Here is a 54,280-nt window from a genome sequence, read left to right as displayed (position 1 = left end):
CGCTGGCACGTGGTGCACGAAGGCGAGGCGCCCCGGTTCTGCCTGACCTGGTCCGAACACGGCGGGCCGCCCATCCTGAGCCAGCCCGTTCGGCGCGGCTTCGGCTCGCGGCTGATCGAACGCAGCTTCGCCGCCGAGGTAGGTGGCGAGGTCAAGCTCACCTACGCTCCGACCGGCCTCGTCTGCCGCCTTGAGGCTTCACTGGCCTCCATGCAGGAGGCCAACGACGAGACCGCAGCGTGACCGGTGGCAAGCCTCCCGGCCAAGCTCCGAGTAGAGCATGTTGTGGCCTATTACGTCGTCCGGTCGCGGGATGACCCGGTATTTCAGGTACCCGGACTACGAGGCGGCCATGTCGACCTGGGAGGCCCGGCTCGCGACAGCAGCCATGCTGGCGGCAGCCTGAAACGAGCGCGGTCCCCTTTCGATGACCGTCCGGCCGGGATCGGCCTCGGGGCGAAGCTCTCGGGGATACCCTGACCCCTTCCGGGGACCGTGCCCGCAGGCCCGAAGGCGCCGGCTCTCCCACGCTCGGGGTCCGGCTGACGTAAGCGAGAGGGCCCGGGTTGGCTCGAGCCCCCCGATGCCACCTGTCGAGACTTTATCCAGATTTACGGCTCGCCGCCCGGGAACTTGGCCTCCCCGGATTTCCGCCAGCGGAGTGGCGGCGTCCTGCGGTTAGACGAGCAGCGCCGCTACGACAGTTGAGGGGAGGATCGCCCTCGAATCGGGGGCCGCAAGGCCCGTGCATCTGGTCTGGTGGTATCCTAGTGGTATCTCTGGTTTTCGGGATACCACCAGGACCGACTAAGTGCCTGTTGAAATTGGAGCGGGCGATCGGGATCGAACCGACGACATTCAGCTTGGGAAGCTGACGTTCTACCACTGAACTACGCCCGCGACACGATCGGTGCGGTGTTCTCAGCACCAACGAGGCCGCAGCGTCGTCGGGGCTCCGCGCGCCCGTGTACGGAACCGATCTAGCAGCCCCGCGGCGATGGCGTCAAACGGGGTTTTACGGTTTCGACAGGATCGGCGGGCCGTGGCATCCGCGACGTGACGTGCGGAGCTGGGATTGGGTCAGGCGACGCGGGAAAGTTTTCCGGGCTGGGCCTCGTGCGCTTCGCGCGCGGCGTCGTAGGCGCGGTTGCGCAACGCCGTCTCGCTCGGGAGTTGATCGATCACGGTGCCGGAATTCGGATCGACCACCTGGAACACGATCGAACTGGTGTCCGGATCTTGGATGTAGCGCGCCTTGTCGCCGGCAGGGGCGATGTCGAGCTTTACCGCGGGTTCGAGCGGGGTGGTCGCGTCCTGCTGCGCCGACGTGTTCTGCTGCGTGACGGCCGACGCCGCCGACGCCGCGAGGGCGTCGAGACCCTGCGGCCCCGGCGTCGTCGCACTGAGCGGACGGATATCCATGGCTGATCTCCTACGATCCTGTGATCGGGGGATTCAGCGGATGTGGCGCCTAAGCGTTCGTTAACGCCGGCCCCTGCTGGGCGGGATGGGCTCTGCCTGTCCGGACACGCGATGAAGATCCGGTTACCGGATCAGAACAAATTGACCGGCACGCCCCGCCCTGAACGGACGGGGCGTGCCCAGCCCTCACTCGGCGGCGTCGACGTAGAGCTTGCCGCCCTCGGCCAGGAACTCCTGCGACTTCGCCCGCATGCCGGCTTCGGCCTCGGCCTTGGACATGATCGGCGACGCGCCCACCACCGCGCCGGCCTCTTCCATCGCCAGCACCTCGGCGCGGAGATCCTGCGTGATCTTCATCGAGCAGAATTTCGGGCCGCACATCGAGCAGAAATGCGCGACCTTGTGGGCGTCCTTGGGCAGGGTCTCGTCGTGGTAGCGGCGAGCCGTATCGGGATCGAGGCCCAGATTGAACTGGTCCTCCCACCGGAAGTCGAACCGGGCGCGGCTGAGCGCGTCGTCGCGCAGCTGCGCGGCCGGGTGGCCCTTGGCGAGGTCGGCGGCATGGGCGGCGATCTTGTAGGTGATCACGCCGGTCTTCACGTCGTCCCGATCGGGGAGGCCGAGATGCTCCTTCGGGGTGACGTAGCAGAGCATCGCGGTGCCGAACCAGCCGATCATCGCGGCGCCGATGCCCGAGGTGATGTGGTCGTAGCCTGGGGCGATGTCGGTGGTCAGCGGGCCGAGGGTGTAGAACGGCGCCTCGCCGCATTCCCGCAGCTGCTTCTCCATGTTGACCTTGATCTTGTGCATCGGCACGTGGCCGGGTCCCTCGATCATCACCTGGCAGCCCTTGTCCCAGGCGACCTTGGTCAGCTCGCCCAGCGTCTCCAGCTCGCCGAACTGGGCGGCGTCGTTGGCGTCTGCGATCGAGCCCGGGCGCAGGCCGTCGCCCAGCGAGAACGACACGTCGTAGGCCCGCATGATGTCGCAGATCTCGTCGAAATGCTCGTACAGGAACGATTCCCGGTGCCCGGCGAGGCACCAGCGGGCCATGATCGAGCCGCCGCGCGAGACGATGCCGGTGACGCGCCGTGCCGTCAGCGGCACGTGGGCGAGGCGCACGCCAGCGTGAATCGTGAAGTAGTCGATGCCCTGCTCGGCCTGCTCGATCAGCGTGTCCTTGAACACCTCCCAGTCGAGCTTGAGCGGGTCGCCGCCGACCTTCTCCAGCGCCTGATAGATCGGCACGGTGCCGATCGGGACCGGGCTGTTGCGGATGATCCACGAGCGGATGTTGTGAATGTTGCGGCCGGTCGACAGGTCCATGACCGTGTCGGCGCCCCAGCGGATCGACCAGACCAGCTTTTCGACTTCCTCAGCTGCGGACGACGTCACGGCCGAGTTGCCGATATTGGCGTTGATCTTCACCAGAAAGTTCCGGCCGATCGCCATCGGCTCCAGTTCGGTGTGATTGATGTTGGCCGGGATGATCGCCCGGCCGCGGGCGATCTCGTCGCGCACGAATTCGGGGGTGATGAACGGCGGGACGGAGGCGCCGAAGCTCTGGCCGTCGGCGAGCGTGGCCTCGGCGCCCGCCAGCATGGCGTCGCGGCAGGCATTCTCGCGGTGGGCGACGTAGATCATCTCTTCGGTAATGATCCCGGCGCGGGCGAACTCGTACTGCGTCACCATTTGGCTGGGCGCCGCCTTGCGGATGGTCCGCTCGGCCGGGCAGGGGGCCACGAGCTTGTCGCCGGCGAAGCCGTTATCCTCGGGCTTGACCGCGCGGGGCTCAACGGCGGCGTAGCCACGCGCCGCGATCCAGGGTTCGCGGACGCCGGGCAGGCCGGCGGTGAGGTCGATGCGCGCGTCGGTCTCCGTGTAGGGGCCCGACGGATCGTAGACCCGCACCGGCTCCTCTTTCGGGTCGGACAGCACGATCTCGCGATAGGGGACGCGGATGTCCGACCGGCCCGCCGGGCTCGCATAGACCTTGCGCGATCCGGTGACCGGACCGGTGGTCACGGTCTCCGGGCTGCCTTTCACGTCCTTGGGAAGAACGGGTGCGTTCATCGTGGGCCTCTCCTCGTGTTGGAGTGCTCCGGACCACGCGATGGCTGAGATGAGATCCGGCCGCACGCGTGCAGCCGCAGGTTCCCGTCCCTCCGCCGGTATGAGCCGGATCAGGTTCAAGGGTCAGGGCAGCGTGCCCAATCTCAGCCCTCTGCAGGGCCCCCCTCGGAACGGTTCAAGACTCGGCCCCGGCAAAGGGTTTGTCAATGCTGCGGCAAGCGCAGAGCCTGACAGGACAGTGGGACTCGGTCTGAATGCTCCGGCGGACCGCTGCCAGACCCATCGACAATGCGGTGAGGCCGCGCGCTGTCGGAACGGATCTGCCTCCTGGGCAGGTGAAACGCGGCCCTTACCTTCGTCGCCTGACCCCTCCGAACATCGCCGATGCGCATCCTGCTCCTGCTGCTGGCCGTCGTGGCCCTGATCTATCTGGCCGCGCTCATCGCACTCGCGGTGTTCCAGCGGCGGCTGATCTATCCCGGCGCCGCCTGGAAGGGTGAGCCCGCGATCGGCCGCTTCACCCCGCCCGGGACCGAGCCGATCACCCTGACCACGGAGGATGGCGAGCGGCTTTTCGCCCTGTGGCGGGCGCCGAGGCCGGGATGCGGGGTCATCGTCAGCTTCCACGGCAACGGGTCCCAGCCGGAGCCGCATGCCGCCCGCTTCGCCGCGGATCCCTGGCGGGCCGCCGGGTGGGGCCTGCTGGCCCCCGCCTATCGCGGATATCCCGGCTCGACCGGGACGCCGAGCGAGGATGGGCTGATCCGCGACGGGGCGGCGGCGATCGCGGCCGTACAGGAGCGAGCACCGGGGGCGCCAATCCTGCTGCATGGCCATTCCCTGGGGGCCGCGGTGGCGGTCGCGCTGGCCGGGCGCATCGCGTCGATCGGGCTCTATCTCGAGGCGCCGTTCGACTCGCTCGCCCATGCCGTGCGGCTGCATGTCCCGCTGGCCCCGTCCTGGCTCCTGCGCGACACCTACCGCTCGGACCTGCGCATCCGCGGCGGGACCGAGCCGGTCCTGATCGTTCAGGGCACCGACGACCCGGTGGTGCCGGCCAAGCTCGCGCGGGCGTTGGCCGCGGCCGCGGGGCCGCGGGCGCGGTTCGTGCTGGTCCCGGGCGATCACGTCTCGATCTTCGGCGCCCGGGATCGCGAGGTCGAGGCGGTGTTTCGCGGTCGCATCGGGGCGGCCGGTCTTTCTGCGGACCATGCCGTGCCCTGATTGGGTTAAGAGGAGGGATCGCTTGGTCGGACGCCGCTCCCGGCGCTGGAACGCCGACGATCCGGAGATGCCCGGCGCCGTCCCCCGGGCGGATCCGGTCTGCCCGCTCTGCGGCCGATCGATCCCGCCGCGCGCCCGCTCCAGCCTGCATCACCTCACGCCGAAGCTGAAGGGCGGCACCCACCAGGGCACGGTCCGCCTGCACCAGATCTGCCATTCGGCGATTCATGCCCGCTACAGCGAGGCCGAGATCGCCAAGCGCCTCGCCGACGTGGACGCGCTGCGGGCCGATCCCGAGATCGCGCGCTTCCTGGTCTGGATCCGCGGCAAACCCGACGATTTCTACGCCGCGACGCGCATGACCCGGGACCGCCGTGCCGGCCGGCGCCGGGACTGAGCGGGCCGTTTACCCGGCGCTCAGCACATCCTGAGGTTACGGCCCGGCTCACGCATCCCCGTCAACCTTCACGGCGCAAACTCGCCTCAGTCTCGGAGTGGCGTGATGGGCGGGGCAGGGGACGCGGATGGCCGGCTGGCCTGGGTCGATGTCGCCAAGGGGATCTGCATCCTCCTGGTGGTGATGATGCATTCCGTCATCGGCACCGGCCTGGCGATGGGGGGTGAGGGGTTCCTCCACCCCGTCGTGGCTTTCGCCAAGCCGTTCCGGATCCCGGACTTTTTCCTCCTGTCCGGCCTGTTCCTGGGCCGGGTAATCGACCGGGACTGGCGCCTGTTCGCCGACCGCCGGGTGGTGCATTTCGCGTATTTCTACCTGCTCTGGCTCGTGATCCAGTCGGCGGCCCGATACGGCAGCCTCGTCGGCGAAGCCGGGCCCGGGGCGTTCGCCGCGCATCTCGGCCACGCGCTGATCGAACCGTATTCCAGCTTGTGGTTCGTCTACCTGCTGGCCGTCTTCTCGGTGGTAACCAAGACCCTGCGCCGATGCCCGGGGGCTCTCCTGCTGGCCGGTGCCGCCCTCCTGCAGATTGCCGATATTCGCAGCGACGCGACCCTGATCGAGGAGTTCTGCGGCCGCTATGTCTACTTCGTGGCGGGCTACCTGTTCGCGGGCCGGATCTTCGCTTTGGCGGAGGATGCCCGCCGGCATGTCGGCCTCGCCCTCTGTGGTCTCGCCGCCTGGGCCGGCCTGGAGGGATGGCTCGCCCTCTCGGCGACGGGCAACCCGGTCTACCCGACGCTGGCCAGCCTGCCGCTGGTCAGCCTCGCCCTCGGTGCGGCCGGCGCCCTGGCGATCGTGGTCACGGCTGCGTTGATCGAACGGGCGGGCGGCGTCCTGGCCGAGACCCTGCGGATCTGCGGCCAACGCTCGATCGTGATCTATCTTGCCTTCTCGCTGCCGATGGCCGCGACCCGCGAGGTTCTGGTCCGCACCGGCCTGGTGACGGATATCGGTCTTGCCGGCCTGATCGTGATGGCCGCCGCCCTCCTGCTGCCGCTGGCACTCGAGCGGCTGGTGCGCGATACGCCGCTCAACCTGCTGTTCGTGCGCCCGAAGCTGTTTCGGCTGGCGAGCCGGCCCCGGCCGCGCTCGACCTTGGCGACGACCTGAGCGGCAGAGGTCAGCCCTCGAAGGCGACGCCGATCCGGCGGCTCCGCCGCCAGGCCACCGCGGCCGGCCGCGGGTCTGCGCCCTCGGCGAGGCGGATCGGGAATCGGTCTGGCACCGCCTGATCGCTCTCGACCTCGATCTGCGCGCCCGTCTCGGTCGCGTCCCAAACGAGGCAGCCGACCTCGCCGCAGCCGAGCAGCAATGTGCCGAACGTGAAGGCATTCTTGCGGAATGCCCCGCGGCGATCCTCCGTCATCGCAACCTCCACCCGGCCCGCGAAGCCAAGATTCGCGAGCCGAACGATGCCGGAAGCCGGTTAACAGCCCGGATATGGCAGCGAGACTGATCTCGCCGCCGACCGATCAATACTCGTCCCGGTCATCCCGGTAGCTGCGCCGGGGCGGGCCGTAATCCTCGTCGTAGGACCGGCGCGGCCGCAAGCGGTCGTAGTCGCGGCCGTCGCGATAATCGTCGCGCCGCCGGTAATCGTCGCGCCGGCGGTCGTCGTAGTCGTCGCGGTCGCGAGCGCGTGGGCCGCCACCGAGGGTTTCGCTCAGGCGCGGCGCGTACCAGCAGCTCTTGGGCTGGCCCGGTGCGGGATCGCCGAACGTCTGGCTGTTGCACGGGACCATGCCGCCCTGCGGGAACGGCCGGCCGTTGGTCTTGCCGGGCACGCCGTAATAGACATTGGTCGGGTAGGGCATCCGGCACACCCCGCCGTCCTGGGCGCAGGCGACCAAGTTCACCGTGTCGAGCTGCTCGACCCGCGCCGATGCTGGCTCGACCAGAGCTTGGCCGAGCAAGAGGCCCCCGAGGGCCACGGCAATCCTGCAACGCACGTCGTCGATCCCTTTCTGATCGTTGATCGCGGCTTCGATATCGCGGCGCGGTGGCTTCCGGCTAGAGCCCGGCACCGGTATGGCGAACCCATGACGGTCCACACGCGGTCGCAGGCCGGGACCGATATCGTGACAGGGATCGGGCGCGCGCCGGGTTGTCCGCCGGGACTCGCGCGTCGGGAGGAACCAATGCGGGATGCGTCGGCGCAGGAGCTCATGATCCTCAGCGCGCTGCAGGAATGCCGGCTGCAGCTCGAAGCCGCGCGGCAGGACGAGGCGTCCCGCGCCGCCGTGCGTCTCGAACTCGACGCGGCCCTGCGACGCGAGGCCGTGCTGAAGGCCGAGATCGTCGAGGAGCGCGAGCGCACCGAGGCGGTGCGGACAGTTCTGCTGGCGTTGAATGCCAGCATCGGCCGATTCGGGCTGCGCCGGCGCCTGTTCAAATTGCGCATCGCCCGGCTCGGGCGCGAGACCCCCGATGCCGGCCCGCAATCGGTCCGGCACCCGGTGCTGCTCGCCGAGGCGCGGCGGGTGCTTGGCCAGGATCCGACGGCGGCCGGTTAAAACGCCGATCGCCGTAAGCCGTCATCAGGCGGGACGCGCAGCGAACCCGCTGTCCGAACGCGAGCCCAGTCCAAAGGAGTTCCCCTCGGCATCGCGCGATCGATTGCGGGCGCGCGGCGGTGCATCCGTGGCTTCGAAACGGGTCACCCGCTCGGCGGCGGCGGTCGGTCAACGGATCCGCATGCCTGCGGCCGGATCGAATCGCAGTTTACTGTCCCATTTGGGCAGCGGCGCATCGGCAGGGCCGATCGCGACGCCATGCGGCCAGTCTGGCGGGCAGATGGCGACGTAGCGCGCATAGCCTCCGGTGCCGCCTCCGAACTTCGGATAGCCGATCGCAACAAGGGCGCCGGCCTCGGGCACTTGGTCGAGATGGGCGACGCCTTCTGCCTGGGCGTAACCGTTGTGCATGAGCCAGTGCTCGCCCTCCAGCGTGGGAGTCGAGTCGGTGTCCAGCGGTTCGTGTCCGTGGAACAGAATCTTGCGCTCGAGGTGCAGGAACTTGAGTGCGGCGAGCGAGACGCCGGGAAACTGCTTGAGGGTCGCGAGAGCCGGGTCCGGCCAGCGCTTCGACCAGTCGGAGCGTACGAAGACCACGGCGCCCTCCGGGATATGGCCATGGGCCGCCTCCCAGCGCGCGATGTCGGCGACTTGGAGCGAGTAGTTCGGGTCCGCCCGCACGGAATCTACGATCGAGATCACGACGAGCGGACGCACCGCGTAGGTCGGAGGAAGCTCGTCGATGGCGGGGTATTCCGGCGCCCAATGCGCGGGCGGATCGAGTTGGGTGCCGAGCTGGTCGGTGGCGAGCCGGATTTGGGTCGCCTCGAAGCCGTTCTTCTCGAAGGTGAAGGGCTCGCCCCCCTTCGCGAAATCCGGCAGATCAGCTACGGCCTGCGCCCGCGCGAAGGTGGATGGACCGAAGCCCGCCCAAACCGGGATCGCGGGCGTGATCGTATGGGTGAGATCGACGTATTTCGCGCGCTTCAAGGCGGTTTCGTAGACCGTCCACAGGGCGGTGTCGTCCGCCGCGTCCGCCGGTACGCCCAGGAGCGCGAGCCACACCATGGCCCAGGGGAGCCGGCTGGCGAGCGTTCGATGCCGGGTTCCGCTCGCGGGGGTGTTCGATGGCGATCGAAACATGGATCTCGGTTTCCGAGCTGTGTCCGGAGCGCCGATTAAGGCCCGAAACGCTACCGTCGCAAATCCCCCACCCACTTCGTTGGAACAAAGCCAAGGCGTTTCGCTGAGCGTCCGGCGTCTCGTAGCAGACGTCGTAACACAGTCATTCTGCGGAAGGTCCGGCTCTGCGAGAGGGCCGCTTTCGTCCTGCCCTGCCTTCGTTGACCGCCGGAGAGGCCAGACGTCGTCACCGCTGCCCGCCAACCCGCTTAACCGGTTGGACACCGTGTTGCCCCAAGCTGACCGCAGGGTCGCCATCGGCAGCGGTCATGACCCGGGTGGTCGGTCGAGGTACGGGCGTGATCGAGCGTCCGATCCGTTCTCCTCGCTAATCCGCCGCAATTCGCGTGCGGTAACCGGGTCGCGCCGCAATGCACGCGCGCCGGTGTCGAATCGTTCGAAGACGGAATGCATGGCCAAGGGTCGGGGCAGGATGGAGCCGAATTTCGACGTGCCGGAAGGGCGCGTCCGGGATCGCGGCGAACTCGACCTGCGCCTGTCCCCGGACGACCGGGCCGGGACAGGAGAGCGCGTGGGCAAGCGAGTAGGCGAGACGACGCGGGCCCCGGCCAAGACTCCGGCGCGCCGATCACCGAAGAAGTCCGGCCGCCGGCGGCGCTCGTGGCTCGGCCGCATCGTCTACGGCACCGTTGTGCTCGGCCTGTGGGCGGTGATCGGCATTGCCGGATTGATCGCTTACCACGCCTCGCAGCTGCCGCCGATCGACCAGCTGGCGGTGCCCAAGCGCCCGCCGAACATCGCCATCCTGGCGAGCGACGGCTCGCTGCTCGCCAATCGCGGCGAGACCGGCGGCCGGGTGGTCTCGATCAAGGAGCTGCCGCCCTACCTGCCCCGCGCCTTCGTGGCGATCGAGGACCGGCGCTTCTACCAGCATTTCGGCGTCGACCCGGTCGGCATCCTCCGGGCGATCGGCCAGAACCTGACCCGGCGCGGCGTCGCGCAGGGCGGCTCGACGCTGACCCAGCAGCTCGCGAAGAACCTGTTTCTGACGCCTGAGCGCTCCGCCTCGCGCAAGATCCAGGAGGCGATCCTCGCCCTGTGGCTGGAGCACAAGTACAGCAAGGACGAGATCCTCGAACTGTACCTGAACCGCGTCTATTTCGGTGCCGGCGCCTATGGCGTCGAGGCCGCGGCGCAGCGCTATTTCGGCAAGCCCGCCAAGGAGGTGTCGCTGGCCCAGGCGGCGATGCTCGGCGGCCTCGTCCAGGCGCCCTCGCGGCTCGCCCCGAACCGCAACCTGCCCGCCGCCCAGGCCCGCGCCGCCCAGGTGCTCGCGGCCATGCAGGAGCTCGGCTTCGTGCCGGCGCAGGACGCCAAGGTGGCGCTCGCGCAGCCGGCCCGGCCCGCCAATGCCCGCGGCGGCGGCTCGGCCAACTATGTCGCCGACCTCGTGATGGACGTGCTCGACGATTACGTGGGCAAGTTCGACACCGACATCACCGTCCAGACCACCGTGGATACGAGCCTTCAGGCCCTGGCCGAGAAGGCGCTCACCGATGAGCTGAACGCCAAGGGCACGCGCTTCAATGTCGGCCAGGGCGCGCTGGTCTCGATGCGGCCCGACGGGGCGATCCGCGCGCTGATCGGCGGGCGCGACTACGCGCAGAGCCAGTTCAACCGGGCGACCACGGCCAAGCGCCAGCCCGGCTCCTCGTTCAAGCCGTTCGTCTACCTCGCGGCCGTTGAGCACGGCGCCACCCCCGAGACGGTGAAGGACGACGCGCCGATCCGGATCGGCAACTGGGCGCCGGAGAACTACTCGCACCGCTACGACGGCCCGGTCACCCTGCGCACGGCGCTGGCGCATTCGCTCAACACCGTGGCGGTGCGGCTCGGCCAGGAGGTTGGCCCGAAGACCGTGGTGCAGACGGCGCAGCGGCTGGGCATTACCTCCCCGCTCCAGGCCAACGGCTCGATCGCCCTCGGCACCTCCGAGGTCACGCTTCTGGAAATGGTCGGCGCCTACGGGGTCTTCGCCAATGGCGGGACCGGGGTGATCCCGTACGTGGTCACATCCGTGAAGAGCGCCGCCGGCAAGGTCCTGTACAAGCGCTCCGAGAACGGCCTTGGCCGGGTCATCGACGCCAATGCCGACGGCATGATGAACGCCATGATGCACGAGACCTTCGTCTCTGGCACCGCCAAGAAGGCCGACATTCCGGGCTGGGAGCTTGCCGGTAAGACCGGCACAACCCAGGATTTCCGCGACGCCTGGTTTATCGGCTATTCGGGCACTCTCGTCACCGGGATCTGGCTCGGCAACGACGACGGCGAACTCACCAAGAAGGTCACCGGCGGTAATCTGCCGGCGGAGATCTGGAAGACCTACATGACCCAGGCGCTGAAGGGTCAGAACCCGGTGCCGCTGCCCGGCCTGAACCGCTGGCGCAAGCCGCCGCCCGAGACCACCGCCTCGGTGGCGAGCGCGGCACCGAGCGCCCCGACCGACATCCTCGGACAGATCTTTGGGGATCCGGCCGCCCCGGCGCCCCGTCAGCAGGCTCCGGCGCGCCGGGCGGCGCCGAAAGATGACCGCAACTTCGTCGAGAAGCTGTTCGGGATCGGCGAATAGCCGGGCCCGCTCAGCGGCGGATCAGGACCACGCCACCGATCAGGAGCGCGACGCCGAGCGCGCGCGGCACGTCGATCGGCCGTTGGGCGAGGCCGAGCCAACCGTAATGGTCGAAGATCACCGAGGCGAGCATCTGCCCGGTGACCAGGAGTGCCAGGAAGGTCCCGGCCCCCAGCTGCGGGACGAGGACGATCCCGAGGCCGATGAAGATCGCCCCGAACATCCCGCCGCTCCACGCCCACCAGGGAATTCGCGCCAGCATCCCGGCGGAGGGCATCGGGTCACGGGCGACCAGAGCGAAGACGACCATGCAGGCAACCCCGACGGTGAAGCTCACGACGCCCGACAGGGCGGCCGAGCTGAGCGCCGTGCGGAGATTGGCGTTCAGCGCCTGCTGGATCACGATGCTGATGCCCGCCGCGAGGGCAAGAGACGAAGGCAGGAGCAGTTTCAGCATGATGGGCGGGTGCTTTCGGTCAGAGCGGGGGTGACGGCCGCAGGGCGGCGGCGGTACCGCGATTCCCTCGCCCTGGCCAAACCTGTCACGCCACGCCGGTCGTCTCCGCCTCTCACAGCATCGGCAGCATCCGCGGGCGCGGCCCCCGCGGGAAATGCGCGTCGATCATGGCGAGTTCGGCCGGGCCGAGATGCAGGTCGGCCGCGGCGGCATTCTCGATCGCCCGTGCCGGGCGGCCGGTCTTGGGGATCGTGAAGGTGCCGGGCAGCCGCGTGAGGAAAGCCAGGGCCACCGCGTAGGGGGTCGTCCCGTGGACGCGGGCGATCCCGTCGAGGACGCGGCCTCCGGCGCTGGCCGGGTCCGGAAACTCGCCGCTGCCGAACGGTGAATAGCCGACCATCGCGACCCCGTGCTTCTCGCACCAGGGCAGCACCGCGTGCTCGATCGCGCGCTCGTTGAGGTGGTACAGGACCTGGTTGCAGGCGATCCGGTCCGGCCCCGCGATAGCGAGCACCTGATCGAGATCATCGACGTCGAAGTTGCTTAACCCCCAGGCGAGGATCTTGCCCGCCCGGCGCAGATCCTCGAATCCCGCGATCGTCTCGGCCAGGGGATGCTGCCCGGGCCAGTGCAGCAGGTAGCAGTCGAGCCGATCGGTTTTCAGCCGCCGCAGGGAGGCCTCACAGGCCCGCACGACGCCCCGGCGCGTGGCATTGCCCGGGACGACCTTCGAGACCAGGAAAACCTCCTCGCGGCAATCGGCGGTCGCCTCGGCCACGATCGCCTCGGCATCGCCGTACATCTCGGCAGTATCGATATGGGTCATGCCGGCATCGATGCCGGCCCGTAGGGCGCACACCGCGTCGGCCCGGTCCGACCCGTCGATGTGCCACGTGCCCTGGCCGATGACCGGCACGGAAACGCGTGTCGATCCGAAGCTCCTGGCATACATGGCAGCGCTCCCTTCCCGGCCGCGATGGCAGTTATTGTTTGGCGTCGACATGCAGGTCCGGGCCGAGCCCGCATCCGCCCGAGCGATGGGCGACCCGGCCTACAGGTCCGAACGCCCGCCGCGCCTTACTCGCGCCATCTTGGGGGAATGAGCAATGGGCGGTCGCCGCTCCGGTGCGAAACTTTAGGCCAGTGTCTCACGCCGCGCTCAACGAGGCTGCCAGGGTGTCCGCGATGCTGCGTGCCACGCCTCGGATGCAGCCGCTCAAGCTCAGGCCGGGCCGGAAGGCGTCGCGCGTTCCGGCCGCGCGTTCGGTCCAGTGGGAGACGCGCTGATGCTGCCGGCCCACCGGATGTTCTGGGGTCTGATCCTGCTGGCCGCCGCCGGCGCGGGGCTGCTCTACAACGTCATCTTCGCGGATGCCGCCGCGCCGCTCGCCGGCTTTACCTACGGCCTGTGCATGGGCGCCACCGTGCTGGCCTTCGACCGGGGCCTGATCCTGGCCGGGCTGCAGGCACGGATCCGGCGCCTACCGGCCTGGCTCTACGTGATCGCGGCGGAACTTGCCTACGTGCTGATGATCGTGGCCGGCAATGCGCTGGGCGGCCTGATCGTCTGGAGCCTCGGCCTCACCGGCGACGAGCTTGCCGTGGCGACCCGGATGACCGCCCGGGTCCTCGCCTACGCGCTGGCGGTGGCCGGCCTGCTCGTCTTCGTGATCCGGATGCGCGACCTCGTTGGCGGCGAGATCTTCGTGAACTTCATGATCGGGCGCTATCACAAGCCGGTCGCCGAGGAGCGGATCTTCCTGTTCCTCGACGTGGTCGGCTCGACCGCCTTCGCCGAGACGCATGGCGATCTGCGCGCGCAGGAATATCTCAGCGCGGTGTTCGCCACCCTGGCCGAGCCGGTGCGCCGCAACGGCGGCTCTGTGGACGATTACATCGGCGACCTTGCGATGGTCACCTGGCCCATGAGCCGCGGCCTGAAGGACGCACGCTGCGTCACCTGCGTGTTCGATGTCATCGACCGGATCGAGGCCGACGAGGCGGCCTGGATCGCCCGGTTCGGCACGGTGCCGAAGCTGCGCGCGGCCCTCCATGGCGGGTCGGTGGTGACCGCGGAAGTGGGCGTCGACCGCCACAAGATCGCGTATTTCGGTGATGCCGTGAACGTGACCTCGCGGATCGAGGCCCTGTGCCGTCCACTGGGCGTCGGCATCCTGATCTCGCAGGATCTCCTGGGCCGGCTGCCGCGGCTTCCGCCCGGCGTGCGGTCGCGCTCGCTGGGGGCGCACGCCCTGCGCGGGCGAGGTGCTCCGCTCGCGGTGGCGACCCTGGAGCGTGGCGCCGTCGATGCAGGTATCGCCGAGGAGCCCGCTCCCCGCCGGGTCGCGGCCGCGCGCTGATGGCTTCCTCCAAAACCGGGCCCTATACGGCGCTGACCGTCCTGAAACTGGTGCTGCGCTTCGGGCCGCCGCTGATCGGATTGGTTGTGATCGGCCGCGCGGTCATCCTCTCGATCGGCGGCGATATCGAGCACTGGCAATTCGCCCTCGGGGCGCTCCTGATCCTGGCGGGCTTCGCCTCGAAGCTGGTGCCGCGGCGATGAGCGCAGAGGAGAACCGGCCGCCGATCTACCTCGACGCCGATGCCTGCCCGGTCAAGGACGAGACCTACCGGGTCGCCGCGCGCTACGGCCTCACCGTCTATGTCGTGGCCAACAGCGTGCTGAATCTGCCGCGCGAGCCCTGGATCGTGCGCGTCGTCGTCGGATCGGCGCTGGATGCCGCCGACGACTGGATCGCCGAGCGCGCCGGCCGCGGCAGCATCGTGCTCACCGCCGACGTGCCGCTCGCCGCGCGCTGCGTGAAGGCCGGCGCGACCGTGCTGGCCTTCACCGGCAAGCCGTTCAGCGAGGCCTCGATCGGCATGACGCTGGCGACTCGGGACCTGATGCAATCCTTACGCGAGGCCGGCACCATCACGGGTGGTCCGGGCCCCTTCTCCCGCGCCGACCGGTCGTCGTTCCTGTCAGCCCTCGACCGCGCGGTGAACCGGATCCTGCGGGAGCGGCCCGCTGCCGGGTGAAGGATGGTCGGCTCCGGCCCCGGGTAACGCAAAACTGAGAACGGCCCGAGCTTTCGCCCGGGCCGTTCCCGCTTGTCGGCTGAATGACGACGGTCAGATCTTACCTTCGAGACCCATCGTATAATATTTGTGGACGATCTTGTCCTGGTTCTCGAGCAGCCAGTCGATCGACGGCTCGTTGGTCATGGCCTTCCGGATCGCCTCGGTCATGCCCTTGCGCTGGATCTCGAACAGAGCCTTGTGATCGACGGTCTCCGCCTGGATCACGCCGGGGCTCAGCCAGACCGAGCAGATGATGCCGAGGTCGTTGGCCTTGTCCTTCGGGATGTAGCCGGCCCGCACCGCGTCGAGGACGCCGTTGGCGATGGCGAACTGCACGGTGCCCATCAGGATCGAGGTGTACTTGCTCTCGGTCACGCTGACCTTGGAGACGCAAAGCGTTACCGGACGGACCATGATGTCGGTGTTGAGCAGCGCGAAGACGCGGCTGTGGCCGACGACCTGATCACCCGTCAGCGTCGCGATGGCGGTTCCGACCGGCCCGTCGAGCTCGCCGATGATGACTTCCGGCTCGGATGCGGTGTTGGGCGGGCCGCCCGCCACGAGGGCTTCGCCGGCCCGGAGGATGATGCGTTCACTCATGAAGGTAGGCTCCATCGCAAGCGGCGCCGACGCATCGCCCCAAAGTCGGTGACCGACCATCGGGCAGGGATGCGGGCGCGCGGTCTCGAGTTTCGGATATTGGTTTGGCCCAGGCCCGTGGGCCCACGATCAAATCCCGCCGCGACCGCGCTCGCTGGCGGCGCGCGACCCGGGTTCAATCGTTGGAGGCGGGGACGAGGGCCTTCAGCGCCTCGTTGACGCGATCCTGCCAGCCGGGACCGTCCTTCTGGAAATGGGCGAGCACGGCGCTGTCGAGGCGCAGGGTGACCATTTCCCGGGCCCCCGGCACCGCCGGGCGGGGAGACGCGGGCGGGGGCGGGGCGGCCGGCTTCGCGGTCGTGGCAGCCTTGAAGGCTGCCTCGGCGGCCGAGCGCGGATCGGTGAAGCGGCGGCGGTTGCGATCGTCGGCCATCGGCCCTCAGTCCTTCGCGGCAGCTTTCTTCGGCGCGACCTTCTTGGCGGCGCCCTTGGCACTCTTGCTCGCGATCTTGGCGGCGGCCTTGGCTTCCTTCTCGGCAACCTTGGCCTGAACCTCGGCAGCCTTGGTTTCGGCCTCGGCGGCCTCCTTGGCCAGTCGCAGCGAGCGGAGCTTCAGCGTCCGCTCGTCGATCGCCTTGATCGACGCATGGTGCTCGGCCATCGCCTGCGCGCCCTCGCGAGCCATGCGCTCAGCGCGCTCCGCACGCTCGGCGCGATTGTCGGCGCGGGTCTTGGCTTCGGCTTCCGCGTCGCGGATGTCCTCGGCCTCGTCGAGGTCGGTCTCAGTCTCGTCGCTCATCCTGTGCCTTTCGCCCCGGGCCAGCGGCACAGCATCCTGCGCGCAGGATCAGTGTCTGGAACGGGTCCGGCCTGTTCGAGGGGTGGAGGGGCAAGGCCGGATGATCCGCCCCGCCGCGTCGTCCTGCGACGACTGTTCGAGGCCGTGATCAGAAGCGCAATAGCACGCTCTGGCGGTCCCTGGCGAATCCGGCCGATCGGTGGAGCAGGACAGGGGAGCGTATTCGTCTCAGAACGCGGGGCGCCTGTTCAATCGAACCGCGCGTCTCTGCCTCGGCGAGCGCCGCTTAATTCCGCTCAACGCACGCGATAGTTGAGCGGGATCGTCACCGAAAGGCTCGGTTGCGTCACGCCGGGGGGCGCGGGCGGCATGCCGCCGCGCACCGCCGCCAGCGCGGCGCTGTCGATCTGGCCGACGCCGCTCGACCGGGCGAGGCCGGCGCCCGTCACCGAGCCCGAGCGCGTCACCGTGAACCGAACCATGGCGGTCCCCCCGGCGGTGCCGGCGGCGGCGCCCGGATTCATCCGGCTGTGGATGGCCGCGCTGATCGCCCCGGTCCATTGGCGCAGCGCGCTGGGATCGCTGCCCGCGGCGGCGCGGCCGGCGGCGTTCTGACGGGAGGCCGAGGCGGAGTTGCGCGCCTCCGCGCCCTGCTGAGCCTTGGCCTGCTTCGCCTTGGCTTCCCGCGCCGCCTTCAGCTTCGCTTCGCGAATCTCCTCCAGGCGTTCCTCGCGCTTCTGCTCGCGCAGCTTCTCTTCGCGGATCTTGCGAAGCTTCGCCTCGCGCTCGGCCTTGAGCTTCGCCGGATCGGGCTTGGGCTTCGGCGGATCCTCGGTCTTGGCGACCTCGGTCGGCGGCGGCGCCAGCGGTTCGGCCGCCTCGGAGGCCGAGGTGATCACCTCGCTCTGCGCCTCGACCGGGACGGCCTCCTGCGGCGGCTCGGTAACAGCCTGGGTCTCGTCGGGCTTGACCTCGGTCATCTCCAGCGGGGGCGGTTGCACGGCCTCGTCAGGCGGCAGATCCACCGGCTTGGCTTCCGGGGGCGCGGCCTGGCTCATCTGCTGCTCGGAGGGCGCCTCGGTCGCCGCATCGCTCATCACCGGTGCCAGATCGATGGAGATCTGCTGCTCGCCGGGGGGCGCAGGCGGCGTCAGCCGGTAGAACATCACGCTCACGAGCGCGACCGCGTGCAGCGCGAACGCGACCAGGAAGGCGGCGAGCAGCCCGGAGGGGCGGCGGTCGCCGGGACCTGCCGACAGATCCGTCGAAGTCAGCGTATTCATCGATTCAGCGAGCGGTCCCTGCGGGAGCGGCCGGGGCCGCCGGGGCGGGGCCGCCTGGCGACTGCGCGATCAGCGACACCTTGGTGAAGCCCGCCTGACCGACGAGACCCATCACCTGCATGATCTTGCCGTAGGGCACATCGCGATCGCCGCGCACGAGGATGACCTGGTCCTTGTCGGCGGCTGCCATTTCGCGCAGACGCGGTACGAGGCTGTCCATGGTGAACACCTCCTTGGCGATCGACGGGTTTCCGTCCTTATCGACCGTGACCTCCTGCGGCTTCTTCGATTGCGCGACCTTGGCCGCCGCGGTCTTCGGCAGCTGCACCGGTACACCGGTGGTCATCAGCGGTGCCGCGACCATGAAGATGATCAGCAGCACGAGCATCACGTCCACCATCGGGGTGACGTTGATGTCGGACATCGGCATGTCGTCGAGGTCGTCATCGTCGCTTGCGCGGATCGATGCCATCGCCATTGCGGCGTCTCCGGTTGGTTGCAGGCGGCCCCGGTCGGGCCATGGGTCTGGCCGCTCTGGGCCGGTACGGCGTCGGCGGGCGCCTCAGATCACAGGGTCGGCGCCGAGCCGCGTTGCAGCGCGACGCGCCCCGGCACCGGCCGATGGCTACTCGGCGGCGGCGCGGTGCTGCCCGGCGCCGGTCCGCTCGCGGGCGAGGCGGTCGCCCAGCAGCGAGATGTAGGAGGTGAAAGAGCTCTGGATGCCGCCGATGTCGCCCGACAGCTTGTTGTAGGCCATCACCGCCGGGATCGCGACGACGAGGCCGATCGCGGTGGCGAACAGAGCCTCTGCGATGCCCGGTGCGACCACCGCCAGCGAGGTGTCCTGGCTCCGCGCGATCGACGAGAACGAGTTCATGATGCCCCAGACCGTCCCGAACAGGCCGACGAACGGGGCCGTGGAGCCGGAGGTCGCCAGCAGCGGCAACCCGGTGCGCAGGCGCTTCATCTCGAGGCCGAGGGCGCCGCGCATGGCCCGCTCGATCCGCTCGCGCCGCTCGGCCCGCGTCTCGGTCGGATCCTGGTCGCGCCACGCGTCGATGGCGGCCTTCAGGACATGCCCGGTGAGACCCTTGTGCGCGCCGTCGAGGCTTCCGCCCGAGCGCACCAGCGTCTCGAAGGCCTTGGCCTGACGCCGGGCGGCGGCGAGCCGGATGATCTTCTCGAATACCACGGTCCAGCAGGCGATCGAGGCGATGATCAGCAGGATCATCACGCCTTTCACGATCGGGTCGGCCTGGAGGAACAGGCCGAGGAACGAGAAGTCGTGGGCGGCCTCGGCCGGGGCTTGTGTCGGGTCCATCGCGGGCTCCTGGCGTCGTGGTGTCATGCGGCCCACGGCCGCCGTCTCATCGGGATGCGGCGAAAGCCGCTGACCGCCCGGCGGCTCTCGCTGCCGGGCGGCATCGTCGCAAAGTCCGTCGGACCGGCCGCTTCAGCGGTCGAAGGCGGGTCCTGCCTTCGTCTCGGTCTCGGTCCGCTCCAGGCAGGCCTCCCGGGCGGCGTCGCCACCGTCGCAGGTCAGGACGTCGTTCAGCAGCACCCGGCCGACCTTGGCGCAGGCGATGCCCGGGAAATCGAAGATCTTCACGGTCGTCTTGCGGCCCGGAAGCGGGCCGAGTTCCACCGCCACGCGCTTCTGAGCGACCCCCTCCGGGTCGAAGGCGAACAGATCGACCTTGTAGGATTTGAGGCCGGCGCCCTTCGAATTGTCGACCACGAGGGTCACCCGGCAGGCCTCGCCCGCGGTCTCAATCTTGTTCAGCTGCAGCTTCAGCGGTGCCTTCTCGGGCGCAGCCTCCTGGGCCAGGGCCGAGACGACGAGGAGCGCCGAGAGCGCCAGGCAGGCCGCCGTGTCGAGGGCGATTCGCCCGATCCGCCGACGGTACAGAGGGACGCTCAGGGCAAGCACCAACCGATTTCCTCTTCTCTTGAGCCCGACCGTAGCCGGGGAAGGCCGCTGACGCAGCCGATTCAGTGGAGCACGACCCTGCTCGGGCACGCCGTCGGCGCCAGGCGCTCGGCTGCCTCGTCGAGGGTGGCGACGGCGGCGCGAACCGCCGCGACGAGTCGGGGCGCCGCCTCACGCCCGGTAATCGCGGCCGCGGCTTCTTCGAGATCGGCCCAGAGCCGACGCCGGGCCCGGCCGATCAGCGCCACCAGTGCGCATTCGTGGCCCGTGACCCGACAGCAGCTGGCCGGCATGAACGACCAATCGTCCTCACGCTCCGCCCGGAGCGCCCGGACGATCGCGACCACGCTGGCCACGAACCGACACCCTTCCGCAGGACCGAGGAGCTGCTCCGCACCGTCGAAGGCCGCATTCCAGCATGCAACATCACTGGTCATGTAGCCGGCCGCCACGAATCGGGCGACCGACAACGCGAGGATGTCGGCCTCGTCGCCGCACACGTCGACGACACGCTGCATTGCCGTATGACTTGCCGGACTCGAAGGCGCGCTCATCGGGGCTCCGCTGCATCCCGCTGGGTTCCGGGAAGGCTCGGCAATCGCCCGCCCAGGCCGACGATTACCAGCGGCGGCAGTAGCTATGCCGGCCTTTCGGATCAAGGCCCGGCGTGAAAATCAGAGCAGTTCCAAACTGTTAGACGAAAGCGTGGCTGTAGCGATGCTTGCTTAAAGATCCTGCTTTCCGTTGCCTGAATCTCCCGCGTCGCGGGACTTTGTGTAGCGCCGCAAGCGATCCTCGAGTGAAATTAACCCGTTCCCTTGATGGGCTTGGGGCCGCCGGCCATATCTCTCTCTTGCCGGCGGCGTTCCGCCCGGCGGAGCGCTGTCCCGTGCGGGCTCCATGGTGTCGAGGTGCTCGGAGATCCGCGGGCTGCGGCTAGTCCCAGGGTCGGAGGCCTCGCTGTGAGGATGACGGCCGCGATGACTCGACCCTCGCCCTTCGGGCATCCGTTCCTGCTCGGCTTCGACGAGATCGAGCAGGCGCTCGACCGTGTCGCGAAGGGCGCCAACGACGGGTATCCCCCGTACAACATCGAGCGTCTGCCCCGCACCGAGCGGGAGCCGGAACGCCTGCGCATCACCCTGGCGGTTGCCGGGTTCACGCGCGATCAGCTCGACGTGATGCTGGAGGACAGCCAGCTCGTCGTCCGCGGTCGGCAGGTCGAGGAGCGCGAGCGGCACTTCCTGCACCGCGGCATCGCGGCGCGGCAATTCCAGCGAACCTTTCTGCTGGCCGACGGCATGGAAGTATTGGGAGCGGATCTCGCCAACGGCCTACTCTCGATCGATCTCGTCCGGCCGGAGCCGGATCGGATCGTGCGCAAGATCGATATCGGCGCCCGCGGCTAGCCCGCGGACGATTTCGGGACCGGTATGGATCCGGCGCGACGATGCGTTAGGTCGATTGATTGGGCGCCGGGAATCCCCACATCAGCGTGGAGCCACCGGTGCCTCCGGGACCGGAGGTGGACGCTCTGCCACCCCAGGAGGGCAAGACATGACGAACTTGAACGCATCGCCCCTGACCCCTGCCGATCTCGATCCGGCCGAGTTCAACCCCGCGGATCTCGCCGCGCTGGGCGAGGGGCACATCGCCTACGTCCGACCGATCCGGTCCGATGAGGTTCGCCGCCTGTTTCCGCAGGCACCGGAATTGATGCCGGGTCTCGACCTGTTCGCCCTGCTTTCGGCGAGCGGTGAGCCGATCATGCTGGCGGATTCGCGGGACGTGGTGCTGGCCAACGCGGTCGCCCAGGATCTCCACGCCGTCAGCCTGCATTGATCCCGGCCGACCATGCCGGTCAGCCGATTCCGGCCACCGCCGCCACGAGCCGCGCGATATCCTGCGGCCGCGACAGGCGGTGGTCGCCATCGGCGATCAGGGTGAGCACCGTGCCCTCGGCCGGAAGCCGTGCAACGGTCTTGAGCGCGTGCTGGTAGGGAACATCCGGGTCGCGCATACCCTGCAGAATGTTAACCGGGCAGCCGGGATCGAAAGGTCGCTCAAGCAGCCTGTTGCGGCGACCATCCTCGATCAGCGCGTAGGTGATGGGGTCGGGTTCGGGTGCGTAGTCACTTGGCCGCTTCAGAATTCCGGACCGCATCAGCGCGACGCGCCCCGCTTCATCCAGCTGCGCCCAGATCAGGTCCTCCGTGAAGTCGAGCGCCGGCGCGATCAGGACCAGCCCCGCATTCTTCTGGCCGCTCGCCGTCCGGTCCCGCGCGGCCAGGCAGGCGATCCAGCCCCCCATCGACGAGCCGACCAGGATCGGCGGCTCCTTGACGTAGGCCGCCAGGACGGCCTGGGCGTCCTCGAGCCAGGACGAGATGGTGCAGGCGGCGAAATCCCCGCTTGATGCGCCGTGTCCCGCATAATCGAACCGCACCAGGGCGCGGTTCTGCTCCGACGCCCAGGCGTCCAGGGCCGCGGCCTTGGTGGCGGTCATGTCCGAGCGAAATCCCCCCAGCCAGACCACAGGCGGTCCTGCGCCATCGCGTGCCCTGACGGCGATGCGCCGTTCGGCCGCTCCCGTGCCGACGGTAATGAAATCCGGCCCTGTATCGGTCATCGATGCCTCCCGTAGGCCTATGTCGAGCTTGAACAAGTCCTTCCCTGACCGGGTCGGCTTCAACCTCCGTTTACCAGACCGTAAAGCGCGACCGCGATGCTGGGGCAATGGGTACAAGTATGTTGCAGATGCCGGCGAGAGGCTTGCGTCTCCACGTCGACCGAGCGCGGATGGGTGACGTGACGCGCAGCCTTTCGGGTTTCCCCGCCGAAATCGATGTTCTCGCGGGTGCCCGCGTGCTGCAGATCATCCCGGAGCTCGATGCTGGGGGCGCCGAGCGGACCACGGTCGACGTGGCCGCCGCCCTCGCGGCGGTCGGCGCCAAGGCCTTGGTCGCCACCGAGGGCGGGCGCCTCATCGGCGAGCTGCAGGCCAAGGGCGGGCACTGGCTGCGATTCCCGGCCGCCTCGAAGAACCCGGCCAGCATGGCGATCAATGTCGTGCGCCTGATGGCCCTGTGCCGGCGCGAAGGCGTGCAGATCATCCACGCCCGGTCGCGGGCCCCGGCCTGGGTGGCGCTCGGCGCCGCGCGCCGGCTGGGCCTGCCGTTCGTGACAACCTATCACGGCAGCTATTCCGGCCGCACCGGCGTCAAGGTCCTGTACAATTCGGTGATGGCCCGCGGCGACGTGGTGATCGCCAACTCGCGCTACACCGCCGACCTGATCCATCGGCTGCATGCCGAGCAGGCCGGCGATCGGGTGCGGGTGATCCATCGCGGCACGGACCTCGCCGTGTTCAATCCTGTGGCGGTGGGGGCCGGACGGGTCGAAGCCCTGCGCCGGGCCTGGAACGTGGCGCCGCATGAGCGGGTGATCCTGCTCGCCGCCCGGCTCACCGCCTGGAAGGGGCACCGGGTTCTGATCGACGCCGCCGCGCAGATGCGCGACCGGGGCGTGCCGGATCTCGCCGTGGTGCTCGCCGGCGACCCTCAAGGACGAGCCGCTTACGAGCGCGAGCTCGATGCGCTGATCGCCGCACGCGGCCTTGGCGGCATCGTCCGCCGGGTCGGTCATTGCACCGACATGCCGGCGGCGTTCCGGGCGGCGTCCGTGGTCGCCGTGCCCTCCGTCGAGCCCGAGGCTTTCGGTCGCTCGGCCGTGGAAGCCCAGGCTTTGGGCGCGCCCGTGGTCGTCTCCGATCTGGGCGCCGTCCCCGAGACCGTGCTCGCACCGCCCGACGTCTCGGCCAGCCAGCGGACCGGCTGGCGCGTTCCGCCGGGCGACGCGGCAGCACTCGCCGCGGCCCTGACCGAGGCCCTGTCGCTGGGCGCCAGCGCCCGTGATGCGCTGGTCCGCCGTGGCCGCGCCCATGTCGAGGCGAATTTCTCGCTGGAGCGGATGGCCGGCGACACGCTCGCCGTCTACGCCGAATTGCTCGGCCGCCGGCCGTGATGCGCGGACCTTACTCCGGCGCGTGGTCGTTGGCAGCGTGCGTCGCGAAGACCTCCCTGGCGACGAACAGGCCGTTGAGGGCGGCCGGGAAGCCGGCATAGACCGACATTTGTATCAGGATTTCGATGATCTCGTCACGGGTCAGGCCGACATTGAGCCCAGCCGCAATATGTACCTTTAGCTGGGGCGCAGCGTTTCCGAGAGCCGCGAGCGCTGCGATGCTTGCGATCTCGCGGCTGCGAAGATCGAGGCCAGGCCGACAGTAGATGTCGCCGAACGGAAACTCGATCAGATAGCGGGCGAAATCCGGGGCGATGTCGGCCAAGGACGCAACGACCTGCGCGCCGGCTTGTCCATCAATCTTGGCGAGGGCTCGCTGTCCACGCGCGTACCGGCTTTCGAGTGAGGGTTGGGTCTGCGTCATCCTGCTTCTCCGCTTTCGCGCCGGCATATCCGGCGATCTTGGAGTCGAGGACGAGAAGGCAGGATTGGAATTCGGCGATCCGGCGCCGGACCTTTTCGCGATGCCGTTCTAGCAATTGCCGGCGTTCTTGGCCGGTGGCGTGGCCCTGCGCCCGCAAGTTCGCGTAACGTAGCATCTCGCTGATCGGCATCCCGGTCGCCTTTAGGCGACCGAGAAACGCAATCCAAGTCAGGATCGAAGCGTCGTAGTCCCGTCGTCCCGATCGGTCCCGGTCGGCGTAGGGCAGCAGGCCGATTCGCTCGTAATAGCGGAGCGTGTGGGCCGACAAGCCGGACCGCCTGGCGAGATCCCCGATCTTCATGGACGCCTGTTCTCGTCACGACGCCTGGACAGGTACCGCTTCGAGCGCACTCCAAGTCAAGGCAGACTCCGACCGACTCCCTCAGATGCGAGGCCGATTATTTCGTGCAGCGCGCCGGCGACCCGTTGACTCTGGGCGGGCTTCCGCCAACGTAGTATGTCCGGAAGGGACCGGAGCGGCTGGCGGTCAGGAGATCCTTGGAACGGGTCATCCGGTCCGCCGTTTCGTCGTTGCAGCAGGAGATCGAAGCCATTCGTAGACCGATGAGAGCCATGCCGGCCCCGCAGAAGGACGGGCCGCGCGCCAACCGCGACATTCGCGGGGTGCGAGAAGTGCAGCTGATCGACGATACCGGGCAGAACCGCGGCGTCGTCCCCTTCTTCGACGCGCTGACCCTCGCTGAAGAGGCCGGCCTCGATCTCGTGGAGATCGCGCCGAACTCGGTGCCTCCCGTCTGCAAGCTGCTCGATTACGGGCGCTTCCGCTTCAACGAGCAGAAGAAGCAGAACGAGGCGCGCAAGCGGCAGAAGACCGTCGAGGTCAAGGAGATCAAGCTCCGCCCCGGCATCGACAAGCACGATTACGACACCAAGATGAAGTCGGTTCACCGCTTCTTCGAGGAGGGCGACAAGGTCAAGGTGACCCTGCGCTTCCGCGGTCGTGAGATGGCTCACCAGGATATCGGTCTGCGCCTCCTGGAGCGCGTGAAGAACGAGACGGCCGAGATCGCCAAGGTGGAGAGCGAGCCGATGCTCGAAGGCCGCCAGATGATCATGATCCTGGCGCCGCGCTGATCCGTTTGCCAATTGCTGTTTACGCCGCCTCCTGATCGGGGCGGCGTTCGCGTGTGTGGTGCTTCCGTCCGGGAACGCGGGTGACTATCTCCTGCCGATGGCCCTGGCTCCCGAAGAGATCGAACGCTACGCCCGCCACCTCGTCCTGGCCGAGGTAGGCGGACCCGGTCAGGCGCGCCTCAAGGCGGCCCGGGTGCTGGTCATCGGGGCCGGGGGGCTCGGCGCCCCGCTGATCCAGTACCTCGCCGCGGCCGGGATCGGCACGATCGGCATCGTTGACGACGACACCGTCTCGCTCTCCAATCTCCAGCGGCAGGTGATCCACGGCACGCCGGATCTCGGCCGGCCGAAGGTCGAGAGCGCGGCCGACGCGGTGGCGCGGCTCAACCCGCACGTGACGGTGGTCCCGCACCCGTTCCGCATCACGCCGGACAACGCCGTCGATCTGATCGCGGGCTACGATCTCGTCGCCGACGGCTCGGACAACTTTGCCACCCGCTACGCGGTCTCGGACGCCTGTTTCCACGCGCGCCGCCCGCTGGTGACGGCCGCGCTCGGCCGGTTCGACGGCACGCTCACCACCATCCGGGCGCACGAGACCGGACCCGACGGCACGCCGAACCCGACCTACCGCTGCCTGTTCCCGAATCCGCCGCCGCCGGGCAGCGTGCCTGCCTGCGCCGAGGCCGGCGTGCTCGGGGCCCTGGCTGGTGTGATGGGTTCGCTGATGGCCATGGAGGTAATCCGCGCCGTGGCGGAGTTCGGCGAGCCGCTGGTCGGACGCCTGCTGATGGTCGATGCCCGGTCGATGCGGTTCGAGACGCTGAGCTACGGCTGGGATCCGGACAACCCGCTCAGCGGCGCCTCAGCCGAGTAGGGCGCCCGGCGGCATCCACGGCCCTTCGGCCTCGAGCTTGCCGAGGCAGCATTTCTTGAACTTCTTGCCCGAGCCGCAGGGGCAGGGATCGTTGCGCCCGACATCCTTGAGCGGGTTGCGCTGCGGCTCACCCGCGCCCTCCGCGGTCCAGTCGAGGGCTTCGACCGGATCGTCGAGATAGCCGTACTGATAGGGGCCGAGGCGGTCCCGGTCCTCGGGCTTGGTCTCAGCCTTGCGCAGGGCCTCCTTGAACCAGGCCGCATCGCTGATCTCATCGGTGATCCGGCCGTCGGCCCGGGCCGCCGCAGCGCGGGGCGCGAGATCGCGGAAGCCGAGATGGGCGATTGCCTCCTCCCAGCTTACCCAGGCTGGTCCCTCCTCGACGGCCGCCTTCGCATCGTCGAACCGGACCAGCAACGCGTGCATCGCGTCGCGTTCGATGCGGCCTTCCAGCGTCAGGAAGGTGCAGGCCGACAGCAGCGCCATGCGGGTGAGATCGTCGACGGTGCTGTCGAGGATCAGCCGGAACAGGGGCTGGTGATCGCCGTCGAACAGGCTGGACACGATCTTGGACAGGGTCGCCGTCACGGCATCCCCCAGCACCGCGTCGAGCGTTTCCTCGTCCTGCCGGAGCAGCTTGAGGAGCGGCGCCAGGGCGCGGGTGTCCCGGGCATGCGCCATCACGTGCAGGCCCCAGAACAGGAGGTTCTCCTGCTCCGGCGCGAGTTCGCGCCCCTCGGCGGCGGCCTCCAGCAGCGGCAGCGTCGCCTCCGCGATCTCGACCGGATGCGCCAGCGCCTCGCGCAGGGCCTTGGTCGGCCGGTACTCGGACGCCGCCAGGTCTTCGATGAGGGCCGCGATTCGGCTCATGCCGTTCTCCTCAGCCGCGCAGGGTCGCGCCGGTCCGGCGGGAAACCTCAGCCACGATCTTGGCGCTCACCGCCTCGATTTCGGCATCGGTCAGGGTGCGCTCCACCGGCTGCAGGCGGACCGCGATCGCCACCGATTTCGAGCCTTCCGGCACGCCGGTCCCCTCGTAGAGGTCGAACACCTCGACGCCGGTGACGAGCTTGCGCTCCGCCCCCTGGGCCGCCTTGACGATATCGCCCGCCGGCACGTCGCGCCCGACCACGAAAGCGAAGTCCCGGGACAGGGGCTGGAACTCCGACAGGGCCAGGGTGGGCTTGGCCTTGGTCGGCTTGTGCTTGGGCAGCGGCAGCGCGTCGAGCACGATTTCGAACGCCACCAAGCTGCCCTTGAGGTCGAGGGCCTGAAGGGTCCGCGGATGGACCTCGCCGAACCAGCCGATCTCGGATTTCGGACCGAAACGCAGGGTGCCCGAGCGGCCCGGATGGAGCCAGGACGGCCCGCCCGCGGTCACCTGCAGGCCCCCGGTCGGCACGCCGAGGGTGCCCAGCAGCGCCAGCGCATCGGCCTTGGCGTCGAAGACATCCACGGTCTTGGCCGATCCGTCCCAGCGGCGTCCGGCGCCCGCCAGGGTGGCGCTGCCCCGCCGCACCGCGGCGGCGCGGATGCTCTGGCCCTCCGGCTGGTCCGTGGCGAAGCACTGGCCCACCTCGAACAGGGCCGCGTCCGGATAGCCGCGATCGGCGTTGCGCTGCGCCGCTCGCAGGAGCCCCGGCACGAGGCTCGGGCGCATGTCGGACAATTCCGATGCGATCGGGTTGGCCAGCACCAGATCGGCGCCGCCGCCGCCGAACAGCTCGGCATCGGCATGCGGGACGAACGACCAGGTCACCGCCTCCATCAGACCGCGGCTTGCCAGGGCGCGCTTGGCGGTGCGGGTGCGCTTCTGCATCACGGTGAGCAGCGACCGGCCGATCCCGGCGAGCCGCGGCAGGGGCTTCGGCTCGACCCGGTCGAGGCCGGCGATGCGGATGACCTCCTCGACGAGGTCGGCCTTCCCTTCCACGTCTGGCCGCCAGGACGGCGTCAGGACTTTCACCCGATCGCCGGTGCCGGAGATGTGGAAGCCCAGCGTCTCCAGGATCAGCTTGATCTCGATCCGCGGCAGCTCGATGCCGGCCAGGCGCCGCACCTCGGTCCACGGGAAATCGATGATCCGCTCGGTTTCCGGCGGCTCGCCGGCGATCGTCGCCTCGGACGGCGTGCCGCCGCAGAGATCCATCACCAGGCGCGTCGCCAGGTCCAGGCCCGGCAGCGTGAAGGCCGGATCGACTCCGCGCTCGAACCGGTAGCGCGCATCGGTGATGATGCCGAGGCGCCGGCCGGACTGGGCGATGTTGGCCGGGTCCCACAGGGCGGATTCGATCAGTACGTCCGTGGTGGTCTCATCGCAGCCGGAGGCTTGCCCGCCCATGATGCCGGCGATCGATTCGACACCGGCCCGATCGGCGATCACCACCGTGTCGTCGGTGAGGGTATGGGTGCGCCCATCCAGTGCGACGAGGCTCTCGCCGTTCTGCGCCCGCCGCACCGTCAGCTTGCCCGAGACCTTGGCGGCGTCGAACACGTGCAGGGGCCGGCCCCGGTCGAAGGTGACGTAGTTGGTGATGTCCACCAGGGCGTTGATCGGGCGAAGCCCGATCGCCCGCAGCCGGGCCTGCATCCAGGCGGGCGACGGACCGTTCTTCACGCCCCGCACCAGCCGCAGGGCGAAGAGCGGGCAGAGCTGCCGGTCCTCCGGCGCGAAGCTGAGGTCGATCTCGACCGGGCAGGGGCCTTCGCCCCGCACGCCCGGAAGCGCCTCATGCTTGAGCGTGCCGATCCCGGCCGCCGCCAGGTCGCGGGCGATGCCGTGTACCGAGGTGCAATCCGGGCGGTTCGGCGTCAAGTTGATCTCGATGACCGGGTCGTCGAGGCCGGCATAGAGCGCGTAGCCCTGGCCCACGGGCGCCTCGGCCGGCAGCTCGAGAATGCCGTCATGGTCCTCGCCGAGGCCGAGTTCGGAACCCGAGCACAGCATGCCGTGGCTCTCGACCCTGCGGATCGTGCCGACCGAGAGCGTGATCCCCTTGCCGGGCACGTAGGTGCCGGGCGGCGCGAACACCGTGACGAGGCCAGCGCGGGCGTTCGGCGCACCGCAGACCACCTGCACGGGCGCGCCCACGCCGGTCTCGACGGTGCACACCCGGAGCCGGTCGGCGTTGGGGTGCTGCTCGGCGGTCAGGATTCGGGCGACCACGTAAGGCTTGAGTGCGGCCGCCTTGTCCTCGACACCTTCGACTTCGAGGCCGATCCGCGTCAGCGTCTCTGCGATCGTGTCGAGGGACGCCTCGGTGTCGAGATGTTCCTTGAGCCAGGAGAGGGTGAATTTCATCGTTCTTCTAGGGGCGAGAGGACGAGAGGGATGATGGGACTGGTTTCCCGGTCGGTCGGGCCGACCTCCGTCGTATCACCCCGTCAAACCGCCGATCAGGCTCGGCACGTCCAGCGGCCGGAAGCCGTAATGGTCGAGCCAGCGGACATCCGCCTCGAAGAACGGCCGCAGGTCCGGCATGCCGTATTTAAGCATGGCGATGCGGTCGATGCCGACCCCGAAGGCGAAGCCCTGCACCGCGTCCGGATCGAGGCCGCAATTGCGCAGCACGTTCGGGTGCACCATCCCGCAGCCCAGGATCTCCAGCCAGTCGGTGCCCTCGCCGAAGCGGATCTCGCCGCCCTTGCGCGAGCACTGGATGTCCACCTCGGCCGACGGTTCGGTGAACGGGAAGAACGAGGGGCGGAAGCGCATCTTCACGCCGTCGACCTCGAAGAAGGCCTTGCAGAACTCTTCCAGCACCCATTTCAGGTTGGCGATGTTGGCCGCCGTGTCGATCACGAGCCCCTCGACCTGATGAAACATCGGCGTGTGGGTCTGGTCGGAATCGTGCCGGTAGGTCCGGCCCGGGATGATCACCCGGATAGGCGGCGTCTGCGAGCGCATCGTGCGGATCTGCACCGGCGACGTGTGGGTGCGCAGCACCTTGCGCGTCCCGGTATGGTCCGGCGCCAGGAAGAACGTGTCGTGCATCTCCCGGGCCGGGTGGCCGGGCGGGAAGTTCAGCGCGGTGAAGTTCAGCTCGTCCGTCTCGATATCCGGGCCCTCGGCGACGGCGAAGCCCATATCGGCGAAGATCGCGGTAATCTCGTCGATCACCTGGGTGATCGGGTGTATCCGGCCTCGCACCTCCGGGGCCTCGCGCAGGGGCAGGGTGACGTCGACCCGCTCGGAGGCGAGCCGGGCTTCCAGGGCGGCTTCGACCAGGGCGCTCTTGCGCTCCGTGACGGCGCTCTGGATCCGGTCGCGCAGGCCGTTGATCAGGGGGCCGCGCTCCTTGCGCTCCTCGGGCGTCATGGCGCCCAGCGTCTTGAGCAGGTCCGAGACGCTGCCCTTCTTGCCCAGCGCGGCCACGCGCACCGCATCGAGGGCGGCTTCGTCGGCCGCCGCCGTCACCTGGGCCAGGAGATCGCGTTCGAGGGTGTCGAGATCGGTCATCGCTGTCTTCGAGCAGGGGTGTCGGAGCCGTCGTCGCGGCGTGCTCTCGCGCGTTGTTCGTCCGCGCGCAAGCGCGCGGGGGGCGTATCGCCCCCCAGAACGACGAAGGCGCGACTCTCAGGGGAGAGCCGCGCCTTCCTGTGTCTCGCCGCAGGCCTGAGGTCAGGCGGCCTTGGCGGTGGTCTCGGGGAGGGCGGCCTTGGCCTTCTCGACCACGGCGGCAAAGCTCGCCGGCTCGTGGATCGCCAGCTCCGACAGCGCCTTGCGGTCGACGACGATGCCAGACTTGGCCAGACCGTTGATGAAGCGCGAATAGGTCAGGCCGTGCTCGCGCACCGCCGCGTTGAGGCGCTGGATCCAGAGTGCGCGGAACGTGCGCTTCTTATTCTTGCGGTCGCGATAGGCATACTGCATGCCCTTCTCGACCGCCTGCTTGGCGATGCGGATCGTATTCTTACGCCGGCCGTAATAGCCCTTGGCGGCCTTCAGAACTTTTTTGTGCTTTGCGTGACTGGTCACGCCGCGCTTCACGCGGGCCATCGGTTATCTCCTGGGTTCGACGAAAGACAGTGGCAACGGGTGTCGAAGGCTTACCGCGCGTTCGGCAGGAAGTACTTCTTCACGTTGGCGGCATCGCCCTCGAACAGGGTCGTGGTGCCGCGCAGGTTGCGGATCTGCTTGGTCGTCCGCTTGATCATCCCGTGGCGCTTGCCGGCCTGGGCGTACATCACCTTGCCGGTGCCGGTGATTTTGAAGCGCTTCTTGGCGCCTGATTTGGTCTTCAGCTTGGGCATTTGGCTCTCCGTTGCGCGAAAATCCCTCTGGCCGCCCCGCGAGGGTCGGATGAGGTGTGCGCGATGATGCTTCTGGTGGAGCAGCACGAGCCGCCACGGCAGCCCTATCGGCCGGGCGGTTCGACGCAGTGCGGCTTATGACAGAAACACGCAGCCACGGCAACGGCTTCCGGGCCGGGTCGGCGCAACCGGCCCACCACGGCGTCTACCAGCGTGAGGCCGCTCGCATCGGGGAATGCGGGGACAGCTCCCGCGGCGCACAAAACTGGTCGCGACAACCCCTCGGCGCAGGAACCATAACCTTGGCCGTCGGTTTCATTCATGTCCCGCTCAGGCCGGCAGGGTTAGACCCCCCGTCAAATACGGCCAACCAGGAGACACTTCGTGCGCATTGCCCAGATCGCTCCGTTGTCGGAGGCCGTCCCTCCGAAGTTCTACGGCGGCACCGAGCGCGTCGTCAGCTGGATCACCGAGGAACTGGTCCGCCAGGGCCACGACGTCACTCTCTTCGCCAGCGGTGATTCGGAGACGTCCGCCAAGCTCGCGGCCTGCACGCCTGAGGGGCTGCGGCTGCTCGGCTACCGCGATCACACGGCCAGCCACCTGGCCATGCTGCATCAGGTGCACCGTCGGGCCCACGAGTTCGACATTCTGCACTTCCACATCGACCTGCTTCAGTATCCGATGTTCGAGGATCTGAACCACAAGTGCATCACGACGATGCACGGGCGGCTCGACGTGCCGGACTTCATGCCCGTCTATCGCACCTTCACGGGCATGCCGCTGGTCTCGATCTCCGACAACCAGCGCGAGCCGATGCCGCCAAACGTCAACTGGCTGGCGACGATCCATCACGGCCTGCCGTCGCAGAACTGCCCATACTCCCCGGAGGCCAAGGGCGGTTACCTGGCGTTCCTCGGCCGCATCTCTCCCGAGAAGCGTCCCGATCGCGCCATCGAGATGGCGATCCGGTCCGGCACGCCACTGAAGATCGCCGCGAAGGTCGACAAGGCCGACCAGGATTACTGGGATGAGGTCATCGAGCCGATGACCCATCACCCGCTGGTCGAGTATATCGGCGAGATCAACGAGGAGCAGAAGAAGGCCTTCCTCGGAAACGCCCTAGCGCTCGCTTTCCCGATCGACTGGCCGGAGCCCTTCGGCCTGGTCATGATCGAGGCGATGTCGGCCGGTACGCCGGTGATCGCCTTCCGCAATGGCTCGGTGCCGGAGGTGATCAAGGACGGCGTGAGCGGCGTGCTCTGCCAGACCATGGACGACGCGGTCGAGGCCGTGGCCAAGGTGAAGACCATGAGCCGCGAGGGCGTACGCCGCCACTTCGAGGGTCAGTTCACCGCCGAGTGCATGGTCAAGAAATATGTCGCCGCCTACGAGGAGCTGCTCTCCCGCGGCGCCGACGTGATCCAGCTGCCGAAATCCGGTTTTACGCCGCATTACGGCGACGTGAATGGCTCTGCGCGGCCGGCGATCTCGGTCGCGGCGATGCCGGCCTGAGCACCGGCATCGGGCTTGCGAGAGACGGCCGGCCCGGCCTAGCGTCGTAAAGGCGCCTCATCCGAATGGTCACGAGGGCCGCCGCATCAGAGCCGATGCGGCGGCCCTCTCGATTCGTACCCCTCACACGCACTCGGAGACGTTCTGCATGGCGGCGGAGAATACGGCGGCCCACAATGCGGCCGCCCGGACACAGGCCAGCACCGTCACGGTGGCGCCCGGCTTCCAGGACGCCGACGATGTGCTGCCGACCTACCACATCGAGGCCCATACCTCCCTGGTCGAGCGCCCCCTGCGGGCGCTGAAGTTCGGCGAGGCGTTCGGGGTTCTGGATTCCTACGGCGATATCGGCGTCCAGCCCGGGCCGGAGGGCCTGTATTTCCAGGATACCCGCTATCTTTCCCGGCTCGAACTGACCGTGGAGGGCCAGCGCCCGCTGATGCTGTCCTCGGTGATGCAGGACGACAACGGCGCGCTCAGCGTCGACATGACGACGCCCGACATCCGTCTCGACGCCCATGACGAGACCTCGATCCCGCGCGAGACGATCGCGATCGAGCGCACGAAGTTTCTGTTCCGTGGCGCCTGCTACGACCGGATCGGCCTGCGCTCATTCGATTCCAAGTACCGCCGCCTGCGCATCGCCGTCACCTTCGACGCGGATTACCGCGACCTGTTCGAAGTGCGCGGCACCGACCGCAAGGAGCGCGGCAAGCGCGGCGTCCTGGTGGCGAGCGACCGGGAGGTGCAGTTCCGCTATGTCGGGCTCGATGAAATCGTGCGCACCACCTCGTTGCACTTCGGCCCCAAGCCGGATCTGATCGAGCCGGGCCGCGTCGCCTTCGACGTTTCCCTGCCGCCGGAGGGCCGCGCCTCCCTGTTCATTCGCGTGACCTTCGAAGCGCACCGGGCCTTCACCAAGCCGCCGAGCGGCGAGATGGTCGGCGAGGATGCGGCCGCGAAGCTGACCCTGGCGGCCAATGTCGGGGGCGCCCGGCGTGAGCCGAAGGATCTGGGCGAGGGGACAATCTTCGCCCGGGCCTACCGCGATTCGCGTCGAGATCTGCGCGAGCTGACCGCCGGGATCACCACGATCATCTCGTCGAACGACCAATTCAACGAAGGCCTGTGCCGGGCCACCGCAGACCTCTACATGCTCGCGAGCCGGACCCCCGAGGGGATCTACCCGTTTGCCGGTATCCCCTGGTATTCGACGGTGTTCGGCCGCGACGGCATCATCACGGCCCTGATGGCGCTGTGGATCGATCCGAAATTCGGCCGCGGCGTCCTGCGCTACCTCGCCGCCACCCAGGCCAAGGCGGTCGATCCCGCGGCCGATGCCCAGCCCGGCAAGGTGCTGCACGAGACCCGCCGGGGCGAGATGGCGATGCTCGGCGAGGTGCCGTTCCGCCACTATTACGGCACGATCGACGGCACGCCGCTTTTCGTGATGCTGGCGTGGGAATATTACGCGGTGACGGGCGACTTGGAGACCATCCGGGCGATCTGGCCGTCGCTCGAACTCGCGCTGGAATGGATGGATCGCTACGGCGACCGGGACGGCGACGGCTTCGTCGAATACGCCCGCGACACCGACAAGGGTCTCGAGAACCAGGGCTGGAAGGACAGCCACGATTCGATCTTCCACACCGACGGCCAGCTGGCCAAGGGCCCGATCGCCCTGTGCGAGGTTCAAGGCTACGTCTATGCCGCCAAGAACGGCATGGCCAAGCTCGCCGCGCTCCTTGGGCACGACCCGATGGCCGAGCGCCTCTCGCACGAGGCGGCCGCCCTTCGCGACCGGTTCGATGCAGCCTTCTGGAACGAAGAGATCGGCACCTACGCGCTGGCGCTCGATGGCGCCAAGAAGCAATGCGCGGTGCGCTCGTCGAATGCCGGGCACGCGCTGTTCACCGGCATCGCCAAGCCGGAGCGGGCGGCCCGGGTCGCCGAGACCCTGCTGTGCAAGGACGGCTTCAACGGCTGGGGCGTGCGGACCATCGCCAAGGGCGAGGCCCGCTACAACCCGATGTCCTACCACAACGGCTCGATCTGGCCGCACGACAACGCCCTGATCGCGATGGGGCTTGCCCGCTACGACCGCAAGCACGAGGCCGCGCGCATCTTCCAGGGGATGTTCGACACCGCGCTCTACCAGGACCAGAAGCGCCTGCCGGAGCTGTTCTGCGGCTTCATGCGTCGACGCCAGCGCGGCCCCGTCGCCTACCCGGTCGCCTGTAGCCCGCAGGCCTGGGCGGCGGCGGCGCCGTTCGCGTTCCTGGCCGCCTGCCTCGGCCTGGAGCTCGACCACGACCGCAACAGCGTCCGGCTGAAGAACCCGATCCTGCCGGGCTTCCTCGATGGCGTAACGCTCTACAACGTCAAGCTGGGGGCCTCGCGCCTGGATATCCGGTTCCAGCGCTACGACGACGACGTCACCGTGTCGGTACTGCGCCGTCATGGCGACGTGCAGGTGATCGTAACGAAATAGGCCTGCGCACCTCCCGCCGCGGCCCGGTGACGGCGCCGCGTCGGGAGGCGCCAATACTCAGGTGTCGCTGCCCGGCAAATCAAGCACGATCGCGGCGGCGTCGGCTCTCTGCCAGACCCGCCGGACCGGATAACTCCTGTCATGGCCGGGCACAGCAAGGGTGAAGGTCAGCGGCAAGCGATGCCGACGCGAGACCGAGAGCATCGCGCCGGTCGGCGACATGTCCCGCACAATGCAGGGGACCGAATCGCCGTCGGGATACTGGATCGTCGCCGGGATCAGCACGTCCCGCCGCTGGCCGTCGCGCCTGTTGACCGTCTGATCGACCGGGACGCCACCCGCCCTGCTTCCCATCTGCTCCATCCCTTCATGCGTTGATTGTTTGCGCGCAGCATGCGGACCACAGGACTGAAAAAGTCTGACCGTGCCGCCGATCAGGACTGACTTCACGCGCTTGTGTGACAGGCCGGCAATCCGGCAAACTTTAGTCGACCGGAAGCGCTCCACGTTCGGGATATTTAGAGCCCGCGCGGCGGTGATCCGGTTCTGCTCCCCGTCGGACCTCGATGCTCGGACCCGGCGCGCGGGACAGCCCGGATCTGCGCGACTTGGTGTAAGGGGCACAGCCAGCCTATCCACCTCGGGACACGCCCCATGCCGGCCGATCATTCCGCTCTGTCGCTCGCTCGAGCGCTGATCCGCTGCCCCTCGGTGACACCGGAGGATCGCGGCGCCCTCGATGTGGTGGCGCAGGCGCTGAGCGGGGCGGGTTTCTCGGTGGAGCGGCCGGTCTTCTCCGAGCCGGGCTATCCCGACACCCCGAACCTCTACGCACGGATCGGTGATCGCGGGCCGTGCCTCGTCTTCGCCGGGCACACGGATGTCGTACCGGAAGGCGACGGCGCTTGGCGCCACGGCCCGTTCGAGGCCACGGTGGCGGATGGCCTGCTCTACGGGCGCGGCGCCGCCGACATGAAGGGCGGCATCGCCTGCATGCTGGCCGCGACCCTGGCGTTCGTCGCGCGTCGGGGCGGCACGGTCCCGGGCTCGATCGCCTTCTTGATCACCGGCGACGAGGAGGGACCCGCGGTCAACGGAACGGTCAAGCTGCTCGACTGGGCCCGCGCCCGGGGCGAGCGCTTCGACCACTGCCTGCTGGGCGAGCCGACCAATCCGGGGCGGCTCGGCGAGATGATCAAGATCGGCCGCCGCGGCTCGCTCACCGGCAAGCTGACCGTGCTCGGGCGCCAGGGCCACGTCGCCTACCCGCACAAGGCCGAGAATCCGATCCCCGGGCTGCTGCGGCTCGCCTCGGCGCTGGTGGCGGAGCCGCTCGACGGCGGCACCGCCCATTTCGACGCCTCGAACCTCGAATTCACGACTATCGATGTCGGCAACCCCGCCACCAACGTGATTCCGGCGACCGCCCGGGCCACGTTCAACGTCCGGTTCAACGACGACTGGACTGCGGCCAGCCTCGGGGCCGAGCTCCGCCGGCGGCTCGAGCAGGCCGCCGGCAACGCCGTGCGCTTCAGCCTCGACCTGCAGCCCTCGAACGCCCCGGCCTTCCTGACCCAGCCCGACGCTTTCGTGGATTTGGTCTCCCGGGCGATCCAGGTCGAGACCGGCCTGACGCCGACGCTGTCGACCACCGGCGGCACCTCGGATGCCCGGTTCATCAAGGGTGCCTGCCCGGTGATCGAGTTCGGCCTGGTGGGCGAGACGATGCACCAGGTCGATGAATGCGTGGCCGTGGCCGATATCGAGCGGCTGACGGCGATTTATGAGCGGGTGCTGGAGGATTATTTTCCCGCGGAGCGCTGACCGCCTGAAGCACAGGCAGATCCCGTTCGACCGGTCTTTCCAACGCACGCCCACATCATGACATGCCCGGCGATCGCAGATCGCTGGGCCTCGAAGGAACCCTCCAGGGGTCGCACGGCCGGCTGGAAGGCTCCTTCGAGGCCTCCGCTTCGCTTCGTCACCTTAGGATGAGAGGAGGGTGGGATCTCGGACGCCGAGTATCGTCACCCGCCGGAAATCGCGATTTCGAAAAATCTCTCAGGCGTAATCCACCCCCACGAAGGTCAGCCCACAGGCCGGCGCCAGCGGCCCGCACCGGCGCTTCTCTCCCGAGGCCAGGATGTCGGCGACGTCGTCACCTGAGAGGCGTCCGCAGCCGGCCAGCATCAGCGTCCCGACCATGGCCCGCACCTGATGGTGCAGGAACGAGCGCGCGCAGGTCCTCACCACGATCTCCTCGTGCAGCGCCATCGTGGTGCGGGCTACGTCGAGCTGCTCCAGCGTCCGCACGGGGCTGTTCGCCTGGCACTCGGCCGCGCGGAAAGCGGAGAAGTCGTGGAGACCGACAAGGCGCTGGGCGGCGTCATGCATCGCATCCGGGTCGAGCGGCCAGGGCACGTGCCAGACATGGGCGCGGGTCAGGGCCGCAGGGCTGCGGCGGTTGAGGATGCGGTAGCGGTAGTGCCGGCGGATCGCCGAGTGCCGGGCGTCGAAGCTCGGCGGGACGATCTCGGCGAAGAGCACGGCCACGGGGTGCGGCCGCAGATGGGCGTTGATGGCGTCGCGGACCGTGTCGGTCGGCCAGTCCTTGGCGAGGTCGAGATGGGCAACTTGGTGGATGGCGTGCACACCGGCATCGGTCCGGCCGGCGCAGGTGAGCCGGGCATCCTCGCCGGAGAAGCGCGTCACCGCCGCCTCGATCGCGCCCTGGACCGTGGCTTCGTCGGCCTGACGCTGCCAGCCGCAGAACGGCGTGCCGTCGTATTCGATGACGAGCTTGTAGCGGGGCATCAGCCGAGATGCGTGCCGGGCGCGATGCGCGCGCCGCGCACGAACTCGGCGCCGCTGGTGCTGCCGCCCTTGCCGGCCCGGCGCAGCTCCGTCAGCCGAACCGCCCCTGTGCCGCAGGCGACCAGGCCCTCGGCATCGAGGAGCGTTCCCGGCGCGCCCGTGCCAGCGCCGGCCGCGGCGCGCAGGACCTTCACCCGCTCCGGCCCCTTGCGGAGATCAACCGCGAAGAACGCCCCCGGGAACGGCGACAGGCCGTTGATCCGGTTCGCGACCTCCACGGCCGGAAGCAACCAATCGATCCGCGCCTCGTCGTTGCTGATCTTGTGCGCGTAGACGACGCCCTCCGCCGCCTGCGGCGTGAAGGTCAGGGCGCCCCGGTCCAGGCGCTCGAGGGCCTGGGACATCAGCTCGGCCCCGAGCGGCATCAGGGCGTCGTGCAATTCGCCGGCGGTCATGCCCGGCGCGATCGGAACGCGTCCCTCCAGGGCGACGGGGCCGGTATCGAGCCCGGCCTCCATGCGCATGATGCCGACGCCGCTCTCGGCGTCTCCAGCCATCACGGCGCGCTGGATCGGCGCGGCTCCCCGCCAGCGCGGCAGCAGCGATCCATGCAGGTTGAGGCAGCCGTGCCTCGGCACATCCAGGATCGCCTGCGGCAGCAGCATCCCGTACGCGACCACGACGGCGACGTCGGCCCGGTGCCCGGCGAAGGTTGCGGCGGCGTCCGGGCTGCGCAGGCTTGCCGGCGTCAGGACCGGAATGCCGAGACTGTCGGCCAGCGCGTGGACCGGCGAGGGCCGCAGACTCATCCCGCGGCCGGCCTTGGCGGGCGCTCGGGTGTAGACGGCGGCGATATCGTGACCGTCCTGCGCAAGCCGCGCCAGTGTTGGCACCGCGAAATCCGGCGTGCCCATGAAGACGACGCGCATCGGGGGTCAGGCCGCGTCGCGCTTGGCCGCCTTGGTGAAGCGCTTGATCACCCGGTCGCGCTTCAGCTTCGAGATGTGATCGATGAACAGCACGCCGTTCAGGTGGTCGATCTCGTGCTGGATGCAGGTCGCCAGGAGGCCGTCGGCCTCGATCTCCTGCTCCCGGCCCTCGATGTCGCGGAACTTCACCCGCACCCGGTCCGGCCGCTCGACTTCGGCGTAATATTCCGGGATCGACAGGCAGCCCTCGTCGTAGACCCGCTTCTCCTCCGAGGACCAGACGATCTCGGGATCGATGAAGACCCGCGGCTCGCGCACGCCCTCTTCCTTCGAGGTGTCGATGGTCACGACCCGCTTGGCGACGCCGACCTGGATCGCCGCGAGCCCGACGCCCGGGGCGTCGTACATCGTCTCGAACATGTCGGCCACGAGGGTGCGGATCTCGGGCGTGATCGGTCCGACCGGCTCCGAGGTGCGGCGCAGGACGGCGTCGGGGAGGATGACGAGCGGACGGATGGTCATGGCGGAAACCGGCAAGGGGAGCGCCACAGACGCGGACTCCGGGGATTCCGAGGCAATATGGCGTGGGTCGGGGCCGGTCAAATACCGCTTCTACAGGTCGCCGCGACACCGCGCCGGCAAAACCCTCAGAAGGTGGTGCGACTGCGGATCGCCGCGGTGAGCGTGCCCTCGTCGAGATAGTCGAGCTCGCCGCCGACCGGGACGCCGTGGGCGAGGCGGGTCACCTTGCGGTCGAGGTGCCGGATCGACTCGGTAACGTAATGGGCAGTGGTCTGGCCGTCGACGGTGGCGTTCAGCGCCAGGATGATCTCCTTCACCGCCGGATCGGCCGCGCGCTCCACGAGGCTCGCCAGGTTGAGATGCTCGGGCCGCACGCCGTCCAAGGCCGACAGGACGCCACCGAGCACGTGGTAGCGCGATTTGACCGCTCCGGACCGCTCCAGGGCCCAGAGGTCCGACACGTCCTCCACCACCACTAGGGTCGAGGGATCCCGCTCGGTGTCGCGGCAGATCGTGCATGGCTCGGAGGTGTCGACGTTGCCGCAACTGGAGCAGACCACGATGCGCTCGGCCGCCACCCGCATGGCGTCGGCCAGCGGGGCGAGCAGCGTCTCGCGCTTCTTAATGAGCTGGAGCGCGGCCCGCCGCGCCGAGCGCGGTCCCAGGCCCGGCATCCGGGACAGAAGCTGGATCAGGCGCTCGATTTCGGGGCCAGCGACGGCTTGGGGCATCGTGCCTCTGGGGCGGGGAATTGCTGAATGGGCGTCTGCGGAACGTTCGGCAGGGCATAGCCGCCCCCCGGCGGTGCGCAAGAGCGCATCTCCGCCCACCCCGATCTGGTCGTTCGGGCCGATGAGCCTGCGCGGTGCCGAAGAACATCCGTCCGCCGACTGTTACAACGGCGGCGTCCTGCGATCATCACCGGGGTCAAACGACTGCGCTCGCGTTGCAGGCCCCCCGCGACACCCGGTAAGACGGCAACGCTTGGTCGCCTATCCAGTATGGGACGGACGAGCGACCGGGGAACGGAGATCCAGCGTGCGGCGGACCTGTACGACCGCACGGACGTCCCCCGGGTAGTCCCGGACTCCGCTGGCGTCCGGTCATGTCGCGTCGACGGCACGAACAGGGGCCCCGGGAGATACGCTCTTGACTAATATCGGTGATTACAACGCGGCCCACGGTGCCGACGCCGCCGGCTTCCGCGGCCTCAAGGCCGTCCGCTGGAACTTCGAGGCGCCGAGCCTCTACGAGGAGGCGCTGACCCGCAAGGAGGGCCAGCTCGCCCGCGGCGGCGCCCTCGTGGCGACCACCGGCAGCCATACCGGCCGCTCGCCCAAGGACAAGTTCGTGGTGCGCGATGCCAGCACCGAGAACGAGATCTGGTGGGACAACAACGGCGCGATCACGCCGGAGCAGTTCGAGACCCTGCGCCAGGATTTCCTCAAGCACGCCGAGGGCAAGGAGCTGTTCGCCCAGGACCTCTATGGCGGTGCCGACCCGGCCCACCGGGTCAAAGCCCGGGTGTTCACCGAGTACGCCTGGCACTCGCTGTTCATCCGCAACCTGCTGATCCGGCCGGACCGGTCCGAGCTCGCGAGCTACGTGCCGGACCTGACGATCATCGACCTGCCGAGCTTTGCGGCGGATCCGGCCCGGCACGGCTGCCGCTCCAAGACCGTCATCGCCATCGACTTCGCGAAGAAACTCGTCCTGATCGGCGGCTCGGCCTATGCGGGCGAGATGAAGAAGTCGGTCTTCACCTACCTGAACTACATTCTGCCGGGCCAGAACGTGATGCCGATGCATTGCTCGGCCAACGCGGCGCTCAACCCCGAGGGCGGCTCGGCGATCTTCTTCGGCCTGTCGGGCACCGGCAAGACCACCCTGTCTAACGATTCCTCGCGCCAGCTGCTTGGCGACGACGAGCACGGCTGGTCGGACGAGGGCATCTTCAACTTCGAGGGCGGCTGCTACGCCAAGACGATCCGCCTCTCGCGCAACGCTGAGCCCGAGATCTACGCCACCACCGAGCGCTTCGGCACCGTGATGGAGAACGTGGTGATCGATCCGGTCACGCGCGCGCCGAATTTCGACGATGCCTCGCTCACCGAGAACACGCGCTGCGCCTATCCGCTGGAGTTCATCGCCAATGCGAGCGCCACCGGCCGGGCCGGGCACCCGAAGAACATCGTGATGCTGACCTGCGACGCCTTCGGGGTGATGCCGCCAATCGCCAAGCTCACCGGCGCCGAGGCGATGTACCACTTCCTCTCGGGCTACACCGCCAAGGTGGCCGGTACCGAGCGCGGGCTGACCGGGCCCGAGGCGACCTTCTCGACCTGCTTCGGCGCGCCGTTCATGCCCCGGCACCCGAGCGTCTACGGCAACCTGCTACGCGACCTGATCGCAAAGCATGAAGTCGATTGCTGGCTGGTCAACACCGGCTGGACCGGCGGCGGCGTCGGCACCGGCCAGCGCATGCCGATCCGCGTCACACGCCGGCTGCTCGCCGGCGCCCTCGACGGATCGCTCGCCCAGGCCGAGTTCCGCCGCGACCCGTATTTCGGCTTTGCGGTGCCAGTCTCGGTGCCGGGCGTCGAGGCGGACATCCTCACCCCGGTCAAGACCTGGGGCAACAAGAGCGCCTTCGTCGAGACGGCGGCGCGGCTAGTGAAGATGTTCGACGACAACTTCAAGCGCTTCGAGGCCCATGTCGATCCCGACGTGCGGACCGCCGGGCCGACCGCTCAAGCGATCGCCGCGTAAGCGTCTGAACGACCGGGCGGCCCATTGTGCGGCCGCCCGTGCTTACCCGAGCCCGGCGATCAGCTTCGCAAGAAGCCTGTTCAGGATGCGCTGCTCGTCCTTGGTGAGCGGTGCCAGGACCCGGCGCTCGCCCTCGATATGGCGCGGGAGCAACGCATCGATGACCTCTGAGCCCTTCTGGGCCAGCGCGACCAGCGTCCCACGCCGATCCGACGGATGCTTCTGACGCTCGATCAAGGCGGCCTTCTCGAAGCGGTCGATCCGCGCGGTCATCCCACCCGATGAGATCATCGCGGCCTCGCACAGGGCGGTTGGCGTCAGCGCGTAGGGGGCGCCGGACCGCCGCAGCGTCGCGAGCACGTCGAACTGACCCTGCTGCAAGCCGAATTCCGCGAATACCGGCTGGCCGGCATGGGGCTGGGGCTCGGGGGCGCGCTGCTGTTTGCCGCGTCGCGCCTATAGGGTGCCGACGGGGGAGGGCTCTGGACCGGGCTCGCCCTCGCGGCGCCGCTGAGCGTCGCCGCCGGCATTATCTATCGCTCGGTGGCATGGCCCGACGATGCGTCGCCGCGCCTGTTGACGCCGATCATGGCTCTCACGGCCGCGGCGATCATCGGGGCTTATGCGGTTGCCTTCGGGATCCCGCTTATCGCTGTCCCCTCGGCCTCGACGGCCGGCCTGCTGCCGGTGCAGGCGGCGGGCATCGCGGCCACCTACGCGCTGCTCTTCGTCTTGCAGAAGCGTAGCGGCCCGGTCTGGCTCAGCCAGATCGGCTGGATCGGCGCGATCACCGGCAAGGGGCTGGCAGTGGCACTGCTGAATGAAAGCTTCTCGCCGATCCTCGCGCTGGCGATCCCGCTCATTCTGGCCGGGATCGTCTTCGTCAGCCGGCGACGGCGTTGACGAGGACGCGGCACGCGATGGCTGGACTCATCCGTCCGATCCTCGTCCTCATCCTCAGGTGCCCGCGCCAACGAACCTCGAAGGACGAGGGGAGAGATTCAGGTGGCCGTGGCCCCGAACCCGTATCCGGGCCGCCCCTAAAACGGCAGCTTCATGCCGGGCGGCAGGGGCAAGCCCTTGGTCAGCTCGGCCATGCGCTCCTGCATCGTCGCCTCGGCCTTGCCGCGGGCGTCGTTGCAGGCGGCGACGATCAGATCCTCGAGGATCTCGCGCTCGTCGGCGACCATCAGGGACGGATCGATGCTGACGCCCTTCATCTGGCCCTTGGCGCTCATGGTGACGCGCACGGAGCCGCCGCCGGAGGCGCCGGTCACCTCGATCTCGTCGAGCTCGGCCTGCAGGGAGCCCATCTTCTCCTGCATGGCCTGAGCCTGCTTCATGATGCCCATCAGGTCGCGCATGCAGCTCTCTCTCGTCGCGTGAAGATCAGTCTAGGTGGGGATGATGGCGGTGCGCCGCCATGTGCGGCCGTGCCCACTCCTCAGAAGTCGTCATCCGGGACCTCGTCCGCCGGCACCGGGTCGCCGTCGCCCGTGATCGCCGGGTCGGCGGTCGGCGGCGGCGCGGTCTCGCGGACATCGACGATCTCGGCACCGGGGAAGCGCGTCAGCACCTCGCGCACGAACGGGTCGGCGGCGGCATTCTCGCGGCGGGTCTCGGTGGCGGCCTTGACGGTGGCATCGAGGGTCGGCGCGCCCTCTTCCTTGGAGACCGAGACGGTCCAGCGCTGCCCGGTCCAGCGCAGGATCGCGGCGGCGATGTCGGTGGCCAGGCTCGACCGGCCGCCCTGGGCGAGGCGGAACTCGATCCGTCCCTCCTCGAAGCGCACGAGGTGGACGTCGCGCTCCAAAGCGGTCTTCAGGAGGATGTCGCGGTTGGCGTCCGCGAGCGCGACCAAGTCCTCGAAGCGGGCGAGCCGTGGCGCGGGCGGTGCGGCCGGCCGCTCCGCCGGGGCGACCATCGCGATCGGGGCCGGGGCCGACATCGCCACCGGTGCCGCCGCGGCGGAGGCCATGGGCGCGCCGACCGGCATCGGCCGCGGTGCGACGGCCGCCGCCGCACTCGGGCCGCCACCGCGCAGGTCGGGGATTGGCGGCAGGGGCGGACGGCCGGAGGTGGCCGGGGCCTCCTCGACGGGCGCCGCCGCGGCCTCGGCCTTCAGCTGGCGCAGGGCCTCGTCGGGGGTGGGCAGGTCGGCCGCGTAGGCGAGGCGGACGATCGCCATCTCGGCCGCCGCCAGCGGACGCGGAGCAGCCTGGACCTCTGGGATCGCCTTCAGCAAGATCTGCCAAGCGCGCGACAGGGCGCGGATCGAGAGCTTCTCCGCGAACTGGCCGCCGCGCACCCGCTCGGTCTCGCTGAGCGTCGGGTCGGAGGCGGTCTCGGGCACGACCTTCAGCCGTGTCACGAGATGGGTGAAGGCCGCGAGGTCTGACAGCACCACGGACGGGTCGGCGCCGGAATCGTACTGCGCCCGCAGCTCGGCGAAGGCCGCCGGAACGGCGCCGCGCATCACCGCCTCGAACAGGTCGAGAATCCGCGCCCGGTCGGCGAGCCCGAGCATGTCGCGCACGCTCTGGGCCGTGACCGCGCCGGCGCCGTGGGCGATGGCCTGGTCGAGCAGCGAGAGCGCGTCGCGCACGGAGCCCTCGGCGGCGCGCACGATGGCGCCCAGGGCCTCGTCCTCGGCCTCGACCTTCTCGGCCGCGCAGACCTTGGCGAGATGGGCATGCAGGACCGGCGCCTCGACCCGGCGCAGGTCGAAGCGCTGGCAGCGCGACAGGATTGTCACCGGGACCTTGCGGATCTCGGTGGTGGCGAACACGAACTTCGCGTGGGGGGGCGGCTCCTCGAGCGTCTTCAGGAAGGCGTTGAACGCCTTCTCGGAGAGCATGTGGACCTCGTCCACGATGTAGACCTTGTAGCGCGCGGAGACCGGCCCGTAGCGGATGCCGTCGATGATCGCGCGGACGTCGTCGATGCCGGTATGCGAGGCGGCATCCATCTCCAGCACGTCCATGTGCCGGGATTCCATGATCGCCGCGCAGTGCAGGCCGAGTTGCGGCATCGACACGGTCGGGCCGGTATCGGGGAGGTCGGCCCGGGCATAGTTGAGGCCACGGGCGAGGATGCGGGCGGTGGTGGTCTTGCCGACCCCGCGCACGCCGGTCAGCATCCAGGCCTGGGGTATGCGGTTGGCCGAGAACCCGTTGGCCAGGGTCCGCACCATGGCATCCTGGCCGATCAGGTCGCCGAAATTGGTCGGGCGGTACTTCCGCGCGAGCACCCGGTAGGGCGTCGCCGCGCTGGCGGGGCTTGCGAACCCGGGCAGGCCCGGCTCGTCGTCAGGCGTGCCGGTCGAAGCGTCCATGCCGTGTCGGGTCGGGCTTCCGAGCGCCAGGAAATAAGGTGGGAGGCTGGACGAAGACCCGCTCGGTCTCGTTAGGGCTGCTTCCTTCCGGACCTGACCCGGTTGGCGAGTGAAACGTCCCTCGCCAACCCCCCGCCGACTATATGGCCGGGCTCTTGGCCGAACGCAAGCGCCGGCTACTCGGCCTTGCGCTTGACCACAGCGAGGGTCTTGGGATCGAGCTTCAGGTCGAACTGCTTGCCGTTGGCGTCGATCGCATCGTCGACCTCGATCATGCCGTCGTCGAGCTCGATCTCCTTCCACTTGGTGAAGCCCTCCTGGCGGAGCATGGCCTCGACCTTGGCCTGCTGGTCGGGCGGAAGCTTCTCGTCGGCCCGGGCGGTGCCGGTGAGGCCGGCGGCCAGGGTGAGGGCGAGCAGGGGGGCGGCGAGGCGCATCGAAGTCTCCGTTTCGCAATTGCGTGCCGGCTTTGAACAGCAAGACCGCGCTCAGGTTCCCAGGAAGCCGCGATCCTCTTGAGCGCGCTTCGATTTTCCAGCACAGCTAAGGTTGCCCGACGCGCCGCGCCGGCACCGGGGTTCAGGACTGCCGACCTATGGTCACACGCGTCGCCACCGTGGCGTTCGAGGGGATCGAGGCTCGGGCCGTGGACGTGCAGGTCCAGATCATCCCGGGAAACGTCTTGTTCAACGTGGTCGGCCTGCCCGACAAGGCGGTGGCCGAATCGCGCGAGCGGGTGCGGGGCGCCCTGATTGCCTCCGGGCTGGCGCTGCCGGCCAAGCGCATCACCGTCAACCTCGCCCCCGCCGACCTGCCCAAGGAGGGCTCGCACTACGATCTCCCGATCGCGCTCGGCGTCATGGCGGCGATCGGGGCGATCCCGCCCGACGCGCTCGGCGGCTACTGCGTCCTTGGCGAACTGGCGCTGGACGGCAGCATCACGGCGGTGAACGGCGTGCTGCCGGCCGCGATCGCGGCGGGGGCGCGCGGCCTCGGGCTGATCTGCCCGGCCGCCACCGGGTCCGAGGCGGCCTGGGCCGGGGGCGACCTCGACGTGCTCGCCCCGCGCTCGCTGATCCAGCTCGCCAACCACTTCAAGGGCAGCCAAGTCATGGCCCGGCCGGAGCCCTCGGTGGCCGGCTTGGCGGGACCGTTGCCGGACCTCTCAGACATCAAGGGCCAGGAGGGGGCCAAGCGCGCCCTGGAGATCGCGGCGGCCGGTGGCCACAATTTGTTGATGAACGGACCGCCCGGATCCGGGAAATCCATGCTGGCGGCCCGGCTCCCCTCGATCCTGCCGCCGCTCACGCCCCGGGAGTTGCTCGACATCTCGATGATCCAGTCTGTGGCGGGCGAGCTGAAGGACGGCGCGCTCTCAAACCGCCGGCCGTTCCGGCAGCCGCACCATTCCGCCTCCATGGCGGCGCTCGTCGGCGGCGGCCTCGGGGCCCGGCCCGGGGAGGTGTCGCTCGCTCATGGCGGGGTGCTGTTCCTGGACGAGCTGCCCGAGTTCACGCCGCAGGTGCTCGACAGCTTGCGCCAGCCGATGGAGACCGGCGAGGTCATGATCGCCCGGGCGAACCACCGCGTGACCTATCCGGCGCGCTTCCAGCTCGTGGCGGCCATGAATCCGTGCCGCTGCGGCCAGGGTCTGGAGCCGGGCTATGCCTGCCGCCGGGGGCCGAACGAACGTTGCATGGCACAGTACCAGGCGCGGATCTCCGGGCCGATGCTCGACCGGATCGACCTGCGCATCGAGGTGCCGGCGGTCACAGCCGCCGACCTGATCCTGCCGCCGCCAGCCGAGGGCTCCCGCGAGGCCGCCGCCCGGGTCGCGGCCGCCCGCGCGCTCCAGACGAGGCGCTACACCGCTCGCGCTCTACCGGCCGCCACCACGAACGCCACCTGCCCGGCGACTCTGATCGAGGAAGTCGCATCGCCTGATTCAGAGGGGACGGCTCTGATTCGGCAGGCGGCCGAGAGCATGCGGCTCTCCGCCCGCGGCTTCCACCGGACCCTGCGGGTGGCGCGCACGCTCGCCGATCTCGACGGCGAGGCGCAGGTGCGCCGGATGCATCTGGCCGAGGCCCTGTCCTATCGCGGCCGCGGCGACGCGTCGGCGGCGGCCGCGTGAGGGCGGACCTGACCGTCACGATCGGCCAGGCCAGCGCGGCCGGGCGGAAGGAGGCCAATCAGGATTTCCACGGCGCCCTGGTGCCGTCCCAGCCGGCGCTCGGCCTAAAGGGCATCGCGGTGGCGCTGGCCGACGGGATCAGCAGCAGCGCGGTGGGTGCCCTGGCGAGCGAGACCGCGGTCAAGAGCTTCGTCAGTGACTACTACGCCACACCCGATACGTGGTCGGTGAAATCCTCGGCGCAGCGCGTGATCGCGGCGACAAATTCCTGGCTCTACGCCCAGACGCGGCGTGGTCTCGACCCGCACGATGCCGACAAGGGCTACGTCACCACTTTCAGCGCGCTGGTGCTGAAGGCGCGCACGGCGCACCTCTTCCACGTCGGCGATGCCCGGATCTGCCGCGTCGCCGGCCGGTCGCTGGAACAGCTCACCCAGGATCACCGGGTCGTGGTCTCGGCCGCGGAATCCTATCTCGGCCGCGCCCTGGGGGCGGGCGGGCATGTCGAGATCGACTACCACGCGGTGAGCATCGAGGCCGGCGACGTCTTCGTGCTCACCACCGACGGCGTGCACGAGCATGTCCGCCCCCGGGACGTGGCCGCGATGATCGCGGCGGCCGGGGACGATCTCGACGGCGCCGCCAGGGCGATCGTAGAGGCCGCGCACGAGGCCGGCAGCCCGGACAACCTGACCGTCCAGATCGTGCGGCTCGACTCGGTGCCCGAGGGCGAGCCGGCGGATCTCCTCGGCGGTGTCGAGGGGCTGGATCCCGCCCCGCTGCTCGACCCGCCGGCCGAGTTCGACGGATATCGGCTGCTGCGCACCCTGCATTCCGGCCCGCGCAGCCGGGTCTACCTCGCGGTCGACGCGGAAGCGGGGGATCAGGTCGCGCTGAAGGTCCTGTCGCTCGACCAGCGCGACGACCCGGCGCAGCGCAAGCGCTTCGCCCTGGAGGAGTGGATCGCCCGGCGGATCGACAGCCCGCACGTGCTCAAGGCCCATCCGCAGACCCGGCGCCGCAGCCACCTCTACACGGTGATGCGCTACGTCGAGGGCCAGACCCTGACGCAGTGGATGCGCGACCATGCTTCGCCCGAGCTGGAGGCGGTGCGCGGGCTGATCGAGCAGCTCGCCAAAGGTGTGCAGGCCTTCCACCGGCGGGAGATGGTCCACCAGGATCTGAGACCCGACAACGTCCTGATCGACAAGGCCGGGACTGTGCAGGTCATCGATTTCGGCGCCACCACGGTGGCCGGGGTGGTCGAAGGCGATCCCCGGATCGACGCCGCCGAGATTTTGGGCACGGTGCAGTACACGGCTCCGGAATGCTTTCTCGGCGAGCCCTCGACCGCGTCCTCCGACATTTTCTCGGTGGGCGTCATCGCTTACCAGATGCTGACCGGCCGGCTGCCCTACGGCGATCGGGTGCCCCGGGCCCTGACCCGCGCCGCCCAGCGCAAGCTCCGCTACGCGTCCGCCCGGGGCGTCCGGCCGTTGCTGCCAGTCTGGGTCGACGGGGCGCTGCGGAAGGCCGTGCATCCCAATCCCGCCCGGCGCTACCAGGCGCTCTCGGAATTCGTCCACGACCTCCGGCACCCCAACCCGGCCTTCACGGAGACGCGCCGGGCCTCGCTGCTGGAGCGGGACCCGCTGCTGTTCTGGCGTCTGCTGTCGCTGGTGCTGGGGCTCATCGCGCTGACGCTAGCCGGGATCCTGATCGCCCACCCGCCCCGATAGATGACCGCCTCAACCGTCGAGCTCCGGATACCGGCGGAAGATCCCGTCCTCGTTGAACGGGATGCGCCGGTTGCTGGCGAGATAGGCGGCGATGCGCGGACGCCGGGCCACCGCCTCGTGCAGCCGCGCAACATGGGGCGTCTCGCGCAGGGCCGCGGCGGATGCCTTGGGGAAGGCGTAACGTAGGCCGGCGACGAGCTGGAACAGGGACAGATCGGCGTAGGACAGTTTTGCGCCGACGAGATGCCTGCCGCCATTGGCCGTCAGCACCCGCTCGAAATAGCCAATGAATTTGGGGATGCGTTCGTCGCGAAAACCCTGCGCCCTGCGCAGCGCTTCCGGCTTCTGGTCCGCGTAGTAGAGGCCGACGCCGAGGGGGTGGTGGGTGTCGTGGGCCTCGTCCACCGCATCCGCAATGGTGAGCTGCAGCTGGTGCGTCCAGATCCGGTCCGGCTCGGATTCGCCGACGAGGCCGAGGCGGGGGCCGAGATAGAGCAGGATCGCCGCGGTCTGGCCGATCATGGCGGTGCCGTCGCGCAGGAATGGCGGCGCGAAGGGTGGCCGCGGGTTCTTCGGGTCGTCGAGGCGATCCAGCATCGGCTCGATGCCGCCGTGGTCATCGTCCCGGCGGGCGACGTCCACGTAGTCGGCGCCGGCCTCTTCGAGGGCCAGGCGGACGAACTCGCCGCGCCCCTGGATCATCGGCCAGTAATGCAGCTCGTAGGGCATCGCGTCTCCTCGACCGAGAAGACGCAGCACCTTGCGTGGTTCCCGCTCAGTTGGCCGGGGCGTCGCCGTCGGTGGCCTTCTCGGGCGGCGGCTCGGCGCTGGCGACCGCCTTATGGGCCAGCATCGGCTGCAGATGCTCGGCGAGCTGCTGGTCGAGGTGCTTGACGTAGGCGCCCTTGAAATAGCGCTCGCCGGTCTTGGCACCGTAGATCCGGTCATGAGCCTGGATCATCGCGGCGACCTCCGGGCGGCACAGGAAGCCGGTGATGCCCACCGCCTCGTACCAGTGGCCGGCCCGGGCCTCGGCGGTCGCCTTCGGGTTGGCCAGCACGGTCTCCGCGAAGCACTCCGTCGCCGCCTGCCGCAGAGGGGCCAGGATCTTCTCGGCTTCCGCCTGGTTCACCGCCGGAGCGGCCGGCTGGCGGTGAGGACGAGCCTGCGCGGTCGAGACGAGCGTGAGGACGGCAAAGGTGGCGAGGATCGTAGACTTCATGCGGGCGGCCTCGTCGGGTGTCCGAATGGCGTTCAGCATTCCCTCATGATTGCGTCGGGATCGCGGCTGAGGGGACGTTGCATCCGCCCGATCTCGGGCAAGATGCGGACCATTTCGCGACGCGTCAGCCGCGCCGCTCGGCCCGCCAGCGACCGCGGCATGCGACGGCGCCGGTAGCGACCCAGGTGCCGGTCCCGAACCCGTTGGGGCCGAGCCGGCCGGCGACGTCGGCGGTGGCGATACCGCTGGCGATCGAGCCGCGCACCACGCCGTTCCGGGTGACGCTGCCTTGCACCAGGAAGGCGGTCCCGACGAGCCGGGCCTGCCCGTGCTCGATCCGCACCGGGTACCGATAGGCCCGGTCGCAGGCGCCGGCCTCGGTGAGGATCTCGACGCTCCAGATGCCGTCGAACCGGTCCGGGATCGGGACGCCCCGCGGCACGGCCGCCGCGGGAATCGCGCATCCGAGGATCAGGGCGGCGCCGATCAGGCGCGCGAAACGGTGTCGGCTCATGGCGGTAGTCGGCGCAGGCAGGTTCGGGTCGTCTCAGTGGGTCGCGGGGGGCCGCATGGCGGCGCGCAGCGCACCGTCGAGCAGGGCCACCAGGTCGCAGCCGACATGCAGGAAGGCGTGCACGCCTGCGGCCTTCAGCGGATCGAGCAGATCCGCCGGTTTGCCGGCAAGATAGATCGTGCCGGCTCCAGCTTGGTTCAGGGCCTGCACGGCCGGCACGGCCTGCTCGGCGTAGATCGCGTCGGTGGAGCAGATGCAGGCGAGCGCGGCACCGGAGCCCCGGAACGCATCCGCCAGCGCGGCCGGATCGGTGAAGCCGTCGTTCGAGACGCCCTCGATGCCGCCGGCCGCGAAGGCGTTGGCCGCGAAGGTCGCCCGGGCGTTGAACGCGGAGACCGCGCCGAGATTGGCGAGGAAAACGCTCGGCCGCCGGCCGGTCTTGGCCAGGTAGGCATCGGAGGCGTCGCGCAACGCCTCGAAGGGCTCCGCCAGGCGGATCGCGGGCAGCGCATCGCAGGCGACCGCCGAGCCCGAGCCGAAATTCGAGCTGGGTCCAGCGGTGACCGGCTTCACGTCGAGGACCGTGACCGGCTTCTCGGCGAGGTTCGGGAACTCGCTCGCGCCGGTCAGCGGCGCGCGGCGGGTCGCCACGGCCTTGGCCCGGGCCTCGCGGGTCGCCTCGATGCGCCGCTGCAGCTTGCCGACGCTGAGCGAGGCGACGATGCCGCCCTCGGCCTCGATCGCCTGGAACGCCGCCCAGGCCGCCTCGGCGAGCTGGTCGGTCAGGGCCTCGAACCCGCCCGCGCCGGCGGCGGGGTCGGCGACCCGGGCGAGGTGCGATTCCTCCAGCAGCACGATCTGGCTGTTGCGCGCCACCCGGCGGGCGAAGGCGTCGGGCAGGCCGAGCGCCTGGGTGTAGGGCAGGACCGTGACCGCATCGGCGCCGCCCATGCCGGAAGCGGCGGCGGCCATGCCTGTGCGCAGGATGTTCACGAACGGGTCGCGCCGGGTCATCATCCGCCACGCGGTTTCGGCGTGGAGGCGCAGGGGCTTCGGCTCCAGACCGCAGGCCTGCTCGATCCGGGCCCAGAGCCGGCGCAGGGCGCGGAATTTCGCCACCGTCACGAACTCGTCTGCATCGGCGGCGAGCAGCACGGCGATGCGGTCGCGGGCCGTGGCGAGGTCGTGGCCGGCCGCCTCCAGGGCGCGCAGATAGGTCACGGCGGTGGCGAGCACGGCGGCAAGCTCGGCCGCCTCGCCGGCGCCGGCCTCATGGTAGGGGCGTCCGTCGGCCAGGAAGGCCCGACCGCTGAAACCCGCCGCTTCGAGGGCGGAAACGGTGGTGGCCAGCCGCGGGGCGATCTCGCTCCAGACCGCCCCGAGGCTGCCGGTGGCGGCGAGCGTCCCGACTGGATCGATGCCGAGGTCGAGATCGTAGCTGGACAGGTCCTCGCCCCGGTGCGCCGCCAGGGCCTTCACCAGGCCGGCGACTTCGAGGCCGCGGGCGCCGGCATCGAGGCGCAGGCTGATCAGCGGCAGCATCACGCCCTTCAGCAGGGCGTCGAGATCCTCAACACTGCTTACGGTGAGGCCGTAGCCGCGGGCGGCGGGCGAGCCGGCAAACACCAGAGCCAGGGCGTTGGCGCCGCCCTCGAGGTCCGTCATCGCCTGGGCGTTGGCAGCGACGATCTCGGGATGATCGACCCGCTGGGAAACCCGCCAGGGACCCGGCTCGCGGAAGGGCTGGGCGGTCGGCTCGGCCCGGGGATAGAGCGGCTCGATCCGCAGGCCGTCGCTCGTCCGGGAGACCAGCCGCTTCTCGAAATCGGCACCCTTCAGGACGTTGTCCACGAGGCCGAGCCAGCGCGCCCGGTCGGCGGGCTCGAACAGGTCGGCGAGCGGTGTGTCTTCCATCGGAACGTCCCTGGGCGCGGCGTCTTGTGCACCGCTTTCAGGGTCGTGCCTCGCACGCCGCTCGCCCGGAGGCAATTGCCCGAAGGGCGAGGATTGTTATCCGAGGATGATCAGGCCGGCGAAGCCCAGCGCGCCGACGATGATCCGCCACCAGGCGAACAGCCGGAACCCGTGGCGAGACACGTAGTCGAGCAGCACGCGGACCACGAACAGCGCCGACAGGAACGAGACGATGAAGCCGATCACGATTAGGCCGACATCGTCGCGCGACAGAAATTTATAGTTGTCGAACAGGTCCTTGGCGAAGGCGCCGGCCATGGTCGGCATCGCCAGGTAGAACGAGAACTCGGTGGCGGAGCGCTTGTCGGCGCCCATCAGCATCGCGCCCACGATGGTGGCGCCGGAGCGCGACACGCCCGGGATCATGGCGAGGCACTGGAAGATGCCGATCTTCAGGTCCATCGGCAGGGTGAAATCGTAGACGTCGGTCTTCTTCACCTCGAGGTCGGTATCGTCGATGACGAGGAGCACCAGGCCGCCGGCCACCAGGGTCGCGCAGACGATCCATGGGTTGAACAGGTAGGCCTTGATGACCTTCGAGAAGAGGCCGCCGATGATCGCGGCCGGCAGGAACGCCACTAGGATGCCGATCACGAAGCGGCGAGCCTGCGGATTCGTCGGCAGCGCGGTGGCGATGCCGATCAGCCGGCGGAAATAGACCGCGAGGATCGCCAGGATCGCCCCGAGCTGGATCAGCACCTCGAAGGTGTTGTTGGGCGAGTGGAAGCCGATGAAGTGGCCGACCAAGAGCTGGTGACCGGTGGATGAGACCGGGATGAACTCGGTCGCGCCCTCCACCAGGGCGAGCAGGACCGCCTTGCCGATGCTTGCCGGATCCATTGTCGAGCCTCGCGCCGCGGGCGCGCGACCGCCCGTCGTGAGCGGGCCGCGGACCATGGGAAAATTGCGCCCGGAGGCATCGCCCATCAGGGTTGACGGGCAGTTACCGGAACAGGCGGCGCGTGTTAAGG

General features: G+C 69.2%; 58 protein-coding genes, 1 tRNA gene, 1 other RNA gene and 1 riboswitch (1 of these 61 running past the window's edge). Of the genes, 21 read left to right on the top strand and 39 right to left on the bottom strand.

The window, feature by feature from the left end; genetic code table 11:
* On the top strand, positions 1-243 hold the 3' end of the coding sequence (locus AKJ13_RS09305) for a PAS domain S-box protein (protein WP_050733069.1). It extends 2,802 nt beyond the left edge of the window; the window shows 243 of its 3,045 coding nt (coding positions 2,803-3,045); its start codon lies beyond the left edge, outside the window; the stop codon is at positions 241-243.
* 582 nt (positions 244-825) lie between these two features.
* Here the strand turns inward: AKJ13_RS09305 and AKJ13_RS09300 are convergent.
* The 3 genes from AKJ13_RS09300 to thiC all read right to left on the bottom strand — a co-directional run bounded on the left by AKJ13_RS09300 (position 826) and on the right by thiC (position 3,495).
* Positions 826-900: transfer RNA gene (locus tag AKJ13_RS09300), tRNA-Gly, on the bottom strand.
* Positions 901-1,080: 180 nt separating this feature from the next.
* Complete coding sequence (locus AKJ13_RS09295; RefSeq protein WP_050733068.1) at positions 1,081-1,422, bottom strand: flagellar protein FlaG; 342 nt, start codon at positions 1,420-1,422, stop codon at positions 1,081-1,083.
* 186 nt (positions 1,423-1,608) lie between these two features.
* Entirely contained in the window at positions 1,609-3,495 is a 1,887-nt protein-coding gene (gene thiC, locus AKJ13_RS09290; protein ID WP_050733067.1) for a phosphomethylpyrimidine synthase ThiC, read from the bottom strand.
* Positions 3,496-3,565: 70 nt separating this feature from the next.
* Positions 3,566-3,671, bottom strand: a riboswitch (TPP riboswitch).
* Positions 3,672-3,879: 208 nt separating this feature from the next.
* Between thiC and AKJ13_RS09285 the strand changes: the two genes are divergently transcribed.
* The 3 genes from AKJ13_RS09285 (at position 3,880) to AKJ13_RS09275 (ending at position 6,289) form a co-directional block, all read left to right on the top strand.
* Entirely contained in the window at positions 3,880-4,719 is an 840-nt protein-coding gene (locus AKJ13_RS09285) for an alpha/beta hydrolase (protein ID WP_050733066.1), read from the top strand.
* Positions 4,720-4,741: 22 nt separating this feature from the next.
* Positions 4,742-5,116 carry a hypothetical protein gene (locus AKJ13_RS09280; RefSeq protein ID WP_007561344.1) on the top strand — a complete coding sequence of 125 codons (375 nt, stop codon included), beginning with the start codon at positions 4,742-4,744 and terminating at the stop codon, positions 5,114-5,116.
* Positions 5,117-5,221: 105 nt separating this feature from the next.
* On the top strand, positions 5,222-6,289 hold the full coding sequence (locus AKJ13_RS09275) for an acyltransferase family protein (RefSeq protein WP_050733065.1): 1,068 nt from the start codon (positions 5,222-5,224) through the stop codon (positions 6,287-6,289).
* Positions 6,290-6,299: 10 nt separating this feature from the next.
* Here AKJ13_RS09275 and AKJ13_RS09270 read toward each other — a convergent pair whose 3' ends face one another.
* Positions 6,300-6,545, bottom strand: a complete 246-nt coding sequence (locus AKJ13_RS09270; protein WP_050733064.1) for a hypothetical protein — start codon at positions 6,543-6,545, stop codon at positions 6,300-6,302.
* Positions 6,546-6,651: 106 nt separating this feature from the next.
* A complete protein-coding gene (locus AKJ13_RS09265; RefSeq protein WP_082316902.1) occupies positions 6,652-7,110 on the bottom strand; it encodes a hypothetical protein in 459 nt (152 codons plus the stop codon).
* Here AKJ13_RS09265 and AKJ13_RS32595 point away from each other — a divergent pair.
* Positions 7,081-7,692 (top strand): hypothetical protein, encoded by a 612-nt coding sequence (locus tag AKJ13_RS32595; protein ID WP_244471561.1) that lies wholly within the window; start codon positions 7,081-7,083, stop codon positions 7,690-7,692. The two genes, AKJ13_RS09265 and AKJ13_RS32595, sit on opposite strands and share 30 nt — an antisense overlap.
* A 168-nt stretch (positions 7,693-7,860) precedes the next feature.
* Here the strand turns inward: AKJ13_RS32595 and AKJ13_RS09255 are convergent, their stop codons facing one another.
* Positions 7,861-8,835 carry a cyclase family protein gene (locus AKJ13_RS09255; protein WP_082316899.1) on the bottom strand — a complete coding sequence of 325 codons (975 nt, stop codon included), beginning with the start codon at positions 8,833-8,835 and terminating at the stop codon, positions 7,861-7,863.
* A 451-nt stretch (positions 8,836-9,286) separates the two neighbouring features.
* Between AKJ13_RS09255 and AKJ13_RS09250 the strand changes: the two genes are divergently transcribed.
* Positions 9,287-11,467: a transglycosylase domain-containing protein gene (locus AKJ13_RS09250; protein ID WP_050733061.1), complete on the top strand. Its 2,181-nt coding sequence runs from the start codon at positions 9,287-9,289 to the stop codon at positions 11,465-11,467.
* 10 nt (positions 11,468-11,477) lie between these two features.
* On the opposite strand, the gene AKJ13_RS09245 is transcribed toward AKJ13_RS09250, so the two are convergent.
* On the bottom strand, positions 11,478-11,924 hold the full coding sequence (locus AKJ13_RS09245; RefSeq protein WP_050733060.1) for a DMT family transporter: 447 nt from the start codon (positions 11,922-11,924) through the stop codon (positions 11,478-11,480).
* A 112-nt stretch (positions 11,925-12,036) separates the two neighbouring features.
* Positions 12,037-12,876: an aldo/keto reductase gene (locus tag AKJ13_RS09240; RefSeq protein ID WP_050733059.1), complete on the bottom strand. Its 840-nt coding sequence runs from the start codon at positions 12,874-12,876 to the stop codon at positions 12,037-12,039.
* Between the two features lie 334 nt (positions 12,877-13,210).
* On the opposite strand from AKJ13_RS09240, the gene AKJ13_RS09235 reads away from it, so the two are divergent.
* Genes AKJ13_RS09235 through AKJ13_RS09225 form a run of 3 tightly spaced genes read left to right on the top strand, consistent with a single transcriptional unit; the run spans position 13,211 to position 14,966 of the window.
* Positions 13,211-14,284 carry an adenylate/guanylate cyclase domain-containing protein gene (locus AKJ13_RS09235; protein ID WP_050733058.1) on the top strand — a complete coding sequence of 358 codons (1,074 nt, stop codon included), beginning with the start codon at positions 13,211-13,213 and terminating at the stop codon, positions 14,282-14,284.
* Entirely contained in the window at positions 14,284-14,487 is a 204-nt protein-coding gene (locus AKJ13_RS09230) for a hypothetical protein (RefSeq protein WP_050733057.1), read from the top strand. The genes AKJ13_RS09235 and AKJ13_RS09230 overlap by 1 nt, the downstream gene beginning before the upstream one ends.
* Positions 14,484-14,966, top strand: coding sequence for a YaiI/YqxD family protein (locus AKJ13_RS09225; protein WP_050733056.1), 483 nt, complete (start codon positions 14,484-14,486; stop codon positions 14,964-14,966). Before AKJ13_RS09230 ends, AKJ13_RS09225 begins: the two co-directional genes overlap by 4 nt.
* A gap of 93 nt (positions 14,967-15,059) precedes the next feature.
* On the opposite strand, the gene AKJ13_RS09220 is transcribed toward AKJ13_RS09225, so the two are convergent.
* From AKJ13_RS09220 to AKJ13_RS09185, 8 genes are all read right to left on the bottom strand, one after another.
* Entirely contained in the window at positions 15,060-15,608 is a 549-nt protein-coding gene (locus AKJ13_RS09220; protein ID WP_007561369.1) for a formaldehyde-activating enzyme, read from the bottom strand.
* A 175-nt stretch (positions 15,609-15,783) separates the two neighbouring features.
* Positions 15,784-16,041 (bottom strand): BrnA antitoxin family protein, encoded by a 258-nt coding sequence (locus AKJ13_RS09215; protein ID WP_050733055.1) that lies wholly within the window; start codon positions 16,039-16,041, stop codon positions 15,784-15,786.
* Positions 16,042-16,047: 6 nt separating this feature from the next.
* On the bottom strand, positions 16,048-16,407 hold the full coding sequence (locus AKJ13_RS09210; protein ID WP_007561372.1) for a hypothetical protein: 360 nt from the start codon (positions 16,405-16,407) through the stop codon (positions 16,048-16,050).
* 296 nt (positions 16,408-16,703) lie between these two features.
* Positions 16,704-17,690: a cell envelope integrity protein TolA gene (locus tag AKJ13_RS09205; RefSeq protein ID WP_050733054.1), complete on the bottom strand. Its 987-nt coding sequence runs from the start codon at positions 17,688-17,690 to the stop codon at positions 16,704-16,706.
* Positions 17,691-17,694: 4 nt separating this feature from the next.
* Positions 17,695-18,168, bottom strand: coding sequence for an ExbD/TolR family protein (locus tag AKJ13_RS09200; protein ID WP_050733053.1), 474 nt, complete (start codon positions 18,166-18,168; stop codon positions 17,695-17,697).
* Positions 18,169-18,315: 147 nt separating this feature from the next.
* The gene (locus tag AKJ13_RS09195; protein WP_050733052.1) at positions 18,316-19,011 is read right to left on the bottom strand and encodes a MotA/TolQ/ExbB proton channel family protein; all 696 of its coding nucleotides are present in this window, start codon (positions 19,009-19,011) and stop codon (positions 18,316-18,318) included.
* 132 nt (positions 19,012-19,143) lie between these two features.
* A complete protein-coding gene (locus tag AKJ13_RS09190; protein ID WP_050733093.1) occupies positions 19,144-19,620 on the bottom strand; it encodes a hypothetical protein in 477 nt (158 codons plus the stop codon).
* A gap of 62 nt (positions 19,621-19,682) precedes the next feature.
* Entirely contained in the window at positions 19,683-20,138 is a 456-nt protein-coding gene (locus AKJ13_RS09185) for a hypothetical protein (protein WP_244471560.1), read from the bottom strand.
* Between the two features lie 462 nt (positions 20,139-20,600).
* Here AKJ13_RS09185 and AKJ13_RS09180 point away from each other — a divergent pair, with 462 nt between their 5' ends.
* Both AKJ13_RS09180 and AKJ13_RS09175 read left to right on the top strand, forming a co-directional pair.
* A complete protein-coding gene (locus AKJ13_RS09180; RefSeq protein WP_039902549.1) occupies positions 20,601-21,029 on the top strand; it encodes an Hsp20 family protein in 429 nt (142 codons plus the stop codon).
* A gap of 148 nt (positions 21,030-21,177) precedes the next feature.
* Positions 21,178-21,462, top strand: coding sequence for a DUF1150 domain-containing protein (locus AKJ13_RS09175; protein WP_007561386.1), 285 nt, complete (start codon positions 21,178-21,180; stop codon positions 21,460-21,462).
* A 19-nt stretch (positions 21,463-21,481) separates the two neighbouring features.
* Here the strand turns inward: AKJ13_RS09175 and AKJ13_RS09170 are convergent, their stop codons facing one another.
* Positions 21,482-22,249: an alpha/beta hydrolase gene (locus tag AKJ13_RS09170; protein WP_050733050.1), complete on the bottom strand. Its 768-nt coding sequence runs from the start codon at positions 22,247-22,249 to the stop codon at positions 21,482-21,484.
* 170 nt (positions 22,250-22,419) lie between these two features.
* On the opposite strand from AKJ13_RS09170, the gene AKJ13_RS09165 reads away from it, so the two are divergent.
* Positions 22,420-23,643 (top strand): glycosyltransferase family 4 protein, encoded by a 1,224-nt coding sequence (locus tag AKJ13_RS09165; protein WP_050733049.1) that lies wholly within the window; start codon positions 22,420-22,422, stop codon positions 23,641-23,643.
* 10 nt (positions 23,644-23,653) lie between these two features.
* Here the strand turns inward: AKJ13_RS09165 and AKJ13_RS09160 are convergent, their stop codons facing one another.
* Together AKJ13_RS09160 and AKJ13_RS09155 are read right to left on the bottom strand one after the other, a co-directional pair.
* On the bottom strand, positions 23,654-24,067 hold the full coding sequence (locus AKJ13_RS09160; protein WP_050733048.1) for a carboxymuconolactone decarboxylase family protein: 414 nt from the start codon (positions 24,065-24,067) through the stop codon (positions 23,654-23,656).
* Complete coding sequence (locus tag AKJ13_RS09155) at positions 24,000-24,428, bottom strand: MerR family transcriptional regulator (protein WP_050733047.1); 429 nt, start codon at positions 24,426-24,428, stop codon at positions 24,000-24,002. The genes AKJ13_RS09160 and AKJ13_RS09155 overlap by 68 nt, the downstream gene beginning before the upstream one ends.
* Before the next feature lie 272 nt (positions 24,429-24,700).
* On the opposite strand from AKJ13_RS09155, the gene infC reads away from it, so the two are divergent.
* Positions 24,701-25,222 (top strand): translation initiation factor IF-3, encoded by a 522-nt coding sequence (infC, locus tag AKJ13_RS09150; protein WP_007561393.1) that lies wholly within the window; start codon positions 24,701-24,703, stop codon positions 25,220-25,222.
* Positions 25,223-25,319: 97 nt separating this feature from the next.
* On the top strand, positions 25,320-26,099 hold the full coding sequence (moeB, locus tag AKJ13_RS09145) for a molybdopterin-synthase adenylyltransferase MoeB (protein ID WP_050733092.1): 780 nt from the start codon (positions 25,320-25,322) through the stop codon (positions 26,097-26,099).
* Here moeB and AKJ13_RS09140 read toward each other — a convergent pair.
* The 5 genes from AKJ13_RS09140 to rpmI all read right to left on the bottom strand — a co-directional run bounded on the left by AKJ13_RS09140 (position 26,088) and on the right by rpmI (position 31,352).
* Positions 26,088-26,969, bottom strand: coding sequence for a DUF1186 domain-containing protein (locus AKJ13_RS09140; protein ID WP_050733046.1), 882 nt, complete (start codon positions 26,967-26,969; stop codon positions 26,088-26,090). The two genes, moeB and AKJ13_RS09140, sit on opposite strands and share 12 nt — an antisense overlap.
* Before the next feature lie 10 nt (positions 26,970-26,979).
* Positions 26,980-29,400 carry a phenylalanine--tRNA ligase subunit beta gene (pheT, locus tag AKJ13_RS09135; protein WP_050733045.1) on the bottom strand — a complete coding sequence of 807 codons (2,421 nt, stop codon included), beginning with the start codon at positions 29,398-29,400 and terminating at the stop codon, positions 26,980-26,982.
* Positions 29,401-29,475: 75 nt separating this feature from the next.
* Positions 29,476-30,558 carry a phenylalanine--tRNA ligase subunit alpha gene (pheS, locus tag AKJ13_RS09130; protein ID WP_050733044.1) on the bottom strand — a complete coding sequence of 361 codons (1,083 nt, stop codon included), beginning with the start codon at positions 30,556-30,558 and terminating at the stop codon, positions 29,476-29,478.
* 162 nt (positions 30,559-30,720) lie between these two features.
* Entirely contained in the window at positions 30,721-31,098 is a 378-nt protein-coding gene (gene rplT / locus AKJ13_RS09125; RefSeq protein ID WP_007561402.1) for a 50S ribosomal protein L20, read from the bottom strand.
* Between the two features lie 50 nt (positions 31,099-31,148).
* Positions 31,149-31,352, bottom strand: a complete 204-nt coding sequence (gene rpmI / locus AKJ13_RS09120) for a 50S ribosomal protein L35 (RefSeq protein WP_007561407.1) — start codon at positions 31,350-31,352, stop codon at positions 31,149-31,151.
* 384 nt (positions 31,353-31,736) lie between these two features.
* Between rpmI and AKJ13_RS09115 the strand changes: the two genes are divergently transcribed.
* Together AKJ13_RS09115 and AKJ13_RS09110 are read left to right on the top strand one after the other, a co-directional pair.
* Positions 31,737-32,867, top strand: coding sequence for a glycosyltransferase family 4 protein (locus tag AKJ13_RS09115; protein ID WP_007561409.1), 1,131 nt, complete (start codon positions 31,737-31,739; stop codon positions 32,865-32,867).
* 148 nt (positions 32,868-33,015) lie between these two features.
* Positions 33,016-35,358, top strand: a complete 2,343-nt coding sequence (locus AKJ13_RS09110) for a glycogen debranching N-terminal domain-containing protein (protein ID WP_050733043.1) — start codon at positions 33,016-33,018, stop codon at positions 35,356-35,358.
* A 57-nt stretch (positions 35,359-35,415) separates the two neighbouring features.
* Here AKJ13_RS09110 and AKJ13_RS09105 read toward each other — a convergent pair whose 3' ends face one another.
* Positions 35,416-35,865, bottom strand: coding sequence for a PilZ domain-containing protein (locus AKJ13_RS09105; protein WP_144426216.1), 450 nt, complete (start codon positions 35,863-35,865; stop codon positions 35,416-35,418).
* A gap of 147 nt (positions 35,866-36,012) precedes the next feature.
* On the opposite strand from AKJ13_RS09105, the gene dapE reads away from it, so the two are divergent.
* A complete protein-coding gene (gene dapE, locus AKJ13_RS09100) occupies positions 36,013-37,182 on the top strand; it encodes a succinyl-diaminopimelate desuccinylase (protein WP_050733041.1) in 1,170 nt (389 codons plus the stop codon).
* 237 nt (positions 37,183-37,419) lie between these two features.
* Here the strand turns inward: dapE and truA are convergent, their stop codons facing one another.
* From truA to recR, 4 genes are all read right to left on the bottom strand, one after another.
* Positions 37,420-38,172, bottom strand: a complete 753-nt coding sequence (truA, locus tag AKJ13_RS09095) for a tRNA pseudouridine(38-40) synthase TruA (RefSeq protein ID WP_050733040.1) — start codon at positions 38,170-38,172, stop codon at positions 37,420-37,422.
* The gene (gene fmt / locus AKJ13_RS09090) at positions 38,172-39,101 is read right to left on the bottom strand and encodes a methionyl-tRNA formyltransferase (RefSeq protein WP_050733039.1); all 930 of its coding nucleotides are present in this window, start codon (positions 39,099-39,101) and stop codon (positions 38,172-38,174) included. The genes truA and fmt overlap by 1 nt, the downstream gene beginning before the upstream one ends.
* 6 nt (positions 39,102-39,107) lie before the next feature.
* A complete protein-coding gene (def, locus tag AKJ13_RS09085; protein WP_050733091.1) occupies positions 39,108-39,623 on the bottom strand; it encodes a peptide deformylase in 516 nt (171 codons plus the stop codon).
* A 125-nt stretch (positions 39,624-39,748) separates the two neighbouring features.
* A complete protein-coding gene (recR, locus tag AKJ13_RS09080) occupies positions 39,749-40,354 on the bottom strand; it encodes a recombination mediator RecR (protein WP_007561422.1) in 606 nt (201 codons plus the stop codon).
* A 418-nt stretch (positions 40,355-40,772) separates the two neighbouring features.
* On the opposite strand from recR, the gene AKJ13_RS09075 reads away from it, so the two are divergent.
* On the top strand, positions 40,773-42,392 hold the full coding sequence (locus AKJ13_RS09075; RefSeq protein WP_050733038.1) for a phosphoenolpyruvate carboxykinase: 1,620 nt from the start codon (positions 40,773-40,775) through the stop codon (positions 42,390-42,392).
* A gap of 42 nt (positions 42,393-42,434) precedes the next feature.
* On the opposite strand, the gene AKJ13_RS09070 is transcribed toward AKJ13_RS09075, so the two are convergent.
* A complete protein-coding gene (locus AKJ13_RS09070) occupies positions 42,435-42,773 on the bottom strand; it encodes a MarR family transcriptional regulator (RefSeq protein ID WP_244471559.1) in 339 nt (112 codons plus the stop codon).
* A gap of 207 nt (positions 42,774-42,980) precedes the next feature.
* Between AKJ13_RS09070 and AKJ13_RS09065 the strand changes: the two genes are divergently transcribed.
* Positions 42,981-43,295 carry a hypothetical protein gene (locus AKJ13_RS09065; protein ID WP_144426215.1) on the top strand — a complete coding sequence of 105 codons (315 nt, stop codon included), beginning with the start codon at positions 42,981-42,983 and terminating at the stop codon, positions 43,293-43,295.
* Positions 43,296-43,432: 137 nt separating this feature from the next.
* Here AKJ13_RS09065 and AKJ13_RS09060 read toward each other — a convergent pair whose 3' ends face one another.
* The 4 genes from AKJ13_RS09060 to AKJ13_RS09050 all read right to left on the bottom strand — a co-directional run bounded on the left by AKJ13_RS09060 (position 43,433) and on the right by AKJ13_RS09050 (position 46,163).
* The gene (locus AKJ13_RS09060) at positions 43,433-43,756 is read right to left on the bottom strand and encodes a YbaB/EbfC family nucleoid-associated protein (RefSeq protein ID WP_007561429.1); all 324 of its coding nucleotides are present in this window, start codon (positions 43,754-43,756) and stop codon (positions 43,433-43,435) included.
* A gap of 80 nt (positions 43,757-43,836) precedes the next feature.
* Positions 43,837-45,726, bottom strand: a complete 1,890-nt coding sequence (locus AKJ13_RS09055) for a DNA polymerase III subunit gamma/tau (protein WP_050733036.1) — start codon at positions 45,724-45,726, stop codon at positions 43,837-43,839.
* A gap of 36 nt (positions 45,727-45,762) precedes the next feature.
* Positions 45,763-45,861, bottom strand: an RNA gene (gene ffs, locus AKJ13_RS29985) — signal recognition particle sRNA small type.
* Positions 45,862-45,902: 41 nt separating this feature from the next.
* Positions 45,903-46,163, bottom strand: coding sequence for a PepSY domain-containing protein (locus AKJ13_RS09050; protein WP_050733035.1), 261 nt, complete (start codon positions 46,161-46,163; stop codon positions 45,903-45,905).
* Positions 46,164-46,321: 158 nt separating this feature from the next.
* On the opposite strand from AKJ13_RS09050, the gene AKJ13_RS09045 reads away from it, so the two are divergent.
* Both AKJ13_RS09045 and AKJ13_RS09040 read left to right on the top strand, forming a co-directional pair.
* Positions 46,322-47,860, top strand: a complete 1,539-nt coding sequence (locus tag AKJ13_RS09045; protein WP_050733034.1) for a YifB family Mg chelatase-like AAA ATPase — start codon at positions 46,322-46,324, stop codon at positions 47,858-47,860.
* Complete coding sequence (locus AKJ13_RS09040) at positions 47,857-49,599, top strand: bifunctional protein-serine/threonine kinase/phosphatase (protein ID WP_050733033.1); 1,743 nt, start codon at positions 47,857-47,859, stop codon at positions 49,597-49,599. The genes AKJ13_RS09045 and AKJ13_RS09040 overlap by 4 nt, the downstream gene beginning before the upstream one ends.
* A 9-nt stretch (positions 49,600-49,608) precedes the next feature.
* Here AKJ13_RS09040 and AKJ13_RS09035 read toward each other — a convergent pair whose 3' ends face one another.
* From AKJ13_RS09035 to AKJ13_RS09015, 5 genes are all read right to left on the bottom strand, one after another.
* Positions 49,609-50,328, bottom strand: a complete 720-nt coding sequence (locus AKJ13_RS09035) for a glutathione S-transferase (RefSeq protein ID WP_050733032.1) — start codon at positions 50,326-50,328, stop codon at positions 49,609-49,611.
* 46 nt (positions 50,329-50,374) lie between these two features.
* A complete protein-coding gene (locus tag AKJ13_RS09030) occupies positions 50,375-50,821 on the bottom strand; it encodes a hypothetical protein (RefSeq protein WP_050733090.1) in 447 nt (148 codons plus the stop codon).
* A 124-nt stretch (positions 50,822-50,945) separates the two neighbouring features.
* The gene (locus AKJ13_RS09025; RefSeq protein WP_050733031.1) at positions 50,946-51,335 is read right to left on the bottom strand and encodes a hypothetical protein; all 390 of its coding nucleotides are present in this window, start codon (positions 51,333-51,335) and stop codon (positions 50,946-50,948) included.
* 33 nt (positions 51,336-51,368) lie between these two features.
* The gene (locus AKJ13_RS09020) at positions 51,369-53,249 is read right to left on the bottom strand and encodes a methylmalonyl-CoA mutase family protein (protein WP_050733030.1); all 1,881 of its coding nucleotides are present in this window, start codon (positions 53,247-53,249) and stop codon (positions 51,369-51,371) included.
* A 96-nt stretch (positions 53,250-53,345) separates the two neighbouring features.
* On the bottom strand, positions 53,346-54,149 hold the full coding sequence (locus AKJ13_RS09015; protein ID WP_007561446.1) for an undecaprenyl-diphosphate phosphatase: 804 nt from the start codon (positions 54,147-54,149) through the stop codon (positions 53,346-53,348).
* Between the last annotated feature and the right edge of the window lie 131 nt (positions 54,150-54,280).

The organism is Methylobacterium sp. ARG-1 (assembly GCF_001262595.1).
In the GTDB taxonomy this organism is placed as follows: domain Bacteria; phylum Pseudomonadota; class Alphaproteobacteria; order Rhizobiales; family Beijerinckiaceae; genus Methylobacterium; species Methylobacterium brachiatum.
Note: the sequence above shows the minus strand (reverse complement) of the source record. Positions and strands in the feature narration are given on the sequence as shown.

Coding starts and splice junctions, on each gene's coding strand:
- AKJ13_RS09245 (WP_050733060.1), bottom strand. CDS start 11,924: ATGCTGAAACTGCTCCTGCCTTCGTCTCTTGCCCTCGCGGCGGGCATC.
- AKJ13_RS09215 (WP_050733055.1), bottom strand. CDS start 16,041: ATGGCCGACGATCGCAACCGCCGCCGCTTCACCGATCCGCGCTCGGCC.
- AKJ13_RS09175 (WP_007561386.1), top strand. CDS start 21,178: ATGACGAACTTGAACGCATCGCCCCTGACCCCTGCCGATCTCGATCCG.
- AKJ13_RS09205 (WP_050733054.1), bottom strand. CDS start 17,690: ATGAATACGCTGACTTCGACGGATCTGTCGGCAGGTCCCGGCGACCGC.
- AKJ13_RS09020 (WP_050733030.1), bottom strand. CDS start 53,249: ATGGAAGACACACCGCTCGCCGACCTGTTCGAGCCCGCCGACCGGGCG.
- AKJ13_RS09225 (WP_050733056.1), top strand. CDS start 14,484: ATGAGCGCAGAGGAGAACCGGCCGCCGATCTACCTCGACGCCGATGCC.
- AKJ13_RS09165 (WP_050733049.1), top strand. CDS start 22,420: ATGGGTGACGTGACGCGCAGCCTTTCGGGTTTCCCCGCCGAAATCGAT.
- rplT (WP_007561402.1), bottom strand. CDS start 31,098: ATGGCCCGCGTGAAGCGCGGCGTGACCAGTCACGCAAAGCACAAAAAA.
- AKJ13_RS09240 (WP_050733059.1), bottom strand. CDS start 12,876: ATGTATGCCAGGAGCTTCGGATCGACACGCGTTTCCGTGCCGGTCATC.
- AKJ13_RS09275 (WP_050733065.1), top strand. CDS start 5,222: ATGGGCGGGGCAGGGGACGCGGATGGCCGGCTGGCCTGGGTCGATGTC.
- AKJ13_RS09195 (WP_050733052.1), bottom strand. CDS start 19,011: ATGGACCCGACACAAGCCCCGGCCGAGGCCGCCCACGACTTCTCGTTC.
- pheT (WP_050733045.1), bottom strand. CDS start 29,400: ATGAAATTCACCCTCTCCTGGCTCAAGGAACATCTCGACACCGAGGCG.
- fmt (WP_050733039.1), bottom strand. CDS start 39,101: ATGCGCGTCGTCTTCATGGGCACGCCGGATTTCGCGGTGCCAACACTG.
- AKJ13_RS09025 (WP_050733031.1), bottom strand. CDS start 51,335: ATGAGCCGACACCGTTTCGCGCGCCTGATCGGCGCCGCCCTGATCCTC.
- AKJ13_RS09235 (WP_050733058.1), top strand. CDS start 13,211: ATGCTGCCGGCCCACCGGATGTTCTGGGGTCTGATCCTGCTGGCCGCC.
- AKJ13_RS09220 (WP_007561369.1), bottom strand. CDS start 15,608: ATGAGTGAACGCATCATCCTCCGGGCCGGCGAAGCCCTCGTGGCGGGC.
- AKJ13_RS09160 (WP_050733048.1), bottom strand. CDS start 24,067: ATGACGCAGACCCAACCCTCACTCGAAAGCCGGTACGCGCGTGGACAG.
- AKJ13_RS09255 (WP_082316899.1), bottom strand. CDS start 8,835: ATGTTTCGATCGCCATCGAACACCCCCGCGAGCGGAACCCGGCATCGA.
- AKJ13_RS09270 (WP_050733064.1), bottom strand. CDS start 6,545: ATGACGGAGGATCGCCGCGGGGCATTCCGCAAGAATGCCTTCACGTTC.
- def (WP_050733091.1), bottom strand. CDS start 39,623: ATGACCATCCGTCCGCTCGTCATCCTCCCCGACGCCGTCCTGCGCCGC.
- AKJ13_RS09030 (WP_050733090.1), bottom strand. CDS start 50,821: ATGAAGTCTACGATCCTCGCCACCTTTGCCGTCCTCACGCTCGTCTCG.
- AKJ13_RS09110 (WP_050733043.1), top strand. CDS start 33,016: ATGGCGGCGGAGAATACGGCGGCCCACAATGCGGCCGCCCGGACACAG.
- AKJ13_RS09230 (WP_050733057.1), top strand. CDS start 14,284: ATGGCTTCCTCCAAAACCGGGCCCTATACGGCGCTGACCGTCCTGAAA.
- AKJ13_RS09180 (WP_039902549.1), top strand. CDS start 20,601: ATGACTCGACCCTCGCCCTTCGGGCATCCGTTCCTGCTCGGCTTCGAC.
- thiC (WP_050733067.1), bottom strand. CDS start 3,495: ATGAACGCACCCGTTCTTCCCAAGGACGTGAAAGGCAGCCCGGAGACC.
- AKJ13_RS09155 (WP_050733047.1), bottom strand. CDS start 24,428: ATGAAGATCGGGGATCTCGCCAGGCGGTCCGGCTTGTCGGCCCACACG.
- AKJ13_RS09285 (WP_050733066.1), top strand. CDS start 3,880: ATGCGCATCCTGCTCCTGCTGCTGGCCGTCGTGGCCCTGATCTATCTG.
- rpmI (WP_007561407.1), bottom strand. CDS start 31,352: ATGCCCAAGCTGAAGACCAAATCAGGCGCCAAGAAGCGCTTCAAAATC.
- AKJ13_RS09250 (WP_050733061.1), top strand. CDS start 9,287: ATGGCCAAGGGTCGGGGCAGGATGGAGCCGAATTTCGACGTGCCGGAA.
- AKJ13_RS09210 (WP_007561372.1), bottom strand. CDS start 16,407: ATGAGCGACGAGACTGAGACCGACCTCGACGAGGCCGAGGACATCCGC.
- AKJ13_RS09185 (WP_244471560.1), bottom strand. CDS start 20,138: ATGCAGCGTGTCGTCGACGTGTGCGGCGACGAGGCCGACATCCTCGCG.
- AKJ13_RS09060 (WP_007561429.1), bottom strand. CDS start 43,756: ATGCGCGACCTGATGGGCATCATGAAGCAGGCTCAGGCCATGCAGGAG.
- infC (WP_007561393.1), top strand. CDS start 24,701: ATGCCGGCCCCGCAGAAGGACGGGCCGCGCGCCAACCGCGACATTCGC.
- AKJ13_RS09045 (WP_050733034.1), top strand. CDS start 46,322: ATGGTCACACGCGTCGCCACCGTGGCGTTCGAGGGGATCGAGGCTCGG.
- AKJ13_RS09295 (WP_050733068.1), bottom strand. CDS start 1,422: ATGGATATCCGTCCGCTCAGTGCGACGACGCCGGGGCCGCAGGGTCTC.
- AKJ13_RS09170 (WP_050733050.1), bottom strand. CDS start 22,249: ATGACCGATACAGGGCCGGATTTCATTACCGTCGGCACGGGAGCGGCC.
- moeB (WP_050733092.1), top strand. CDS start 25,320: ATGGCCCTGGCTCCCGAAGAGATCGAACGCTACGCCCGCCACCTCGTC.
- truA (WP_050733040.1), bottom strand. CDS start 38,172: ATGCCCCGCTACAAGCTCGTCATCGAATACGACGGCACGCCGTTCTGC.
- AKJ13_RS09035 (WP_050733032.1), bottom strand. CDS start 50,328: ATGCCCTACGAGCTGCATTACTGGCCGATGATCCAGGGGCGCGGCGAG.
- dapE (WP_050733041.1), top strand. CDS start 36,013: ATGCCGGCCGATCATTCCGCTCTGTCGCTCGCTCGAGCGCTGATCCGC.
- AKJ13_RS09015 (WP_007561446.1), bottom strand. CDS start 54,149: ATGGATCCGGCAAGCATCGGCAAGGCGGTCCTGCTCGCCCTGGTGGAG.
- AKJ13_RS09140 (WP_050733046.1), bottom strand. CDS start 26,969: ATGAGCCGAATCGCGGCCCTCATCGAAGACCTGGCGGCGTCCGAGTAC.
- AKJ13_RS09055 (WP_050733036.1), bottom strand. CDS start 45,726: ATGGACGCTTCGACCGGCACGCCTGACGACGAGCCGGGCCTGCCCGGG.
- AKJ13_RS09200 (WP_050733053.1), bottom strand. CDS start 18,168: ATGGCGATGGCATCGATCCGCGCAAGCGACGATGACGACCTCGACGAC.
- AKJ13_RS09050 (WP_050733035.1), bottom strand. CDS start 46,163: ATGCGCCTCGCCGCCCCCCTGCTCGCCCTCACCCTGGCCGCCGGCCTC.
- recR (WP_007561422.1), bottom strand. CDS start 40,354: ATGCCCCAAGCCGTCGCTGGCCCCGAAATCGAGCGCCTGATCCAGCTT.
- AKJ13_RS09065 (WP_144426215.1), top strand. CDS start 42,981: ATGGCTCTCACGGCCGCGGCGATCATCGGGGCTTATGCGGTTGCCTTC.
- pheS (WP_050733044.1), bottom strand. CDS start 30,558: ATGACCGATCTCGACACCCTCGAACGCGATCTCCTGGCCCAGGTGACG.